Here is a 56,209-nt window from a genome sequence, read left to right on the forward strand (position 1 = left end):
CCGCTTCCTGGAGAGCGACACTTGGCCGCTGGACTCCAACCCGGTGGAGAACGCGATCCGTCCGTTCGTCGTTGGAAGGAAGGGATGGTTGTTCGCCGACACCGTGGGCGGTGCCAACGCGAGCGCCAACCTGTACTCACTCATCGAGACGGCAAAGGCAAATGGGATTGAGCCATACCGCTATCTCGTAGCCCTGTTCAAGAGGCTGCCACTGGCGCAGACAGCGGACGACTACGAGGCACTGCTGCCCTGGAACATCGCGCTTCCAGCCGCCTAGACACCCCAAACACCTTGTCATGCCGAACGCAAGGGCGCGGTTGAATGACGGCTTACGAAAGTTGTGCACGCGAGCCCAGAAAGCTCGGCTGTAGTCCTCAGTCATCAGTTCGTTGTCGGTGTCGGGCAACATCGCCCGCGCATGAGCACTGCAGTAGCGCATACGGGGGCGCGCGTTGACGCGCAAAAAAACTGCCCACATAGGGGCGGCCCGTGGTTTTGTCTGGGTGGATCAGACTAGGTTGCGTCGCCCGTACGCCAGGGCGTCAGGCAATGCGGGTCGCACTGACTACACTTCAACGAAGCGCCTGGGCGTGACGCAATCGAAGTACAGCAGCCTCAGCTCCCACGACGCAGTGGGCACATCCGGGTTCGGATTCCCACGAGCTCACGGATCGAGCCGTCTCACAGACAACCTAGCCGACCCGGGCATTGAGAAATGCACTGTTCGCCGAGCGGCAGTCTGCCTTGCATTGATATCGCAATCGAGAAGAGTGGTCGGTCAACGTTGCGATGTATGAATTGTCATACATTTTGCTTAAAGTGCAGCGGCACTTTGTCACGGTCCGGGTCATTAGCGACTCACGTTCAAACGCCCTGGGGCCTCAGTTCTCGGTAGCGCCCTTGCCCCAGGTTACGGCCGCGAGCGCCTTCATGCGTCGCTTTTAATGTGCGCCTGAGCTGGCGCACCGTCTTCGAGAGTCCCCATGCGCACCCGCTGCATGACTTCCCTCAACTCCGCGCGTCGTTTGCCGTGATGCGCTTCCCGGTGATGAACTGGGCACAGGCATATCGCGTTCTCGACGACGTCCTTGCCACCCTCAGCCAAGGGAACAACGTGATGGATCTCGCAGAAGTCCTGACCCTTCTCGTTTTTGAACGAAGAGGTTGAACACCCAGGAATCTCGCACTTGCGATCCGCTCGCAGTTTGGCAATCTCGACGACCAGGGGATTGCGAATGAATGATTGGGTGGGCGCTTCTGTCACTGCAGGCAGTTCGTTGAATATGCCTGTCGCAAGCGCCACTTCGTACTTCTTGAGCAACCCTGCAAGGGAGCCAGGGGGCTCCCTCAGTTCGACTTCGATCTTGACGCGCGGCTCTGAAGGCGCATCTTCTTCAAGATGAAGATCGAGTCGTTCTAGCTCCATCATCAACTTCGGTCGGTCGATCTCAGCTTTGAGTGGATCGAAGAATCTTTCCCAAACATCTTCGTCGATCCCGGATCCGGCCTCGAGTCCTATTCGCTCGTCGGTTGGATCTATGGCGCGTATGTTCATCAGCTTGTTGTAGACCCCGCCTACCGCCCGTCCGATTGCCAGTGCCACATTGGCCACTGGCGAGCCCGGCTTCATTGAAACCACGCCGCCCTTGGTTTTGTCGTATGCCCAAAGGGCTGCAGCTACCTCCCGCCACGTCCAGTCTTCACCGGTGCGATCCCACAGCATGCGAAGACGTGCGGCATGCTCAGGCGTGAGTTCAAAGTTCGTCCCTTGCGGTTGCTTAATCACCGCGCAGTCGCGCAGAACCGGATCCTCCTTGATCCAGTCCCTTTTCAACATTTGCTTTGAGGTCGCGACACGCAGAACGAGGAGAGAGACGCGATCCTCGATTGTTGGGACCTTCTCATTCCAAAAGCTAAGTGCCGGAGTGTCTTCAGGCATAGGGGCAACGCTCGACGCAACCCTGCATTCAGCGATGACGCCTGCAGGCTCCTTGGTCTTGCCAGCTGATCGCCAAATGTAGACGGTGTCGCCCAGCGCGATCTTGTCTTTGTACCGGCGCACAACCCAGGTAATCGTTTCAAAGTCTGCCGCTAAATACCCGTCGAGGTCGAACGCCTCGGGGTTTCCTTGAAAAATCCAACTTGCCATGCTTGCCTCCGGTGCGGCGGCGAGCATAGCAAGCAGGTACACCTTCGGTTGAAGCCCGCGCGGCCGCTCCGCTGCCCCATTTGCGTGACCCGACACCTCTCCATTCTGTGCTTGATAAGATTCTTCCATGGAGCCTCAAGCTGTTGTCGACGACGCGCCAACAGGGAAAGATTGGTGCGGTCTTTCCTGGTCTCAGTGGGTCGCGTTTGATGGAGGAGATTTCGCTTCGCTGACGACCGGGCCTGGCGTGTATCGAATACGCGTCGTTGGTCAATCAAGTCTCGTCTATGTTGGTCAAACTGGACGAAGCGTTAGAGATCGGTTGCGCGCGTTACGGAGCAATAGCCTCGCCGAGGAAATGCCGTACAACGATCCACACACGGCGGCACCTTCGCTTTGGGCCTGGCGACACGCAGAGGGCTACTCTTACGAATGCTCCGGTGCATCCGCCACACCAGATCCATTCCAGCGCAAGGCCCTTGAGTGCTTTCTGTTGTGGAAGTACCGTCTATCGACTGGCACATCCACGTTGTGCAACCACGGTCACTTCCATCCTTCATACAAGAAATCCGGCAACCGCAGTTCCGGCGTGCGCGGAGGACTACTGCGACCGGAAGTAACACCTCGTTCGCGCAATGAATCGCAGCAGCTGCTGCTTCGCTCCGCCGAGCCGACGGCGTCAGACTGGATGGGCGTAAATTGGTCGCGTTGGCTGCCCGTAGGCACACATCTCAACGAAGCAGGTCCGGCGCTGTATCGGTTGCGGCATGCAAACGGTTCCGAACTCTTGTACATCGGCGAAACGTTACGGCTGTCGCAACGAGCAAAGTCGCATGCACGAACCTATCTAGATCACGGGCAGATCGAGATCTCGTATGCGACCCAAGCTGGAGGAATTGGAAAACCTGCGCTGTTGGAACTTGAAAACGACTTGATCGGCTGCTACTACGATGCAATGGGAAGGCCGCCAACTTTTCAGTTTGCGAATGGAATTCCGCAGGCCCTTCACGCACCTGCTTGAAAGTCCCTTTGACGAGAGCGGCGGTCCATACTGATCGACCGAATTTGCTGCTCGTGGCTTATCGCTCCGCTGATTCGATCCGAAGTGTGTCGCGCACGGCCTCGCCCAACTGTTCGAGCAACGGGAATAGATCGACCGCAAGCTGGTGCTCGCCGCGCGCGTCGCGCACGGTCAATACCAGGCGGGAGCCGCTAACCTTAAGGCCAAGCACTTGCGCGCCAACGCCAGGCGTTCCGGGCTCGCCCCTTGGCCCACGGGCTGCGAGCAGCGCCATGCCCGAAGCGGTAGTGATGAATGTCGAAAAGTCCTTCACGACCAGATCGCCGATTGCATAGCTGCGTCCTTCGGACCAGGGCTGGGCCACACGAAAGCCGCCAGTGCCCAGACGCCGCCAGTCCATGCCCGTCCCCGGTTCCTCGGCCGTATCAACCTGAGCCTCAAAGCACTGCCCCAGATAGTGCTGCACACGGCTGCCGACGCGATGCACGCCCAATGTCCAGGTCGGCAGGTCTACGCCACCACCGCTGGAGCGCATGAGCTCATCGAGCCGGGCCTCCAGGGCTTGCAGCCGCCGGTCTCGCCGCTGCAACTCCTTCCCCAACACTCCGCCGATCGCCTCCAGCATCGGAAGTCCTGACAGGCGCGGAGGATTCTCAGACATGGTCAGGTGTAGCGTGCCGCGCCTCATCGCGCGGCATCGGAGCGTCGGAGAACGCGTCGATGCAACCGAGGAGCGACTTCACCATCTGAGCTTCGCGCGTGTCCGGCGGTGGACGCAGGTTGCCGAGCGTGTATCGAAACCAGGTCAGGACGTCCCGAGTTTGCGCCACTGCAGCGATATAGGCGCTCTGCTTCGCCCGCGCACTCGCGCACTCAGCCGCGACGCGCCGCGCTTCGACCTCTGCCCGTTCCTGGTGCGCTTGATGTGCGCGCATCGAGTCCAGGGCGCTGAAAAACTGCTCTGCCGATTCGATTGGCTTTAGCGCGGGTGGGGCCGCCAGAGCGGCATCGTCCCTGGCCTCGAACCCTGCGATTCGCACCTCCGCCTGCGGCAGAGCGCCAAGATCAACAACAGAAACAATGCTCATGGCCTTGTGTCCTTCAATGCACGGTGCTCGGGGTCCCGAGGCTGCTGTGACGAATACTGGGCGTGCTAGCTCGCGTGGTGGCCCAGGCACGCTCAAGCGCCATGGAGATGATGAAAGGGCCAACCCGGGCGACCAGTTGCTCAGCGCCGAATATCGCGATGGCGTCGCGGATGTCGTCCGGAAGCGAACTCGCCGGCTGCGACAGGTAGGCGCGCAGTTCGTCTGTGATGAGGCTGCCGAACTCGCGCAACGCTTCCAGGCCGGGAGGCGTTGCATTCAGAGGTTCTTCGATGAGGTCGTCCTGGTGCGTCATGATTCAGGCTCTCCGGTGGCCAGCAGTCCGCTCCAACCAGTGTCCTTGTCGGCCACACGCGCGAGCAAGGCAGCTGCTTCTTTCTTGCCCATCCCATCATCGTCCTCACGCCAGCCAGCGCGGGCCTTCAGCCAAAAAGGACAGGCGACGACATTGGCCTTCTTTCCGGCTGTGCCCGTGGCCATCTGAAACAGCGACTCGGCAACTTTGGCGTTGGCCTCGATGCCACCCAACTCCAACTCGTGCGCGTAGAGCTTTGTCAGCGTGTGCCGCGCAATGCCAATAACGGCCGCGACGCCTTCCAGAGGGACGCCCATCGCGGCCATTGCCTTGACGTGACGTGCCGCCGTCTCTTCGCGTTCGACGCGCGGGCGCCCCCGCTGATTTCCTGTCATGTGTCCCTCCTTCGCTAGGGTGGGTGGCTGTCTTTCGTCGATCTCAAGCATCGATCGACGTTGACATCCTTTGGAGCCTCGAGCAGACGCAATCGACAGGAGTGCCCGAACACCATTATTTGCTTTTTATAGGCGGCATCAAATCACTATTGCTTTTTGCAATAAAAACTCTGCGATCGGGATGCGTGCTCGGTGGCCGGTAGGTCTCGATTGCCAGCGACGGCCCCCCCCTCTTGAGGGCGAGACCCCGGCAGCGAGGCCTCTTGCCAGACGCATTCCCGGACTAGGATGGCCGCTGTCATGTCCGACAGCGCATCACCGCCGAGCGATCCTTACTGGCCGTTTCCGCCGTGGCCGAACCCGCTGGATCGTCATGTGAACCGCGCGAGGCAGGCTGCGACGCAGGACACGGAAGCTGAACTCGAAGCGCAGACAGAACGCTTGTGGGCGAAGTACCTCGAACTGCAACCGCGATCCAACAAGCGCCCATGAAGACGAATCCGCTTCATGGCTCGCCGCTCGCCAGCCCGAAGCGTCCGTGCGGTCATGGCTCGATAGCGCGGTAGCGAAGCGCGTGCGCTGCGGGCGCTATTCAGGGTGTCCAGGTGACACCACCGACACTCTTCGTCGGCGCGCGACGCGGTGGTTTCCTCGCCGATGGGACGAGCGGCTCTAACAGTCTTGACAAGGGTGTGGCGCCATCTTGAAGGGGGTATGCGCAGTGACCTTGCCGCAAGGTCACATCGGTCACCGCACACAATAAAGCTACGCAACAGCTTTACATAGCTCAATCATTGCTATAGTATTTCTATTCGTTCAATACAGGAGGCCTTTTGGATGATCTCTGTCTCTATTTCGCTTGAAGATGACTTGGCAATGATGGCGCTCGCGCAGGCGCGCAGCGAAGGACTGGATATTGGGGAGTTTGTGATCTCTGCTGTGCGCAAGGCGCTCGACGGGGCGAGCGCATCACAGGGGCACGCAAGTGCATCCCCTGAGCACTGGCTGGACGAAGCCGTACAGCGTGCGAAGCGCGTCGCGCATGCCGCAGAGTTCAAGCTGCAGGATCTGTTCTCGAAAGACGAGTGGAAAAACATACCTTCGCCAACCGTGTTCGGGAGGGAATTTCGAAAGACTGCAGAGCAGCAAGGCCTTGCGACTCACGTCGGTAAGACACCTGCAAACCAAGCCATCTACAAGCGGAAGTGAGACATGAAAATTAAGAAGCCTGACGAGAGGATGTACGTCTGCGAGGTGGACACCGCATATCAGACCAACTCAGGAATCGAGTACCGCTGGAAGAAGGTGGACGTCGAACTGACCGCCAACACAGATCGCGCCAGGTGTGCCTACTGCGCAGGCAGCGTGAAGTTCCACCGAAAGCAAAAAGCCAATGGCACTGCGGACCATGTCGAGCACAGATCGCGCCAAGATTCCGAGAATTGCATGGGCGGGCACTACTTCAAAGGCGAACATCGTCGATCTCAGAATCCGGTGGAGTGACCTCAATGTCAGCCCGTGGCTGCTGGCCGCAAAGAGTGCCGCGGCCCGCCACCCATCTTTTCGCCGATCACTGTGCCACCACACGCCACAGAGATCGTCGGGCCGGATCGGTGGAATCAGTGCAGTCAGTGATTTCGCATTTGCATAGTTCCACCGCGCGGGCGGGCTTTCTCCTTGAACCCTTGTGCCGGGATCACTGATTTCAGTGACCTCGTCTCGGCGACAACGCACGCGCACGAGAAAGGGGCGACTCATGCGAATAGGGAATCACTGACTGCACTGATTGCACTGATGGGGAGGACGCCCCGTTCGAGGTCATACGATCAACCCTCTGGCGGCGCGGATCTGGTCGGAAACGGGAAGCTTCGCGAGGGCGTAAACCCTGACACGGCGCCCGCTAAGGACGAACAACCCATCAGTAGCGTCGGGGTTGTGCGCCACCGCATAGCCCGACTCGTGGAACTTGTGCGAGATCGAGCGGCGGGCCTTGCGGTCGCCCAGTTCTTCGGCAAGCTCGTGAAGGTTTAGCGAGCGGGCCCCTGTGATCACCTGTTGGAGCGTGACGGCCACCGGACCGCCGATGTGCGCGATGACTTCGGACAGCTCCCCCTTGTCGGGCGCCTCGCCCGCTTGCACCATCGCCCAGAAAGCTGGTGTCTGAGGTGGCGGCGCCTTGGCGTCGAAGCCGGACAGGTCAAGCTCGCGCAGGAACGCCACAACGTGGTCGGTGCCGCCCGCCGCATACCACGGGTGCAGGCGCTGTGCCCGTTCGATTACCTCGGGCGTCTTCTCGACGTTGCTCCATGCGACGTAGTGCCGACGATCCTCGGCCGGGAGGTACAGCCCTGAGAGCTTGTTATTGGTCGTGAACACCACGCCGATCACGTTCACGACGTAGTACTCCTTCAGGTTCTTCTCGTTGACGCGCAGCGTCTCGGGTGGGGCCGCAATGATCGTCTTGCTGTGCTCGTAGAACGAGTAGCGGTCCACCTCGGTGCCCATGTCACGCGCCTCGCTCACGCGCACCACCACGCCCTTCATCCAGCCGGTGAACGGACGGACCATCTGAGCCGGTGAGATGTCGTGCCAGTTCCATGCGCCGACCCCCTCTCGCGCCGGGAAGAGAAGCGTGTCCTTGCCGATGCCGGGGACGCCGCCCATCACGATCGCGTGATTGCATTTCTCTCCGGGGCGCTGGATGCGGTGGGCGAGCCAGAACTCGATGTGCTCGGCCTCGTCGGGGTAGAGAAGCCGCAGATGCTCGCGCCATGGACCTGCACGGGCGGCATGACCGGAGTTCGATGGAGGTGCGCGATAGAGGTTAAATGCCTTCAATCCCGGTCGCGGAATCACACCGGCTTGATCGATCGCAACATCGACAAGTAGCTCGGGCTGCGCAGGGTGCCATGTAAGCTGGTGGATCGGCCGGTGTTGACTGAGCCACGCGCTGGCGGCCATCTCCTTCGACCCGATCATCTTGGGCGGCAACGCGGCATTGACCTTGGCGGCGGGCCACAACGCCCTCGTCGGCCGGAACAGGAACAGCGGCGACTCCATGTAGCTGTAGAAGTCGTCGTAGCCGAAGAACGTGCTCTGTTCGGACGACGGCCCATTTGGATTCGGGCTCGGTCTTCCCCTGACTGCATCCCGCTCGGCCAGGCTCAATGAGTCCCAATAGGCGCGGCGCCAGCCCGGCGCCTCGTGATCGGCCGCGGCGAACAGCGTCCCCGCCGTCGTCGCGCCGCCCGGATCCATTGAGCGCCACCGCTTGAGGATCTCGTCACCGCCCGGATAGTCGGCGCCCTTGGCGCACCATTCGTCGAACTGGTCGACGCTGATCCCGGCGTCGGAGGAAGCGAACATCAGCACGGCGAGCGCGCCGTAGCGGTGGTTCGCGTTGAGATACCCGATCGGAAGGTGATCCGGATGCAGGGTTGCCAGTGCCGCGAGCGCCTCGCGCACCTTCGCGTCTCCCACGGGCGCGCGTGGCGGGCGCTCGGTCGGCGCGGGCCTCGGTGGCACTTCGCGCAGCAACAGATCCACCGGCAGCACGCGTTCCCGCCCGCGCACGATCGGCTCCAGTGGGGGCGCGGCGCAGATGGTCTGCTCGGGCTGGAACACCGACTTGTCGATCACGAGTGAGGGGCATTTGGCACGCAGCCGGGCGGCGAGTGCTTCGCCGACACGCCTCAACTCGTCGCGCGAGCAGGCCCGGTCGAGTTCCATTACGGCGCGTAGCCGGTGATCGCGGTCGTGCGGGCTGCCGGACTTGTGGCTGTGCGTGTGCCAGCGTGCCGAAGAGATCGCATCAAGCTGCTTGCCTATCTCTTGCAGATCGGCCGTGCTGGCCCCATCAATGTCGAGTGCGAGCCACCGCTGCGGTAGTGCGGACAGCTTGCCACGACGACCCTCCAGCGCGCCGCAGAAATACGTCCCACCCTTGGCCGTGGCTCGGGTGTCATTGAGCAAGGCCACCAGATCCTCGAAGGTCTGCGCCTCACGGCGCCGTGGTCGGACGTCGTAGAGGTTGGCGCCGATCGACAGCGCGAAGGGCGATGCGGTCGAGATCGCGGCGGTCATGGTCTCCTCCCGGATATCGCTGGCCTCGGCCGTGCTGACTTCTCGTGCGTTCATCACGCAGCCTCCTCAACGTTCCGCAGGAGATGCCGGGCGCGGTACGCCGCAAAGAGGCGCCGCCCGGCGCGCAGCGCATCGGCAATGAGCGCAAGTTCGCACTGCATGTAGCTGCGACGGCTCTGCCGGACCGGGCGCCAGGCGGTACGCTGGCGCCCGGTGTCGGCGCGGGCTTGGTCGGCAAGCTCGCAGGCTGACTCGAAGTCCTGCTTGAGTGCCTCGATCGTGCCGGGCGTGACGTAGACGTCGCAGGCGCCGCAGGAGGTCACTGGAGGTCCCTTGGCGCCGCGCGCGCAGGCACGGTGGACCGACACCACCGGCCACGCTTCGCAGACCCATGGAGCCCGCCAGCAGCCCTCGTCGAGATACTCCTTGGCGAGCCACGCGTTGCCGGTAATGCGGCGGCGCAGGTGGTCTCGATCGCGCGGCTGCCGTACGATGGCGTCATCGGTTGAGGTCGGGCTGCTCATGTTGGGCTCCTTTCCTTCGCTGGTGCGGCGCCCGGCAAGGCGCTTGCGGGATTGGCTCTCGAAGACTGGAAGGCGCCGCCGCCTGCAAGGGTTGTGGCGTTTTTTTCAGGCGGGAGCGATGAAGGGAAGCAGGTGGGCGGATCCGGCGGTCATGTGGCCTCCCCTGCGGTTTCAGGCGATTCGCAAATTCGGCGCGATCTTGCGAAGCACCCATGCGGCGCTTCGGCAATCTTGGAATGGTTCACCGGCCCGCATCACTGCATCAGGGCACCGGGCCATTTCCAGCATTGCGGCCCGGTCGCTACGCGGAATATCGATGTTGTTGGCCGTCAGCAATGCTGGTAACCGACGTGAGTGGCCCTCGCAGCCTGCGCCGATCAACGCCAGCAGCGTGTCGCCCGTCTCGATCATCGCCTCGATGCGGCGCACGTCGCCCGGCGCCTTGAGCTTTCGCAGAACTGCCTTCAGCCGCTCGATCAACGCGGGCACCGTTTTGATTGACGCCGGGGGCACAACCTCAGCGACTGGGAAACTGACCCGCCTTCCGCCGTCGGCAAAGACCGCCTCGGCTCCCTTCCGCCCTGCTAAGGCCGCGCTATCGCGGTTCTCCATGCTGCGGCGCGCCCGCGCCGCACCGAGTGCGAAGATGGCTTCATCGAAGCTCGGCACCAGTGCGTACAGCCTGCCGCCTAGTTCCGCAACCACGTTCATGGCGAGCAGTTCCTGATAGACCTGACCCATGAACCACCGCAACGATGCGTCGCTTTGCCATACGTGGCTGTTGGTTTGGCGCCAACCGTTCGGCCCGAAGATGCGTTGGACCATCGGCACGCCGACGGCGGTGACGCCACCGGCGAGCCGAACGCCGCCTGCCACGGTTCCATGTCGCTTCAGGCGTGAAAGCGCGCCCTGCGCGGCGTCCTCCCCAGTCGTTTCGATCATGCGTTACCTCTTTTCAATGCCAGCGCGGATTCCCGTCCGCGACGGATCGGAATCGACCCGTGGCAATGAATGTCGAGGTAGAAAAAAAACGAGTCGAGGGGCCCGTTTATTTCTCTTTGTTAACGCCCCTTCGGTCTGCCGCGCGGTCGTGCGGGGATAACTTTCCCGATCGCCTCGTATGTGAACTGGAGCGGGGGGGCGCCGGACGCGCGAACCGGCTGCGGCGGCAAGCAAATCTCACGCAGGCGTTGGACCACTTCGCGCACGGTGAGCGTCGGCTCGACCGCCATCAGATCGGCATGCGACCGCAGGATCGCGGCGCAGTCGGCCTCGGTCGGACGGGGCACCGGGTTTTTCGGAAGGCGCGCCTCCAATTCGGCAAGCTGCCGTTCGTGCAGGACGAGCGACTCTTGCAGTGCGTCGAGGGTCGTTTGCTTGTCTGCCTCAAGACGCTCGCGGTACTCGCCCATGCGGCGGCGAAAGATCGACAGCATTTCGGCCTGCGTCCCGATCAAGCTGGCCTGCTTCACGCTCATTGCGATTGAGATGGCGGCGATGCCGAGGAGTCGAACCGACAACTCGGCGCCCGAAGCCGCGGCGACTTCTGGCGCGACACCCGCCTTCACCATCTCGCGCAGATGCGGCGTCAACTGGAAATTTATGCCTTCGCGATGCAGCGAGATCTTGTCCACGAAGCGGGCGTGCTGGTCGTCGTCAAACCCGGCGACAAGGTCGCCGATCGCCTCCCATGGGTCGGTTGGATCAGTTGTCACGAAACCCCCGAAAACAGCCCGAACCACCGCACTCGGACGCAGCAGTTCGTAGGCTATTATCGAGGCGCACCGCAGCAGTTTCCTGGCTGTTTTTGTGTCACGCGCGTTCGCAATGCGGAGGTCGGGAGTTCGATCCTCCTCCTCTCCACCAACCCGTCTCGGCCCACTACGGGCCTCTCAGCACCAAGCGCCAGCCTCCGGAGGCGTCAGCGACGCAGTCGCAGGTAGCGGAGCATAACGTTGGCCATCGTTCCGGCGCGTTGAAATACCGGCTCGAACAACGCGTTGTAGACGCCCGTGCCGATCACCGAACCGAGGCCGATCGCGACGATCGAGAACAGCGTCGCCACGAAGTTCTCCACCCCCGCAAGACGATCATTGCCGACGAGTTCGGCCATCCCGATGAGACCCAGCGATCCGGGCACCAGCAGCCACAGTGCCGGCGTGAAAGTCACCATCGAGGGCGGCCCGCCCAGCCGGTACTGCACCATGTAGGACACCGGCGTGATCAGCATGGCGGCGAAGAAGCCGCTCATGTAGCCACCGAACGCCGCATTGCCGACCAGTTGGCCCGCCTGGGCGACGCACAGGAGCGCGAGCATCCACGGCAAGGTCCGAAGGCGCGCGGAGTAGTGCAACACGTGCCCCACACCGAAGAGCAGCACGCCAAGCCAGGGCGCCCACGCCCGCACCGCACCTTCCGGTCCTGGCGTAAGCAACTTGTCCGGCGGCAGGCCGACCAGCGATGCCGCAGCCAGCATGCCCAGAACGAGAAACACGAGTTGCAGCAAGCCGTACACGAAGCGCGTGCCGCCTGAAACGATGTCGCCATAAGCCAGCTCGACCGTCGCGATCGCGAGCGTCCCGCCGGGCAGGAAGGTCACCAGCGACGCGACGAGCACATAGATCGGACTGGCCGCAAAACCGTGCTGCGCCGCGAGCAGTGACACCAGCGCCACGACGAAGGCCGCGACGGTCGGCAGCAGCGTCGTGATGATCCCGCGGTTGCGCGCCAGCACCTTCAGCACGCCAACCACCAGCCCGAAGAACGCGGCCGCACCCACCACGTCGGCGGCAGGCCGCAGCACCAGCGCGATCCCGACGGTGACCATCACATGCCCGAGCACGCCCCACGGCAATCCGAGCCGGGGCTGCATCGACAAGATGGCATAGATGCGCTTCAGGCCCTCGGCCGGGTCGATCGGTTCGCGCTCCGCGTCGCGCGCCAGTTCATAGGCCGCCTCGATCTGGTCGAATCGCAGCACGAGACCCTGCTCGGCCGTGAACTCGATCTGCAGCGAATCCTCTTCCGCAAAATTGACGAACACCACCGTCGGCAATGCGAGCGCATTGAAGTGCTCGATTTGGTAGACGCGAGCCATGCGCCGCAGCGATGTCTCGACCAGCCCCGCAGGCGCGCCGGTGGCCAGCAGCAGGTGGCCGAGGCGCAGCAGGAAGCGCAGCAGATGCCGACGCTCGGCCACCGAACGCCCGCCGCCAGCGTCCGTCGGTGCCGCGGGCGGTGGATTCGCTGGCTCGGATTCGGAGTTCATGCCGAAACTGACTGCCTTCCATTACCCCGCCGGGGCTCGCGTTTCACGTGCCTTTCGTCGGCTCCGGCGCCGCCTTGATCTCCATCTCAGCGCGACCAGCGAGTGCCAGCCAGGCCGGCAGGACCGCCAGGCACAACAAGGGCAGCAACTCGACGCCCGGGATCATGACCGCGCCCATGAAAAGACTCAACCATCCATCGCGCGTGGCGACCAGCGTGAAGCCGAGCACGGCACAGGCCACGGTCAGCGCCATCGGCACCGCCGGAAAGAGTTGGTGCACCAGCAAGCCGAAGGCAACCCCCACGAAGACCAGCGGAAAGATACGCCCGCCGCGGAACCCGCAGGTCGCGGAGATCAGCACTGCGACGAGCTTGATGACGACGATGAGTGCCAGTCCCGCCGCGTCGTACTGCCCTGCCGTGGATGCCAGCGTCTTCATCTCGCCCAGCCCCTTGAACATGGTGATCGGCCCGCCGACCAGGCCCAGGATGCCGAGCAGAAACCCGCCCAGCGTCAATGCCAGCACAGGATGCCTGAGCGACAGGAAGAAGCGATGCAACAGCGGGAACACCCAGACCGCCACCATCCCGATCACGACAGCAGCCAGCGCGACGAGCATGCCAGTTCCGATGTCCACGATCGTGGGATTGAGGTAGGGCGTCACCGCGAGCGAGAAATCCATGACCTCGAAATGCGACATGGTCAGCGCACCCGATCCTGCCGCCACCAGCGGTGCAAAGAGCTGATCCCAGACGGGCTCGCTTTTTTCCTTGTCGGACGCAACCATCTCCGAGAACAGCAATGCGGCCGCGACGGGCGTGCCGAACATCGCGCCGATCGTGCCGGCCGCCGCCAGCATGACCCAGCCTTTCGCCGGCACGCGAGGCATCAGCTTGGCACCGATCGCCACGGTGAGCCCCACGATGATCGCGATGATCGGGTTCTCCGGGCCGAGGCTCACGCCACCGGCCAGCGCCAGGATGAGCGCCACCGCCAGGCCCGGCAACACGATGATGGGCGTCGGAGGGCCGAACAGCGAGACCGTCGCGGGGTCTGGCCCGGCATGTCCCGGCGCGAAGCGCACGACGAGGCCGACGGCAAGTCCGGTCAGCGTCAGCATACCCAGCGTCCACCACCATGTCGTGGCCGTCGCACCGAACTTCGGCGGCAGCACCTGCCAGAGAAAGTGCTGCAGCAGATTGGCGGCGAGCACCACGACCAGCAGGATCAGGGCGGCAGCCACGCCGACCACGATCGCCGGCACCGCCAGCGCGACCATTCTGCGCACACGAGGGTCCATCATTTCATCTCCGCCGTTCTCTCGAGGTTGCCCGACATCCCGAATCAGCCGAAGGGCCCGCTGTCGAACACCATGCTCGCAATAGCAAGCAAGCCGATGATCAGAAGCAGCAGTGCGACGAGCAGCGTCAGGGAAACAGGGAAATGGCTCTCGGCATGAACGAGCCCCTGCGCCTTCAGCGCCTGGCGCTCCTTTCGCAGCCCGACCATGAAGAAGCAGTGGTAGCCGATGCCCGAGACCAGCATGGCAATGCCCAGCAGGACCAGCGCAATGCCGAAATGGCGCGCCGCCTCGCTGCTCTTGAGGACTTGCGAGTCGTGGAGCTTCTGGAACACCTGATAAATGGTGAAACCGAAGCCGATCAGCGACAACGACGTGCGAATCACCGACATCAGCGTCCGGTCCGCGCTCATGCGCGTGCGCTGGAACGACATGCCGGTCCTGCGCGAAGACAGTTCAACCGACATGCGCTCCGACTCCGAACCCGTTCCCATCAGTGGCTTTTCGTCAGGCATTCAGGACTCCCAGATCGCGCAACGCATGCAGGATGATGGTCACCGCGAGAGCGACCTGGAGCACGCCGAGCACGGCCCCCAGGATCTCGAACACGATGGCCGTCGTGCCTCCCAGCATGCGACGCGCGTAAAGCATGGCCAGAAGATTCAACAGCATCACGCCGACCAGGATGGCAAAGATCGTCAACGTGCGTTCGACGTCGTGCGTGTGCGTGAGCAGCACGATGACCGAGGCGGTCCCATAGGGCGTGACCACGGTCGGAAAGGCGATCCGCATCGCCGCCGCCATCGGTGAATCCGGCAGGCGCGCAGGCGGCGTGGCGGCCGGCGCGTACTGCTCCAGCACCACGCGCATGCCCACGACGAAGAAGATGGCACCCCCTGCAAGCAGGAGCGCGGGCGGCGATATGTTCCAGCTTTGAAGAAGTGCGCGGCCCACCAGCGCGCCGGCGACCACTGCGACCAGGGCGACGAAGAATGCGCGAATCGCGACCTTCCTCACCGCCGATTCGTCCAGCTCGTGCGTGAGCCTGGCGAAAGGGCCGATGACCTTCAGCGGCCCGAGCATGACAAACATCAACGTGAAGATGCTTCCCGCTCCGAGGTAGAAGTTGGTGTCGTGCATTGTCGATGCGTTGCTCATCGCCCTCGGACCACCGCTGGCGGTGTCCAACTGCCGTCGAGCGCGGCCTGTTCCGGCCAGTAGGACCGGATGTAGAGCGAGAACTCGCTCGCTCCATCGGCAGGCGCGGGGAGCCAGTTGCTCTCCATGTCAGCGCCCGGTGACTGGCTCTGCACGTAGATCGTCAGCGAACCATCCGTGCCGTACTGCAGCGTCTTGTTCTTGGTGCCGACTGAGTAACGCGCCAAGGGATTCGGCTCGAAGAAGTGATGGCGGTTGTAGAGCGTGAGCGACCAGAACCCCTTGACCGGCGGCGTCGCGCCCTTCGGGAAGGTCACCGTGTAGCGGTTCGCGCTGTTCAGCCGCTCGCCGCCATCGTCGAGGTCCTGGTAGAAGTACTTGGTCTCGTTCTGCTTGTTGACGAAGATGTTCGACTTCGCCACCGCCGTGCGAGTGAAATAGTCACTGCCGAAGTTCGCGCCGTTCGCGATGGTCGACCAGTGGTGAGGCAACTGCCGCCCGTAGTTGCGGAACTGGAACAGGGGCTCGATCAGTTCCTTGTCCGCCGCTGCCAACGCCTGGTTGAAGACGTCCCTGACGCGCGCGTCCTTGCTCGCCGCATCCACCACCGCCAGCACCTGCGCGTAGCGCGCCGATTCACCGGCCATCGGCTTCGCATCGGCCAGCGCGCCCGGCAGCATGTCCAGGAACTTCTCCGGCGGCACCCATCTGGTCTCGGCACCGTCGCCTCCGCTGTCCGACGGGTTCTTCACCGTCGGTACCTTGCGCCAATCAGTGACCTTCATCTTTCCGTCGAAGCTCGCCACCGGATACAGGGCGATCCTGTTGATGACCGACTGGACCGCCTGCAGATCCTGCACCGTGTCTTCGCGAAACACGCGCGGCACCACCACGCCGGTGCCGCTCTGCGACACGAACACCTTGCTGATGCCCTGCGGCACGGTGCCCACCCAGTTCGGCCCGGCCAGCAGGTAGAAGCCGGGGCGCGTGCCGTACATCCGCCCCAGCTCTGCAAAACTGTCGGTGCGCGAGTCCACCACCTGATAAACCCAGAAGCGATCGCCGAAATCCGGTACCTGCACCACCACCGGCGACACGTCCAGCGCGAGGATGCTGTTGCCGTAGACCACGTCCTGGTTGGGGCACGCCACCGCGCGCTCGGCAGGGTCGATATAGTCGGTGAGCATGGTCACCGAATTGAGGGGCCCGACCGGCAGCACGCCGCCCAGCAGCATCGGATGCGGCAAGGGCGCGAAGGTGAGGCGCCGGTTGTAGACGTTGACGATCGGCCATGCCCAGAAAAAGGCGTCCCGAGCGACGAGTCGCACGTAGTCGTCGGTGAGTTTCATCTGGGTGTCGGGCCCGGGGATCACGTGCGCCATCGTCATCTCCTGGTGAAGTCGCGTTCGGCTCAGGCTGCAAACACCTTGTTCCAGTCGCGCTGCATGCTCACGACTTCGATGCCGTACTCGCCTGCTTTGTCGAGCGCCTCGACCAACGGGCTGAGACGGAACTCACGGTCATAGGCGAACTCGCGCTGCGCGTCGTCGTGATGCAAGAGCAACGCCAGTCGCGCGCCGCTTCCCGACTTGACGTAACGCAGCATCGACAGGTCGCCATCGGAATTTCCGAAGGCCAGGATCGGCCGACGACCGATGTGCAACCCGATGTTCTGCGGCTTGACGTCTCGGTCGTCGAAGGTGCCCAGTTCCGACAGCTTGAAGAGTTCGGCGCGCCCACCGCGCATCTCGAAACGTGTCTTGACACTGCTGCCGATCACCTGCTCCGGCGGAATGCCGTAGACCTCTTCCGCAAAGGCGCGCATCAAGTCGATGCCGCCGCCGGAGACGATGAAGTTCTTGAAGCCATTGGCGCGCAGGTGGTCGAGCAGTTCGATCTGGGGTTGGTAGACGCACTGCGTGAAGGGTCGCCCCAGCTTGGGGTGCCTGGCCGATGCCAGCCAGGCGCGCGCCGCGTCCATGAACTCGTCCTCCGTGAGCCCGGCATGGGTTGCGAACGCGATCTCGAACGCGCCCTGCTTGCCCAGACTCATGATGGTCTTGAGATCGTGTTCGAGGAAGGCCTTGTAGGGCTGGCGGTCCTTGAGGGTCGGATCCTTCGCCGCCAGAGCCTTGAGGCGATCGTCGGCGAAGAAGAGCTGAACCTGGATGGGCTGCTCGCACCACAAGGTACCGTCGTTGTCGAAAGTGGCGATGCGCTCCGCAGGGCGCACGAAATCGGGCCCGCCCTCCTTCGTCACGCGGGCGACGAAGTCGAGCAGAGTCCGCTTGGCCGGGCCGTCGGTCCAGGAGGCGAGAGGCGCTGCGTCCATGGCAGTCAGCAACTGGGGGCGTCGCGGCCCTCAGTTGCTGCCTCCGGCTGCGGCCTGCGACATCTTCGCGAGCGCGTCGTCGATCGTGAAGGTGTTGGGCTTCTGGATGGGTGGAAAGTCCTTGAACGTAGCCGCGAACTGGTCCGCGATGGCGTATGCGCCGTAGAGGATGTACGCGTGGTAGAGGAACCACTCGTAGTAGCTGTTGGAGGTCACGTCGGCGCGCTCGAACGGATCCGTTCGAAGGTTGAACAACTTGGGTAGACGCAGCGCGACGAAAGGCTCACCCCAGATTCGCATGGTCCCCTGGACGCGCTGCTCCATGAACACGACCTTCCAGTTGTCGTAGCGGATGCCCAGCACGTCGCCGTCGTCGCTGATGTACACGAAGAGCTTGCGCGGACTCTCCTTCTCCTTCCCCGTCAGGAAGGGAAGCAGGTTCACGCCGTCGATATGGTTCTTGTACTTGCGCCCGATCGCGTCGACGCCCTTCTTCACCTTTTCGACAACATCCGGCTCGCCGGCCATCGCGAGGAAGGTGGGTAGCCAGTCATGGTGCTGCACGATGCCGTTGGTGACGGTGCCAGCGGCAATCTTGCCGGGCCAGCGGACGACCATCGGCACGCGGAACGCGCCTTCCCAGTTGCTGTTCTTTTCGCTGCGGAACGGTGTCATGGCGCCGTCCGGCCAGCTGTTCATGTGAGGGCCGTTGTCCGTCGAGTACATCACGAAGGTGTCCTCGGTGATGCCCAGTTCGTCGAGATAGTCGAGCAGTTGGCCCACGTTCTTGTCGTGGTCGATCATCGTGTCGTGGTACGGCGACTGCCAGCGGCCGGCCTGCCCCAGGCTTTCCTTCTTCGTGTGCGTGAAAAGGTGCATGTGGGTGAAATTGAGCCACACGAAGAAGGGCTTGCCGTCCTTGTGCTGCCGCCCGATGAAGTCCTTGGCAGCCGCCGCGAACTCGTCGTCGCAGGTCTCCATTCGCTTCACGCTGAGTGGCCCGGTGTCCTCGATCTTCTGCTTGCCTACGCGGCCCCAGCGCGGCTCTTCGGTCGCGTCGTCCTTGTCCGTCGCCCAGGAATGGACTACGCCGCGCGGGCCGACCTTCTTCCTGAAATCCGGGAAGTCTTTCTCCGGGTAGTAGTCGTACATCTCCGGCTCTTCCTCGGCGTTCAGGTGATACAGGTTGCCGAAGAATTCGTCGAAGCCGTGGTTGGTCGGCAGCATGCTGTTCATGTCGCCCAGATGGTTCTTGCCGAACTGGCCGGTCGCGTAGCCCTGGTTCTTGAGCAACGCCGCGATCGTCACGATGTTGCTGTTCATGCCGATGGGCGCACCCGGAATGCCGACTTTCGACAGGCCGGTTCGATACACGCTCTGCCCGGTGATGAATGAGGAACGGCCCGCGGTGCACGATTGCTCGCCGTACGAATCAGTGAACTTCATGCCCTCATTCGCCAGCCGATCGATGTTGGGCGTCCGATAGCCCATCAATCCATCCGAATAGCAGCTGAGGTTGGTGATGCCGATGTCATCACCCCAGATCACGAGAATGTTGGGCTGCTTCGTTGCCGCTGCCGGCTTCTTCGATGCCATTACGAGCTCCTTGGTTGGTCCACAGGCATTCGCCCGGTGCTCCAGGCGGGCCTGGGCGGTCAGGGCGATCGATGGCCGCGGGCGCAACGGAATTCCGCCGCGCCGAGGCGTACCGCTAGCATGCGCACGCCGTCCGCAAAGCGCACTTGTCCCAAGGTGAAGCGGCTCTTGCACCTTGGTGCAAGGAATGGCGGGGCACTTGGCCCGCAAGTCAGGAGGGTCTTGAGAGCGTCAGGTGTCGAGCGTCAGATGCTGCCCGTGCAATGCCGCGGCGGCAGGGGATGCCAGGAAGGCGATGGTCTGCGCCGCCACGCCGGTCGACACCCACTCGGCCGGATTGGCATCCGGCATGGCCTGCCGGTTGGCAGGCGTATCGAGCACGCTGGGCGCGACGCTGTTGACGTTGATGCCGTGCGGCGCCAGTTCCGTCGCCGACGCCTCGACCAGGCGCTGCAAGGCGCTCTTCGACGCGATGTACGCCGACATGGCCGCGGCGCCGCGCGATGCGGTCTTGGCGGTGACGGCGATCACGCTGCCGGCCTTTCGCTCGATCATCGAAGGCACCAGCGCCTGCGAGACCGCCACGAAGGACCAGGCGTTCAGGGTCATCATCCGGTCCCAGGCCTCGCGGCTCAGCGCATGGACGGGCTCGCCCATCTCGAAGCCTCCGGCGATGTGGACCAGTGCGTCGACCTGCCTGAAGGCGTTCAGGATGCGCTGCGCCGCCCCGACCATCGCCGGCACCGAGGTGACGTCGGCTTCGAGCAGCAGGTGCTGGGAGTTCTCGAGCCCCGGGAACGCACTCGACAGGTGATCCATCCGATGGTCGATCAGGGCCACGCGAGCCCCCTGGTCGAGAAAATGCTGGACGACGGCTCGGCCGAGCGCGCCGGCCGCGCCTGTCACGACCACGTGACGGTGATTGGCTTCGATCATTAGGGGCTCCTTGTTGGGGCACGGATGGTAACGCCGGCGTCAAACCGGTTCGTCGCGAACGGCCTCTGGACTGGCATCATCGACATTTTCGTTTTTACATCGGAGACTTTTCATGAAAGAAGTGGTTGTTGTCAGCGGCGTACGCACCGCCATCGGAACCTTCGGCGGAGGACTCAAGGACGTCCCTCCCACCAAGCTGGCGGCGTTGGTCACCAAGGAGGCGCTGGCACGCGCCAAGGTCGACGGCAAGGACGTCGAAAACGTCGTCTTCGGCCACGTCATCAACACCGAGCCGCGCGACATGTACATGGCGCGCGTGGCAGCCATCGAAGGCGGCTGCGCCCAGGAAACGCCGGCACTGACGGTCAACCGCCTGTGCGGATCGGGCCTTCAGGCCATCGTGAGCGCGGCGCAGAGCATCCAGCTCGGCGACGCCAAGGTCGCCGTGGGCGGCGGCGCCGAGAGCATGAGCCGCGCGCCCTTCGCCTCGCTCAGCGCGCGCTGGGGCGCCCGCATGGGCGACACCAAGATGGTCGACATGATGCTCGGCGCCCTGCACGACCCCTTCCAGACCGTCCACATGGGCATCACGGCAGAGAACGTCGCCAAGAAATGGGGCATCAGCCGCGAGACGCAGGACCAGACGGCGCTCACCAGCCACCAGCGTGCCCAGAAGGCGATCGAGAGCGGCTATTTCAAGTCGCAGATCGTTCCGGTGACGCTGGAAAGCCGCAAGGGCCCGACGCAGTTCGACACCGACGAGCATGTGCGCTTCAACGCGAAGATCGAGGACATGAGCAAGCTCAAGCCCGCCTTCCTGAAGGAAAACGGCACCGTGACCGCGGGCAACGCCTCCGGTGTCAACGACGGGGCTGCCGCCGTGGTGCTGATGGAGAAGGAAGAAGCCGCACGCCGCGGCCTCAAGCCGATGGCGCGCATCGTGTCCTACGCCTTCGCCGGCGTCGATCCGGCCTACATGGGCATCGGGCCGGTCCCGGCATCGCGCAAAGCGCTGGAGAAGGCGGGCCTGAAGGCCTCCGACATGGACGTGATCGAGGCCAACGAGGCCTTCGCCGCACAGGCCTGCGCGGTGAGCAAGGATCTGGAACTCGATCCCGCCAAGGTGAACCCCAACGGTTCGGGCATTTCACTCGGCCACCCTGTGGGCGCGACCGGAGCGCTGATCACCGTCAAGGCGCTGTACGAGCTGGAGCGCATCCAGGGGCGCTACGCCTTGGTGACCATGTGCATCGGCGGCGGACAGGGCATCGCGTGCATTTTTGAACGAGTGTGAACGACCGGCCCAAAGTTGTGGCTATAATCGTGGGATTGCCTGAAACGACATTCAAGTCGTCGCTCAGGGGCTCTTAGCTCAGTTGGTAGAGCAGCGGACTCTTAATCCGTAGGTCGAGTGTTCGAGTCACTCAGGGCCCACCACCAACACTGAAAAAGCCTGCTACCGGAAACGGCAGCAGGCTTTTTTCTTGCGCTTCGCGGGCCCGCTCACCCGTGCGCCAGCAGCATCTTCAGGAAGGTGATGCCGTTACGCTGCCCTTTGTCCTCGTCGCAGTTGTTGAAGATGATGTGCGTGTTGCGCACCTTGTAGGCAATGCGCAGGGCCTCGACGACCAGTTCGCGGATCTCCTCGTCGGGGTAGTCGTAGTCGAATCGCTCGGCGGCCGACGACGCGCCCTTGGCGTTGTAAGTCTCGGTGTTCCGGCCATGCAGCCGCACCAGCCCATAGTCCGGGTGCGTGGTTTCGACCAGCATCGGAACGCTGTTGGCAAAGCCCTGCGGTCCGTCCACGATGGTGTGCACGACCTTCATCTCGCGGAGGAAATCGAGGGTTCGCGCGCGGTGGGCTTCGTCGAGCCACGACTGGTGACGGAACTCGACGCTGACGGTGTGGCCCTCCATCATCTCGATGCAATGCTCGACGTGCGCATGGCCCTCCGGGTTGCACATCAGCCAGGGCGGAAACTGGAAGTGGACCAGCCCCAGCTTGCCGGCGATCCTGAGCGGCGCCAGCGCATCGACGAAACGCCGCCACAGCTCTGCCCGGATCTCTGGCGCGGTGCTGCGGTAGTAGAGCGTCTTCATCGTGCCCAAGGCTTCCTTGATGTCCTTGTGCATCACTTTCGGGTCCGTCTGGTGGCCCGTGAAGAGCCGGAAGGCCTTGACGTTGAAGGTGAAGGTCTCGGGCGTGCGCTCGACCCAGTTCTGCGCGGTGACCGGGTCCGGGATCGCGTAGTAGCTCGAATCGACCTCGACCAGCGGAAAGATCGACGCGTAGTAGCGCAGCCGCGCCTCGGGCGTCTTCGCCTCCTTCGGGTAGAAGCGCCCGCAGTCGATCAGCGTCTTGTCAGTCCAGGAGGCGGTGCCGACGAGGATGGCCATCGGCGCATGCTAATGGCGCCATCGGGCCAATGCGATTTGTTACGTGCCCAGGTACGCCCGCATCGCGGTCCGCGCCTGCCGCGACAACGCAGTTCGGTGGCTGGACAAGCCACCGGGGATTGCTGCACGCTGCGCCTTTCATTCCTGAAAAGCAGAAAGGCGGTCATTCCATGGACTTGAATCTCAAAGGCAAGCTCGCGCTGGTCTCCGGCAGCACCGCGGGCATCGGCCATGCCATCGCGGCCGCGCTCGCAGCCGAAGGCGCACGGGTGATCGTGAACGGACGCTCCCAGTCTTCCGTCGATGACGCAGTGGCTCGCATTCGCGCGGGAGAAGGCGGTGAAGTGCTGGGCTTCGCCGGCGATCTGGCCACGCCCGCCGCAGCCGACGCGCTGGCGGCCCGGTTCCCGAACATCGAGATCCTCGTCAACAACCTCGGCATCTTCGAACCCAAGCCCTTCGAGGACATCCCCGACGAGGACTGGACGCGTTTCTTCGACGTCAACGTCCTGAGCGGCGTCCGGCTGTCGCGCCTGTGCCTGCCGGCGATGAAGCGCGCGAACTGGGGCCGCATCATCTTCATATCGAGCGAAAGCGCGCTGCAGATTCCAGCCGAGATGGTCCACTACGGCATGACGAAGACCGCGCAGATCGCCGTGGCGCGGGGGCTGGCCGAATCGCTCGCAGGCACCGGGATCACCGTCAACAGCGTGCTGCCCGGACCGACGAAATCCCGCGGAGTCGGTGAATTCGTCGAGACCCTCGCCAAGGCCGACGGCAAGTCCTTCGAGGCCTTCGAGAAAGAGTTCTTCGAGAAGGTGCGGCCGACCTCGCTCATCAAGCGCTTCGAATCGCCCGAGGAAATTGCCAGCCTGGTCGCCTACGTGGCAAGCCCGCTGTCTTCGGGAACGACCGGTGCGGCGCTGCGTGTCGATGGGGGCTGCACGAAGAGCGCTTTCTGAGCCTCAGGCACAAGCACGCGGCGCGCAGGCGCGAGGTCACATTGGCGTTTCTGGGCGCTTTCGCTTGAACGGCACATCAGGGACTAACTGTCGATTGCCCCAAAGGACTATTGCGGCGCGAGGCATCCGGAGCGGAGACTCCGCCTTTCGCCGCCGAAACGGCCCGGCGCATCGCGCGCACAACCCGAGGAGCAACCGTGTTCAAGTCCCTCTTTGGATGGCTCGCAGCCGCCCTGATTGCCAGCGCGGCCCAGGCCCAGGTGCCGGCGTTCCCTCCGAGCTTCAAGACCCAGGAGATGGCCGTCAACGGTACCAAGGTGCATGTCCGCGTCGGCGGCAAGGGGCCGGCGGTGACCCTCATTCACGGCTACGGCGAGACGGGGGACATGTGGGCGCCGATGGCGGCCGACCTCATGAAGGAGCACACCGTCGTCGTGCCCGACCTTCGGGGCATGGGCCTCTCGGCGCATCCTCCTGGCGGCTTTGACAAGAAGAACCAGGCCGTCGACATCGCGCAGGTGCTCGACACCCTCAAGATCGACAAGACCGACCTCGTCACGCACGACATCGGCAACATGGTCGGATTCGCGTTCGCCGCGCAGTACCGCGACCGGGTCGGGCGTTTCGTGCTGATCGATGCGCCGGTGCCCGGCGTCGGCCCGTGGGAGGAGATCCTCAAGAACCCGCTGCTCTGGCACTTCCGCTTCGGCGGCCCCGACATGGAGCGCCTGGTCGCCGGCCGCGAACGCATTTACCTGGATCGATTCTGGAACGAGTTCTCGGCCGATCCGAAGAACTTCGACGAGGCCTCGCGCCGGCACTACGCCAAGCTCTACGCCAGGCCCGGCGCCATGCATTCGGGCTTCGCTCAGTTCGCGGCCTTCGATCAGGACGCGGTCGACAACAAGGCCTTCCTGGCGGACAAGGGAAAGCTCACCGTGCCGGTAATGGCAATCGGCGGCGAAAAGTCCTTCGGGCCGACCATGGCGGTCGTCATGCGTTCCGCCGCCGACAACGTCACGGAGGGCGTGATCCCCGGCTCGGGCCACTGGATCATGGAAGAGAACCCGCAGGCGACCGTGAAGATGGTGCGCGGGTTCCTCAGCGGAGCGAACTGACCGCGCGGTGCGGCGTCCGGTGTCGTCAACGACGCCGAAGGCCGCACCCCGGCAGGCGCTTATTGCGAGAGCTGCTTGACCATGCGGTACATGAACTCGCGGCCGTCGTAGAGCCGCGGGATCGCGACGCGCTCGTCCAGACCGTGAGCGCGTGCGTCGCTGGGCTCCGAGAAGATGCCGGAGACGCCGTACATCGGAATGCCGATGTTGCGCATGAAGCGACTGTCGGTGGCGCCCGTGCTCATCGTCGGGACGACGGGGATGCCCGGCCACATCTGCTGCGTGAGGGAATCGACAACGCCCAGCACGTCGGCGCGCAGCGGCGACGGCGGGCTCTTCAGCGGCGGATTGCTCGCTTCGATCTTGATGCGGCTGCTGCCCAGCACCTTGCGCAGTGCGGCATCGACTTCGGCAGGATCGTCGTGCGGCAGGATGCGGCAGTTGACTGTAGCCTTGGCCGACTGAGGCAGTGCGTTCTCCGCATGGCCGGCCGTGATCTGCGTTGCGACGCAAGTGGTGCGCAGCGTGGCGTTGTAGAGCGCCGAGCGCGACAGGCGATCGATCGCGGCGTCATCCGGCTTTCCCGACGCGACGGCGCGCATGTCCTCTGACATCTGGCCGGTTTCGAACTGGGCGCTTTTCTCGAAATAACTGCGCGTGACGTCGGCCAGCTTCACGGGGAAGCGGAAAGCGCCCAGCCGGTCCAATGCCGCGCTGAGTTCGTAGATGGGGTTGGCGGGCGTCGGCAACGAGCTGTGGCCGCCGACATCGCGCACTTCGAGCTTGTAAGTCGTGTACATCTTCTCGGCCACCTGCACCCTGTGCAACACCGGCTTGCCGTTGTTGAGCTGGCCGCCACCGCCTTCGTTGATGCCGAACTCCGCATCGAGCAGCGCACGCTGGTTGTTCACCAGCCAGAATGCGCCGTTGGTAGGCACGTCGCCGAGTTCCTCGTCCGCCGTGAGTGCGAGCACGATATCGCGGGTGGGCTTGAAGCCCTCGCGCTTGAGCTGGCTGAAGATCGACACGAACGAAGCCGCCATGGCCTTGTCGTCCGACGCGCCGCGCGCGGTGAAGTAGCCGTCGTCCTCCTTGAGCTTGAACGGATCGGTCTTCCAGTCCGCGCGGCGCGCCTCGACCACGTCGATGTGGGCCAGCAGCAGCAGCGGCTTCTTTCCGCCCGTACCCTTGAAGCGAACGACCAGATTGCCCTTGTTGGGGTAGGGCTCGAAAAGTTGAATTTCGTCCGCCTTGAAGCCGGCATCGAGCAGGTGCTTGCGCATGGCCTGTGCCGCTTCGGTGTTGTTGCCCGTCAGATGCGTCGTGTTGATCTCGACGAGTTCCTTGTAGATGTCGTGGAAGCGTTGTTGCTCGGGCGTCAGCGGCGGCATCTGCGTGGGCGTTTGGGCACCAGCCCAGGAAGTGACACACAGCAGGGCTGCCGCGGCGCAATGTCGTAGCTTGATATTCATTAAGTATTAGTCTTCAGATTGAACGCGATGCAGGCCTCGCCATCGATGCGGCGCAGGCCCGATTCAGTATATGAGGCAGCTTGCGACGAACGCTGTCCCAGAAACGACGCTCCCCGGTGTTCGGCGCAAACACAATCGCGACCTCCTTCGCGGCCTCGCCGATCTCCGCCTTCTGCGCGAATGGCTGAAGCCCCAAGCATTGCCCACGTTGTGTGGCCGTCCCGCCGGTTCAGCGGTGTTTCAGGAGCCGCGGCCCGCTGTGCCGGCTGCCCGTGTGACGCGAGGGGCTTTGGCGGGACAATCCGGGTCTCGTCCCCGCTGCTCGGCGCGTGCGCGCCCTCTTGCGTGAATCTGCATTTCGACCTTTTCGACCTGAAGCTCTTTGCCTACGTGGCTGACGCCAGGAGCCTGACGCGCGGCGCGGACAAGGCTTGCATCTCGCTGGCCGCCGCATCGACACGCATCAAGCAGATGGAGGAAGCCATCGGCGGCAAGCTGCTGCACCGCAATGCCCAGGGCGTGACGCTCACCGCGGCGGGCGAGGCCCTGCTCTACCACGCCAAGCGCGTGATGCAGCAGATGGAGCACCTGCGCATCGACATGCAGGACTTCGGCAAGGGCATCAAGGGGCACGTGCGCGTGTTTGCCAACACGACGTCCATCACCGAATACCTGCCAGAGAAGTTGGCCGGCTTCCTCACGCGGCATCCGGCGGTGCAGGTGGACCTGCGCGAATACCTCAGCGAGGAGATCGTGCGGTCGGTGGCCGATGGCGGCGCGGACATCGGCATCCTCGCCGGCGACGTGCACACCGGCGACTTCGATGCCCGCCCCTTCGGCCGCAATCAGCTGGTGCTGGTCGTCCCCGCGACGCATCGCTTCGCGGGCGCGGAGTCGATCGCCTTCGTCGACACACTCGAAGAGCAGCATGTGGGCCTGCACCATGGCAGCGCCATTCATCGCTTCCTGCAGCGCAAGGCGGAACTGGCAGGCCGGGGCTACAGCCCGCGCATCCAGGTCGGCAGCTTCGAGGCGATCTGTCTCATGATCGAAGCGGGGGTCGGCGTTGGCGTGCTGCCCGCCTCTTCCGCGCGACGCCTGTCGCGCGCCCTGCGCATCACCACCGTGGCGCTGGCCGATGCATGGGCCGAGCGCGAACTCAAGATCGTCGCGCGCGATCGCGAGCAGTTGCCGGCTTCGGCACGCGAGCTGTTCGACTATCTGGCCAGTTGAATCAGCCCCAGGCCTTCAGGGAGTCTGGGGACGCCCAGTCATCGCGGCACGCAGCACTGCTTGCGCCTTGAGCACCACGGGCCGATCGACCATCTTGCCGTCGACCGTGACCGGCGCACCGCCGCTGGCCGCATCGGCGTCGATCACGCGCCTCGCCCAGTCGACCTGTGCCAGTGTCGGCGAGAAGCCCCGGTTGACGACCGCGACCTGCTTCGGATGAATGCACAGCTTGCCGCCGAAGCCCATGCGCCTCGCGTGCAGGGCATCCGCTTCAATGCGCGCCGGATCGTCGATGGCGGTGCTCACGCCGTCGACGGGTGACTGCAAGCCCGCGAGACGCGAGGCCAGCACGATCCGCGAACGGAAGAACAGCAACTCCTGGCCATCGCCTTCGATGTCGAGGTCGGCCTGGAAGTCGATGGTGCCGAACACCAGGCGCTGCACGCCGGGCGCCGACGCGATTTCGTCCAGCCGCGCGATCCCGCGCGCGGTTTCGACGAGGGGCCACAACGCCACCGCGGGCAGCACCGTCGCGATGGCGCGCAGCACGGCGGCGTCCTCGGCCTTCGGCAGCATCAGTGCCTCGACGCCCGCGCCGGCGCACAGCGACAGGTCGGCTGCATGCCACGGCGTGTCCGCGGCGTTGATGCGAACCGCGACCAGGGGATGAGGTTCCGTGTTGCCCCGCCGTGCGGCAAGCCAGTGCGCCACCTGCGCGCGTGCGTCCTCCTTTCGGTCGGGCGGCACGGCATCTTCGAGATCGAGCACGACGGCGTCAGCACCGCTCTGGCAGGCCTTGTCGAACCGCGCGGCCTGGTGACCGGGCACGAACAGCAGGCTGCGCGCAACAGCCTTGCCGGAAGAAGGAGCGAGTGACATCGGCCCTGCCCTTCAGCCCAGCAACCGCCCGACGCGGGCCTCGCCAGCGAGGGCCCAGACGCGTTCGCACAGGGCCTGCGCCTCCTGCGGCGTGGCGGCCTCGCCGTACTGGGTCAGCCGCTTCATCTTGTCCTCGATCTCCGCGCGGCTCAGCGTGTTGCCGGGGTCGCCCTTGGGCTCGTCCACTCGACCCGATAGCGTGCGGCCGTCGGACGTGGTCACGCTGACCTTGCCGATCCAGCGCGCGGGATACGCGGTGTCGACTTCGCGGTCGAGTTCCATCATGACCTTGTCGCGGAAGGCGGCGACTTCGGGCGCGAGAAAGTCGCGGTCGAACTCGGTAAGGCCCGCGCGACCGTGTACCGCAATCAGGCCCAGCACCGTGCCCATCGAGAACTTGCCCTGATGCACCGTCGCCGGCACCACCACGCGGCCCAGCACGTCGATGGCGCCCTGGTGCACGTGGGTGACGACGCGCTCGATGTCGCCGGCCTTCAGGCCGTTCTTCGTCATGACCTCGAGCAGCGCATCGGCCGCAGGATGCGTATGGCGGCACGACGCGTGGTACTTGAACGAAGTCTCCGCCAATGCCCAGCGCGTGCCCAGCCCACCCGTGAGGCGCGCCGGATCCGCATCGGTTGACATGCCCACGCCCAGGCCCTGTGCGCCTTCGAGCACCCGCGCGGCACCGGTGAAGCCGTCCTGCGCGAGGTAGGCCGACATCAGGCCGCTGGCCGCCGCATGGGCGCAGTGCAGTTGCTTCGAATCGGCCGCGTCGCGCAGGAACTCCCACACGCCCGCGGACTGCGTACCGGCCGAGCCGAAGGCATGCAGCATCTGCGCCGGAGACGGGTCGAGCAGACGACCGACCGCCGCAGCAGCGGCCAAGGTGCCGGCCGTCGCCGTGGTGTGGAAGGTCCGGTAGTGCGAGCGCCCCAGGAACTCGCCGACGCGGATGCCGACCTCGTAGCCGGCGACGACCGCCGTCAACAATTGCGCTCCGCTTGCGCCCACGGCCTGCGCCGTCGCCAGGGCCGGCGCGAAGACCACCGCCGCGGGATGGAACACCGAGCCGTTGTGCACGTCGTCCTGCTCCACGTAGTGCGACGCGGCCGCATTCACGAGCGCTGCGAAGACGGGCGATGTCGTGCGGCGCGAGATCAGCACTTCGCTCGGCCCGTCGGCAGGACCCATCATTTCCGCGAATCGCTGGATGCTTCGCACCGGCCGCGCCGAGCGCGCGGCGAGCACGGAGCCCAGCCAGTCGAGCATCAGGTCTTCGGTGCGGCGGATCACCGCATCGGGAACTTGCTCGAACGAGAGTTCAGCTGCAAAGGTGGCCAGGGCCTGACTGGGATGCTTGTTCATGGCAACGGTCGATCAAGAAGTGAAAAAAGGATCGGGAGTGCAGGACCCACACGAGGAAGGCGAGGGTGGGGGCAGGCCGGCTGCGATCTCACACCGCACCTTCGGCACGGAGAGATGCAATCGCTGCCGCGTCGTAGCCGACTTCGGCCAGGATCGAATCCGTGTGCTGCCCCAGCGTGGGAACCGCGTCCATTCGAGGATCCCACTCGCGCGGCATGCCCGGCGGCCACAGCGCGGGAATCGCGCCAGCACCCGTGCCTACCTCGGTCCAGCGCTCGCGAGCGCGCAGTTGCGGGTGCGCCCACACGTCCTGCATCGTGTTGGCTTGCGCATTGGCGATCTGGGCCGCGTCGAGCCGCTCGATGATCTGTGCCGCGTTGAAGGGCACAAAGGCCTGGATGATGATCTCGCGCAGTGCCTCGCGCGACGCCGTGCGCAGCGTGTTCGAGGCAAAGCGCGCATCGGTCGCGAGCGCCGGCTGCTCCAGCACCTTGGCGCAGAAGACCTGCCACTCCCTTTCGTTCTGCAGGCCCAGCATCACCATCTTGCCGTCGCCGGCCGGGAACGGGCCGTAGGGGTAGATGGTGGCGTGCGCGGCCCCTGCGCGCGGCGGCGGGGCCGCGCCGTCGAAGGCGTAATACAGGGGAAAGCTCATCCACTCGACCATGCTCTCCAGCATCGAGACGTCGATGCGACAGCCCTTGCCCGTCGTGCCGCGCTGCAGCAGCGCCGCGAGGATGTTGCTGTACGCGTACATGCCCGCCGCGATGTCGGCGATCGAGCAGCCGGCCTTGGCCATTTCGTCCGGCGTTCCAGTGACTGAGAGGAAACCCGATTCGCTCTGGATCAACAGGTCGTAGGCCTTCTTGTCGCGGTAGGGACCGGGCTGTGCCGCGTCATCGCCATAGCCGGAGATGTCGCAGACGATCAACCCCTTGTGCTCGGCCGACAGGGCCTCGTAGGACAGGCCCAGCCGCGCCGCGGCACCGGGCGCAAGGTTCTGCACCAGCACGTCGGCCTCGCCGACCAGGCGCTTGAGCACGTCCCGCCCCTGCGGATGCTTCACGTCCAGCGTCAGGCTTTCCTTGGAGCGATTGGTCCAGACGAAATGCGACGCCAGGCCGTTCACGCGCTGGTCGTAGGCACGCGCGAAGTCGCCGGTACCCGGCCGCTCGACCTTGATGACGCGCGCGCCCAGGTCGGCCAACTGACGCGTGCAGAACGGCGCCGCGATCGCATGTTCGAGCGTGAGGACGGTGATGCCTTCGAGCGGACGGGTCATATCAGTTTCATTTCAAGTAGAGAGCAGATTGCCTCATTCAGGAATACCGCGGAACCGGCTTTGCCGGGCCACAGGTGTTGCCCCCTGCAAAAGGGTGGGCGGCCACACGAAGTGGGCAAGCCTGGGGGTGTTCAAAAGGATCTCGGCAATCCAAGCATGTGCTCGGCGACGTAGCTCAGGATGAGATTGGTCGAGATCGGTGCCACCTGGTAGAGCCGCGTCTCGCGGAACTTGCGCTCCACGTCATACTCGGCGGCGAAACCGAAGCCGCCGTGGAACTGCAGGCAGGCATTGGCCGCTTCCCAAGACGCCTTGGCCGCGAGGTACTTCGCCATGTTGGCCTGCGCACCGCAGGGCTCGTGCGCGTCGAATCGGCGGCAGGCCTCGTAGCGCATCAGGTCCGCTGCCTCGATCTCGATGAAGGCCTCGGCGATCGGAAACTGCACACCCTGGTTCTGCCCGATCGGGCGACCGAAGACGACGCGCTCCTTGGTGTAGGCCGTCACCTTGTCGATGAACCAATAGCCGTCGCCGATGCACTCCGCCGCGATCAGCGTGCGCTCGGCGTTCAGGCCGTCGAGGATGTACTTGAAGCCCTGCCCTTCCTCGCCGATGAGGTTCTCGGCCGGGATCTCCAGGTTCTCGAAGAACAGCTCGTTGGTCTCGTGGTTGACCATGTTGAGGATGGGCCGCACGATGAGTCCGTTGCCGATCGCCTCTCGCAGGTCGACGATGAAGATCGACATGCCCTCGGATTTCTTCTTGACCTCGGCCAGCGGCGTGGTGCGCGCCAGCAGGATCATCAGGTCGGAGTGCTGGATGCGCGAGATCCAGACTTTTTGGCCGTTGATGACATAGCGGTCGCCCTTCTTCACCGCGGTGGTCTTGATCTTGGTGGTGTCGGTGCCGGTGGAAGGCTCGGTCACGCCCATCGACTGCAGCCGCAGGTCGCCGCTCGCGATCTTCGGCAGGTACTGCCGCTTCTGCGCTTCGGAGCCGTGGCGCAGCAAGGTACCCATGTTGTACATCTGGCCGTGGCAGGCGCCGGAGTTGCCGCCAGCGCGGTTGATCTCTTCCATGATCACCGAGGCTTCGGTGAGCCCGAGACCCGAGCCACCGTACTCCTGCGGGATGAGCGCGGCCATCCAGCCGGCCTTGGTCAGCGCGTCGACGAACTCGGCCGGATAGGCGCGCGCCTCGTCGACCTTGCGGAAGTATTCATTGGGGAACTGCGCGCACAGGTCGCGCACGGCGTCGCGGATGTCCTGGTGACGGTGAGTGGAGTCGCTCATGTTTGTGGCTTTGATTGAGTGGAAACGCGCTTCATTCCATTTGCGCAGTCGCTTGCATGAGCAGGGCGCCCTGTGCGTCCTCGGCCCATAGCGTGACGGAGCCGTCGGGTTGCGGCGCATGGCCGCACACGCGCAGCAATTTGCCGCAGGTCAGCGGCCGTACGGCCTTGAAGCTGTACGAACGCACCGACCGACCTGCGTTGTGCTGCTGCGCCGCTTCGAGCAGCAGCGTGGCGATCAGCGGACCATGCACGACGAGGTCGTCGTAGCCCTCGACCTGCGTGACGTAGGGATAGTCGTAATGGATGCGGTGACTGTTGAAGGTCAGCGCCGAATAGCGAAACAGCAGCGGCGCATCGGGCCGGTGCTCCATGGACCAGGCCGCATCGGCCGGCGGGGTCTGCGGTGGGGCGGACTCGCCGGGCTTGGGCGCTTCGCGATAGACGATGTCATGTCCCTCGCGCAGCAACAGCGTGCCGCCGGCATGCACTTCGTGCTGCACCTTCACGAACACGAGCGCCCCGCCCTTGCCCTGCTTCAGGCTGACATCGGCCACACGCGAGGTCTTGGTCGCCGGAGCCGCGAGTTGCAGCGGCGCCAAGAATTCAAACTGGCTGCCCGCCCACATGCGCCGCGGCAGCGGCACCGGCGGCAGGAATCCGCCGCGCGCGGGATGGCCATCCGGCCCGAGCCCGTTCTGCGGCGCGGTCGGCAGGAAATAGCACCAGTGCCACAGCGGCGGCAGCGCCTGCCCCGCTTGCCAGTCGTGCCCGTCGTTGCGCACCGTCGCGGCCATCGCGCTCGCGGTCCAGGGCGACATGAGTTCGTCGCGCGTCTCGAGGCGGCCGATCCAGCCGCGCAGGTGGTCGAGGTCCAGGGTGTCGGTCATGCGGGAATCCTTCGCTCAATCCTGGCGCGGACCACCGGCTTCGCGCTCCACGCGCTGCCAGATCTCCACACCCATCGGGTCGTTGATTTCTTCGAGGATGTGGCCCACGAGCCCGATCGCGCGCGCCATCACGCCGAAGCCGCGAATGATGCGCCACGGAAAGCCGAACTCGGCAGCGATCGCCCCGATGGCGCCCGTTGCATTGATGGGCAGCGACTTGCCCGACACACGCTCGGCCTCGGCCTGCACCGCCTGCATCAACGCGACGTAGTGGCTCGACAGGCCGTTCTCGGCCGCAATCTGGAACAGGCGCGGCGTGCGCGGGTCGATCGGCTTGTGCAGCGGATGGCCGAGGCCAGGCACGATCTCCTTGCGGGCGCGGTAGTCGGCCACGATGTCGCGCGCCATGTCGGCGAGCGGGCGCTCCGGCTTCGAGCCGAACGGAATGGCCTCGTACAGCATGCGCGCCGCGCCCTCGGTGCTGCCGACGAACACCGTGCCCAGGCCACAGAGACCGGCTGCGACGGCGGCCTGCAATGCCTCGGGCGCGCCGGCGTAGGTCAGGCGGGCAGCCAGCGCGCTGGGCGTAATGCCGTGCTCGACGAGCGTGACCACGATGGCGTTGAAGGTCACGGACTCCTGCGGCGTCGGGATGCGGCCCGTGAGCTCGAGGAAGGCCATGTCACCCAGGTTGAGGTGGCCGAGGATTTCGGACGGCAAGTCGCGCCCGCGCACGGTGACCTTGTCCGGCGTGCTGTGCCCGAGGTCGGTGTGCAGGTGCTTATTGATCTTCGTCATTGGAGGGGCTTGTAGGGAGAACGGCGACGAAGCGAATCTATTCCTCTGGCGGCGATGCGGGTCAGTGTTTGCCGAACCCTCCCTTCCGCAATGGCGAATGCCAATCACTGGCAGCGATGCTGTCCCAGCGCCAACTGGGCGGCTCGCTGGCTTTCGGCGTTTGTTGCGGACTGGATCGCCGCGTGGTCATCGGCGGGCGCTGGCAAAGAATCGTCAGCACTCGCCAATCACCGGCGTGCTAACTCTTCTTGGAGGTTTTCGCGAAGAACTGAGTCGGCTGGTGCTGGACGGCGTCACTGCCGCACTTCGGGCAATGCAAGCGAGCAATCTCATGCTCGGCCACGTGTTCGACGTGCTCGAAAACCTCGCCGCACTTTACGCAACGATATTGGTAAGTAGGCATGGCGCTTCTCCAACACATTAGCGGGCGGCGCAGATGCAACTTGGATGCCGGGCGCCCCTCGTGCCGCATCCTACGACGATGGCGCCGCCTTGGAAACTCTTGCGCGAAGAGCGTTCGGCACGACATCATCTGCAAACACTGCCCGGACGGAACGCGGCCTGCACGTGAAGGAGACGACGACATGAACGACCTTGCCCACCGCCAAACGATCGCCGACCTGCTTTACCGCAGCGCGAGGCGCACTCCGGCGAAGACAGCCATCGTGTGCGGCGACGTCCGCTGGACCTATGCCGAGTTCGACCGGATCTGCGATCGCGTCGCCGCAGGCCTCGGCGAGCTCGGGATCGACAAGGGCCACCGCGTGGCGGTGCTCGCGCGCAACTCGCACGGCTTCGCGGCGTTGCGCTTCGCATTGGCGCGCCTCGGTGCGGTGCTGGTGCCGATCAACTTCATGCTGAAAGCCGAAGAGGCGGCCTACATCCTGCGTCATGCGGGGGCCCGCCTGCTGGCGACCGACAGCGGCCTGGCCGAGTTGGCACGCGCGGCCGCGGCCATGGACACTGCCGTGCGCGACTTCGTCTGGCTGCCCTCGGAGGAGCCCGGTGCGCCCGCACCCGGGATGACGTCATTCGACGCACTGGCCGCGTCGTCCGCACCATCGCCGGAGGTGGAGCTTGCCGGAAGCGACTTGGCCCAGATCGTGTACACGAGCGGAACCGAGTCCCTGCCGAAGGGCGCGATGCTGACGCACGAAGCGGTGATCTGGCAGTACGTGAGCTGCGTCGTCGACGCGAGCATCTCGGGCGACGACCTCACGCTGCATGCCCTGCCCCTGTACCACTGCGCGCAGCTCGACGTGTTCCTCGGGCCGTCGATCTACGTCGGCGCCAGCAATGTGATCACCGCCAAGCCGACTCCCGACAACCTGTTGCCGCTGATCGAACGCCATCGCATCGGCTCCTTCTTCGCGCCGCCGACGGTCTGGATCTCGCTTCTTCGTTCGCCGCTCTTCGACACGACCGACCTGTCGAGCCTGCGCAAGGGCTACTACGGCGCCTCGATCATGCCGGTCGAAGTCCTGCGCGAGCTCGCGGCCCGGCTGCCGGACGTGAGGCTGTGGAATCTCTACGGCCAGACCGAGATCGCGCCGCTGGCGACGATGCTCGGCCCCGACGATCAGTTGCGCAAGCCCGGCTCCTGCGGCCGCGCGGTGCTCAATGTCGAGACCCGCGTCGTCGACGACCGGATGCAGGATGTCGCGCCGGGAGAAGTCGGCGAGATCGTCCACCGTTCTCCGCACCTGATGCTGGGCTACTTCCACGACGACGAGCGCACCCGGGACGCCTTCGAGGGCGGCTGGTTCCATTCCGGCGACCTCGGCACCATCGACGACGAGGGCTACATCGCCGTCGTGGACCGCAAGAAGGACATGATCAAGACGGGCGGCGAGAACGTCGCCAGCCGCGAGGTCGAGGAGGCGGTCTATCGCCTGCCCCAGGTTTCGGAGGTCGCGGTGGTCGGCGTGCCGCATCCGCTCTGGGTCGAGGCGGTCGTCGCGGTCGTGGTGGCCAAGAGCGGCCACGCGCTGACGGAGAAAGACGTCCTCGCGCATTGCGCAACGCACCTGGCCGGGTTCAAGGCGCCCAAGCGGGTGGTACTCGTCGAGAGCCTGCCGAAGAATCCGAGCGGAAAGCTGCTGAAGCGCCAGCTGCGGGAAACCTTGTCCGGGCTTTTTGCCGCGGACTGATCAGGGTGTGCAGGAACTTCTTGATCTTGGTGCAGGCGCCCCCGCGAGCTTCAGCGTCTCTCCATCTCAAATCGTCGAAGTCTTGTTGCGTCAGCCTGAGGACGGCTGCGCGCCGAGCGAGCTGGCGTAGTCGACGAAGAACGCCAGGCTGCACGGGTTCTGCATGGCGTCCGGGCTGGCGACCTTGCCCGCCTCCGCGCCCAACAGCAGCTTGCGACAGCAGTTGCTCCGGTCCGGGAGTTCAGAGGATTTCGGGTGCGGGGGAAGGCGAATCGTTTTGCATGGCAGGTCCTGAGGTTCTCCATCAGTTTTGAAGCTTGCTATCGTTGACGCGGTGTAGCCTGAAGACTCATCGCATGATATGTCCATATGTTGTCATACTATGTGGCAATGATCTCACTGACGCAAGACCTTTCCAAAAGAGACAGATCCATGGCTAACTCTAAGACGAACGAAGAATCTGCAAGGATTGAACTGGCCAATCGGGTATTCTTCCGCTTGTATCAATGTGCCAATATGTTGCATAAAACAGGCACAAAGGCGGTCGAAGCCGAGGGCCTGACGACGCAGCAATGGGCTGTGCTCGGTGCGCTGTCCAGGCCCGCCGCGACCGGAGGCATGAGCGTGGGCGATCTGGCGCGCTACCTCAAAGTGAGCAGGCAGAACCTCTCCGGTCTGCTCAGTCGCATGGAACGGGACGGACGAATCCAGACCGCGGCTGACGAACGCGACCGCCGGTCGCGTCTCGTGTCAATGACGACAGCGGGGCTGCGCGTATGGCAACACGAGGCTCTGCCGAAAATTCACGGCTACTACGCGCAGGTGCTCGAGGGGTTTTCGGTGAACGACATCACTCACACCTTGCACTACTTGCTCAAGATTCTGGAAAACATGCAAGAGGTCGACGAACGACAAGGAGGTGGCGACGAGGCTGTTTCAGAACTTTGATCGGCCTCGCAGGTGCCGAAGCGCTGGCATTCAGGCTGTGTTCATCTCCGCGGCTCAGGATGAGTTTTCCTCCGGACCCTACTCAAAGGTCCTTGCCCGCTTCGGCGGGCTTTTTCATGGGCGCCCAGGTCGGCCACTTCGCACGATCCCGGCTACAGAGGCAGGTCGCGAACGCCATTCGCCAACTCGGTCGGCCGCCGCTCACCAGAAATGTGGATTGCCGACATCTCGAAACTGCCCAATACTGCTCGGTCCGATCAACCATCGGTCAACAACGCCATGAACTCGTCCACAGCGGCAACCCGGCTGCGCCAGTTCGACGAACTGCCCGGTCCACGTGCCGTGCCGGTGTTCGGCAACCTGCTTCAGGTCGACTCCACTCGGCTGCATTTGCAACTGGAACAGTGGTGTGAAGAGCACGGCCCGATCTTCAGGCTGCGCCTCGGCCCTCGCCGCGCGGTGGTAGTGGGTGACCATGAATTGATCGCGACAGCCTTGCGTGACCGCCCCGACGGCTTTCGTCGCACCACCAAGCTGGAACAGGTGTGGACGGAACTCGGCCTGATGGGTGGCGTGTTCGGTGCCAACGGCGAGACCTGGCGACGCCAGCGACGCATGGTGATGGCCGGCTTCGACCCCGGCAGCGTCAGGCGCTATCACCCTGCGCTGCAGCGCGTCGGACTGCGACTGGCCCAACGCTGGCAGCAGGCCGCGCGTCAGGGCACCACCATTGATCTGCAGGCCGACCTGATGCGCTATACGGTGGATGCGATTGCGGGTCTGGCGTTCGGCGCCGAAGTCAACACGCTGCAAAGCGACGAGGATGTGATCCAGAAGCACCTGAATCGCCTCTTTCCGGCGGTGTTCAAACGCATCTTTGCGCCACTTCCACTGTGGCGCTGGTTCCCGTCGGCCGAAGATCGCGCTCTGGTGCGCAGCGTGACCGAGGTGAATGCGGCCGTCAATGGCTTCATCGTCGAAGGGCGCAGGCGACTTCAGGCGAATCCGGCCCTGCGCGAGCACCCATCCAACCTGCTGGAGGCCATGCTGATTGCCGCTGACGAACCCGACAGTGGGATGGACGACAAGCAAGTGGCAGGCAACGTGCTCACCATGCTCCTGGCCGGTGAAGACACCACCGCCAACACGGTGGCCTGGATGATCCACTTGCTCTGGCAAAACCCGCAGGCGCTCGCCAAGGCCACAGCGGAAGTACGCCGCGTGTGCGCCGATGGCGAGCCGCCCGACATCGACCAGATCGGTCAGCTGGACTACGTTGAAGCCTGCGCCCACGAGACCATGCGCCTGAAGCCGGTGGCGCCGCAGAACGCGATGCAAGCCCTGCACGACACCACGCTCGGCGACGTGCACATCCCGGCCGGCATGGTGGTGATCGCAGTGATGCGGCGCGACGCAGTGAGTGAACGCCACATTCGCAATGCCGCCAGCTTCGACCCCGAACGCTGGCTGGCGGACGGCCACCCCGGGCAGACTGCCAGTGCCGCCAAGCGCATCTCCATGCCCTTTGGAGCTGGCCCGCGCATCTGCCCTGGACGCTTCCTGGCCCTGGTTGAAATGAAGATGGCGATGGCGGTTCTGTTGAGCCGCTTCGACATCCAGTACGTTGGCACGGCCGACGGCAAGGAGCCGCGCGAGCTGCTGCAGCTTTCGATGGCGCCGGTGGGATTGACGATGAAGGTGCGCGAGCGGCCACTCATCTGAGCGCCGGCGAAGCTAAGGCGTGCTCGCCACCTCGACCGCACCGCTGCGCGCTGCCTGCGCAAACGTTTCGTGGTCACGCCGGGTCTGGTCCGCATAGGCGGCCGCAAAGCGCACCAGCGCGTCGTCGAAGGCTTCCGACTTGCCGAGGTAGCCGGCAATCATCGCCGCGTCGCCTGACTTGGCATGCGCCAGCGCGAGGGCCCAGCCGCAGAGCCTGCAGTATTCGGCGAATGCGGACGGGGTGGTTTCGCCCATGTCGAGTTCGATGCCACCCTTCATGTCGCGCAACTGGCGCACGTAGAAGTCGGTTCTGTCGAGTTGCCCCCAGCCCAGAAAGATGTCCGGCGAGCCCTGGATCAGCCGCTGGCCCACCACCACCCGCTGTCCTTCGTTCAGGGGCCCCTTGCCGGACCCGGGCCAGGGGACGTAGGGCGACAGCACCGAGGGCTCCGCTTCCTTGATCTGGAGGAAGAATGGATCGTCCTCGTCCCGCCCCTGCATCAGCACCACCCAGCAGCGCGTACCGACGCTGCCCACGCCCACCACCTTCTGCGCCACATCGAGCACCCGGTAGCGCGACAGCAGGAAGCGGCGCTCGGGCGCGAGCGAATCGAGGTAGGTCGCCAGGAAGTGGCCCAGCGCGTCCTCCACCGGCCTGCCGGCCGAGGTGTGGCTCACGCGCACGATGAACGGATGCTGCTCGATGATCCGGTGTTGGTCGTCCACCAGATCGGTCATCTTGTCGAGCACCTGCAGGTGGTTTCGCTTCCGCGCCTTGTCCAGCAACGCCGAGGCGGCGCTGCGGAACCAGGGCGACAGCGTCTCCAGCAGCCGCGCGCTGTCGATGGTGTCGTACCAGACCTCGAGCAGTCCCATGCCGGCATAGCGCCGCATCCGCTGGCGGTAGGAGGCCGCGGCGAAGCGAACCGCGGCCTCGCGCGCCTCGCGGTCGCCGCCCAGGTGCTGGCATGCGACATGTGCGCTGGCGGCGAGCCGCTTGATGTCCCACTCCCAGGGGCCGGGCTGGGTCTCGTCGAAATCGTTGATCGCGAACACGAGTTGGCGTTCGGCCGACGCGAACACGCCGAAGTTCGCGACATGCATGTCGCCGCAGGCCTGCACGCGCAGCGCGGTCGTGGGGCTCGCCGCAAGGTCGGCGGCCATCACCGCGGCCGAGCCGCGCAGGAAGGCGAATGGCGACTGCAGCATGCGGGCATGGCGAACCGGCACCAATTTCGGCAGCCGCGTGCGGGCCTGCGCAAGCAGGATGCCCACCGGGTCGACGCCCGGAGGCCGCTCGAACGTGCCGAGGCTCGCACGGGGAACCCGTTCGCGAATCGTCTTGCCGATCGCCATGCGTTCGTCGACCGTCGGCTTGCGCGCGGTGAATGCGTTCGACAACTCCTGGGCCCGCGTCGCGTCTTCCGCTCCCGCGTCGGCCTTCTTCTTACGTGCCATGAATGCTCCGGTCCGCCATGCACAGGTCAATGCGCGATCTGCTGGCGCCACTCCCTGGGCGAGCAACCGAAGCGCTCGCGGAAAGCGCGGCTGAAATGCGCCGCGTCGCTGAATCCCCGACCATACGCGATCTCGCCCATCGGCCGTCCGGCCAAGCGCGGATCGAGCAGGTCGCGGCTGCAGGCCTCGAGCCGCCGCTCCCAGATGTATTGCGAAGGCGTCAGCGGCTCGCTCTTGAATACGCGATGGATCTGGCTCACCGACATCCCGACCTCGGCGGCCAGCGTGCCCACTGACAGCGCGGGATCGTCCAGCCGCGCATCCACTTGCCGCTTGATGCGCGCCAAGTGAAAGGCCGTGAGGTTGCTCAGCGCCGGCGAGCGCGCAGCCGGCAGCGTCTGCAGGCCGGCCACGAGGATGCTCAGCACGCCATTCGCAACCGCCAGCGCGGATGCGGGCTGCAGGGCGTCGATGTCCTCGCGCAGAGTGCGGATCATGCCGAGCAGCAGGTGACCCGCGCCTTCGCGACCCGATACCGTGGTCGCGGTCAGCGCCTGCGTCTCGCGCAGTTCGCTGCGCAGGCGCTCGCCGGGCAGCTTGAGCACGATCTGCTCGAAGGCATCGTCGAACAGCAATTGGTAGGGCCGGGTGCTGTCGTACAGAGCGAAGTCTCCGACCGACAACACGGCATCGCGCCCGTCCTGCCGGACCACGCCCCGGCCCTGGGCCTGGATGCTGACCAGGAAGTAGTCGTCGGACGAACGCGCGATGTGGCTGGGCGTGCGCATCACCTTTTGCGGCCCGGAAGTGACCACCGACACGTCGAGACTCGGCAGCGCGTGCTGCCGGATGCTGCCCTCGAAGTCGCCGGCGGTTCGGCTGGTCTGCACCGGATCGCACCCGAGTTGCACGTAGACGTTGCAGATCATGTCTGTCCAGTACGCGAGCCGCTGTTCGCGCGGAACGACGTCGGTGCTCAGCAACTGGGCCATGGAGATCCTTCCGAGGTGCGGTGTGCAACGCTGGATCAAGAACGCTGCGAAATCCGGACAAGCCGATTCCAGGCGGCGAACTTACGCTTCAAGCAACCCCCATGCCACAGCGCTAACCCGAAGGAGTCCACCATGTCCAGCAAGACCCATCCCCGTGTTCGTGTCGCGGCCGTGCAGGCCGCGCCCGTGTTTCTCGACCTCGACGGCACCATTGACAAGACCATCGAGCTGATGGCGCAGGCCGCTGGCCAGGGCGTACAGCTGATCGCCTTCCCGGAAACCTGGGTGCCGGGCTACCCGTGGTGGATCTGGCTCGATTCGCCGGCCTGGGGCATGCAGTACGTGCAGCGCTACCACGACAACTCGCTGATCGTCGGCTCGGCGGAATTCGACCGAATCCGCGACGCTGCCCGCAAGCACCGGATCTGGGTATCGCTCGGCTACAGCGAAAAGGCCGCGGGCAGCCTTTACATCGCGCAGGCACTGATCGACGACCAGGGAAACACCCTGCAGACGCGGCGCAAGCTCAAGCCGACGCACGTGGAGCGCACGGTGTTCGGCGAAGGCGATGGATCGGACCTGAGCGTGATCGAGACTCCGATCGGCAATATCGGGTCGCTCTCGTGTTGGGAACATCTGCAGCCGCTCAGCAAGTACGCGATGTATTCGCAGAACGAGCAGATCCATTGCGGCGCATGGCCGAGCTTCTCGCTCTACCGCGGCGCGGCGTATGCACTGGGCGCCGAGGTCAACAACGCCGCGAGCCAGGTGTATGCCGCCGAGGGCCAGTGCTTCGTGATCGCGCCCTGCGCGACGGTCTCGAAGGCGATGCACGAGATGCTGTGCACCGATCCGGGCAAGCAGCAGATGCTGCTGGCGGGCGGCGGCTTTGCGCGCATCTACGGGCCGGACGGATCGCCGCTCGGCACCAACCTGCCGGAAGACCAGGAAGGACTGGTGGTCGCGGACATCGACCTGGGCCAGATTTCGCTCGCCAAGGCGGCCGGCGATCCGGCGGGGCACTACTCTCGGCCGGACGTCACCCGGCTACTGTTCAACAAGACACGGCGCGAGCCGGTGGTGCTGCAGAGGCAGCCCGAGCGGGAAGCGCCCGCCGCCGAATCAACCGCGGTCCAGAGCCAGGGCGAGCCCGTCTCCACCTGACGCGCGTCAGGCCGCGAGGCCCGGCGCGCCGCGCATGATCGCCTCGCGCAGCGCCGCTGGAATCTCCACCGCCCGATGGCTGTCGAGCGACGTCGTGACCAGCACCTGGTGCATGCGCATGCGTGTTTCGCCCTCGCGGTCGAAGCAATGCAATCCGAGCGTCAGCGAGCGCGAGCCCAGTCGCTCGACCGTGAGTCCGAGGATCACACGGTCGCCCAGCCGGCTCACCGCGCGGAAGTCGGCCTCCAGGCGCACGGTCGGCAGGCCGATGCGCTGCTCTGCGATGAGCTTGTGGTAGCCGATGCCCAGCTCTTCGTTCACCCAGTCTTCCACCAGTCCGTTGAACATGACGAAGTACTGCGGATAGAAGACGATGCCCGCCGGGTCGCAGTCCGAGAAACGGATCAACCGCTCGCGGCGGAACTCCGCTGCCGTCTTCGTTTCGCTCACGCGCTCTCCTCGGCCGGCGGCTCGCCTCGCATCACGTGCACCCGGAGCTGGCCGAGTTGGCTGTGCAACTGGCGCACGGTCTTCATGTCGAGCCCGGCGAACATTTCCAGGATCCATTGCTCGTGTTCCTTGGCCATCGCCTCGAAGCTTCGGCGGCCCTTGGGCGTGAGGCTGACGATCCATGCCCGGCGGTCGTCCGGGCTGGCGGTGCGCGACACCACACCTTCGCGCTCCAGTTCGTCGGTGAGGCCGGTGACGTTGCCCCCGGTCACCATCAGGTAGCGCGAGAGCACGCGCATCTTGAGCCCGTCTCGGTAGCGGTAGAGCTGCGCCATGTAGTCGAAGCGTGCCAGCGTGATGTCGAAGCGCTCGCGCAGGCGCTTACGGATCTCGGCCTCGATCTGCGTCGTGCTCGCCAGCATGCGCAACCACAGCTTGAGCACCGCATGGTCCTCCTGGCCGGCGCGCGCCTCATGGCCGAGTTCTTCCGCGTCGCTCAGCGCGGCATGCGAAGGGTCGTTGCCGATGTCCGTCATGTCACTTCTCCCCCCGAGACCGAGATCGCCTGCCCGGTCATCGACGCGGCGCCTTCTCCGCACAACCAGCGCACGGCGTCCGCCACCTCGGCAGGCTGCACGATGCGGCGCTGCGGATTGACGCCGGCAAACTCCGCCAGCGCATCGGCTTCGCTGCGGCCTGTCTTGCCGACCACGTTGGCAACGCTGGCGCGCAGGATGTCGGTGTCGGTGTAGCCGGGGCATACCGCGTTGACGGTGACGCCCTTGCGGGCCACTTCGAGCGCGAGCGAGCGCGTGAGCCCGATCACCCCGTGCTTCGCCGCCGTGTAGGCCGCCACGTAGGCATAGCCCTTCTGACCCGCAGTGCTCGCGATGTTGACGATGCGGCCCCAGCCCAGTTCCAGCATGTCGGGCAACGCTGCCTGCGCACACAGAAAGCTGCCGGTGAGGTTGACCGCCAGCATGCGCTGCCACAGCTCCACCGAAGTCTTCAGGAACGGCGCGCTCTCGGCCTGACCCGCGTTGTTGACAAGGATCGCCACTGGGCCCGACGCCACACGCAGGGCTTCGAACGCAGCGCGCACGGACTCGGCGTCGCCCACATCGGCGACGACCACGCCGTGACCGGTGCCCTGCAGCTCGTCCTGCACGCGCTGCAGCGCCGCGCGGTCCCGGCCGAGCAGGGTGACGCGCGCGCCTTCGGCTGCCAGGGTCCTGGCGATCTCGGCGCCGATGCCGCGTGCGGCGCCCGTGACGACGGCATGCCGCCCATTCAGTGCTTGGCTCATGGTTCGATAATTGGTTGACAACTAAATAATTTTAACGGCGCGGATTTCGACGGCCCCCATGGGGGCTTCATCGCATCAGCCGTCCCCCGTTGAGGTCGAGCGTCGCGCCCGTGATGAACGCACCCGCAGGCGACGCGAGGTAGACGACTGCTGCGGCCACCTCCTGCACCTCGCCGAAACGGCCGAGCGGAATGCCGGCCCGCACCGCGCGCTGACGCGCCTCGTCCATCGCGTCGAGCATCGGGCTTCGGATCGCGGCAGGTGCAATCGCATTCACCGTGACTCCATGCGGCGCGAGTTCCTGCGCGAAAGAGCGCGTGAGCGCGAGGATGCCCGCCTTCGACGCGGCATAGTGGGCGCCAGTCGCCGCACTGGCCTGCTGCCCGGCAACCGACGACAGATTGACGATCCGTCCAGCACCTCGATCACGCATGTGCCGTCCGGCGATGCGGCAGCCAAAGAAACTGCCGCGCAGGTTCACCGCCATGACCCCGTCCCACTCGTCGGCTGCGATGTCCCATAGCGAAGTCGACGGCGTCAAAGCCGCGTTGTTCACCATCGCGTCGATGGCTCCGAGGCGCTGCACAGCTGATTCGAAGCACTGGGCAAAGGCGGTCTCATCGCGCACATCGAGCGGCATCGCGATGCATTCGTAGCCCTTGGCGCAGAGGTCGGCTGCGACGGCGTCGACCGCCGCCGCGTCGATATCCGTCAGCGCCACGCGCGCACCCGCTTCGGCCAGGCCGCGTGCGATCGCGGCCCCGAGACCTTGCCCCGCGCCGGTCACGAAAGCCGTTCGTCCGGACAGCGAGAACATGGTGTCAGCCTTTTGCCGCCTTGCGGCCAGCAGGGCGCCGGTCCCACGTCTGCGGTGTCACGCCGCGTTCGCGCAGCTTGTACTTCTGCACTTTGCCGTTCTCGGTGCGCGGAAGGTCGGCCAGCACGTCGATGTAGCGGGGCACGGCGAAATAAGGCAGGCGCGCTTCACAGAACAGCGTGAGTTCGTCCGGGTCGACGCTGCGATCGGGCCGGACCACCAGCGCGGCCATCACCTCGTCTTCCGCCAGCTCGGAGCGCACCGGATAGACCGCGCAAGCCGCCACGCAGGGATGGCTCAGCAACACCTGTTCGACCTCGAAGGAGGAGATGTTCTCGCCCCGACGCCGGATCGCATCCTTGATGCGGTCGACGAAGCGAAAGGCGCCGTCGGCATCGCGCACCACGCGGTCGCCGGTGTGGAACCAGAGATTGCGCCAGGCTTCGACGGTCTTCTCCGGCATGTTGAAGTAGCCGCTCGCAAAGGCATAGGGCTCGTCCGCGCGCAGCAGCAGTTCGCCGGCTTCGCCGGGCGGCAGTTCGACGTCGTCCTCGTCGGCGACGCGCGCATCGAAACCGGGTCGCAGCCACCCCATCACGCCGCCGCGTGGCGAGTCGGGCGCAGTGACGATGGCGAAGTTCGTTTCGGTCGAGCCGTAGCCTTCGAGCAACCGGACCCCCGTGCGCTCCATGAAGGCCTGCCCCGCCGCCGCCGGCACACCGGGGCCGAGGCCGGTGCGGACGCGGTGATCCCGCTCGCCAGGGCCTTCAGGCTGCGCCAGCAAGATCGGCACCATCGCGCCGAGCAGGTAAACGACGGTCGCGCCGCTCGCGCGCATCGCCTGCCAGAAGCCCGAGGCCGAGAATCGCGACTCGAACACGACCTCGCAGCCAGTCACCGCAGCCTGCGCGAAGGTGTTGAGCGCGTTGATGTGAAAAAGCGGCAGCGTGGTGCACAGCACGTCATCGGCGCCGACGCCGAGCACCTCCGCACTGTTCACGCCCCACCAGAAATACTGCGCGTGCGGGCAGATCACGCCCTTGGCCGGTCCGGTGGTGCCGGAGGTGTAGAGGATGGCGAGCGGATCGCCCGGCTGCACCGCGGCCGGCGGGATCGCCTCGGCGCCGGCGGGATAAGGTGTCGATCGCACGCCCTCGGGCGCCTGCCAGGCGACAGATGGCTCCTGCGATTCGCCGACCACCCAGACTTCGCGCAGCTTCGTGCGGCCGAGATCGGCCGTCTTCAATCGCTCCAGGAACTCGGCCTCGATCACGAGCAACCTGGCCTCGCTGTTGGCGAGGAAGTATTCGATCTGCGGCCCCATCGATGCGGTATTGACCGGCACCACCGACGCTCCGAGCCAGCCCGCGCCGAAGAACACTTCGAGAAACTCGATGCGGTTTCCGCACATCACGGCGACCCGGTCGCCGCGTGCCACGCCAGCCTGCGCCAGCACCGCGGCGCGCTCGCCCGCCGCCCGGGACGCATCGCCATGAGTCCACGCGCGCCCCGCGATCCGAAGCAGCGGCCGCCCCGCGAACTGCGCTGCCTGGCGCTGCAGCAGCGCGGGCAGCGTGCGCTGCGACGGCGGCAGCGCGCGGGCTTCAGTCGTCATCGTGGGTGCCTCCGCCCAGATAAGTGGCCTGCACGCGAGGATCGCTGGCGAGGTCCTGCGAGGCACCCGACAGCGCGATCTCGCCGGTCTCCAGCACGTAGCCGTGATCCGAGGTTTCGAGCGCGGCGCGTGCGTTCTGCTCGACGAGCAGGATCGACACGCCGTCCTCGCGCAGCTTGCGCACGATGGTGAGGATGTCGCGCACGATCAGTGGGGCGAGGCCCAGGCTGGGCTCGTCGAGCATCAGCAGTCGGGGCGCGGACATCAACGCACGGCCCACGGCGAGCATCTGGCGCTCGCCACCCGAGAGCGTGTCGGCACGCTGCGCACGGCGTTCGGCCAGGCGCGGGAAGCGGTCGTACACGGACTGCAGGCGGCTCTTCAATGCATCGCTGCGAAGGCGCCGGGAGTAGGCGCCGAGTTGGAGGTTGTCGAGCACGCTCAGTTCGCCGAAGAGCTCGCGCTTCTCCGGCACGAGGCACAGGCCACGCTCGACGCGCGCTTCCACGTCCAGGCCGTGCAGATCCTCGCCCTCGAAGCGCAGGATGCCCTTGCACGGCAGCAGCCCCATCGCGGCGGCCAGCAGCGTGGTCTTGCCCGCGCCGTTGGGGCCGATCACCGAGATGATCTGGCCATGTTCCAGGTTGAGCGTGACGCCGCGCACCGCATCGACCTGCCCATACGAGACGTGCAGGTCACCAATCTCCAGCATCGCGGTCATACCACGCTCCCAAGGTACGCAGCCTGCACGCGTTCGTCCGCACGCACGGCCGAGGGCGCGCCTTCGACGAGCTTGGAGCCGAAGTTCATCACCACCAACCGGTCCACGAGTTTCATCACGAAGTCCATGTCATGTTCGACGATGAGGATGGTCACGCCCTCCTCCCGCAATTTGCGCAGCAGGTCGCCCAGCGCCATCTTTTCCTTGCGACGCAGCCCGGCGGCCGGTTCGTCCAGCACAAGCAGCACCGGGTCGGCGGCCAGGGCGCGCGCGATTTCCAGGATGCGCTGCGTGCCGAGCGGCAGGCTGCCTGCCAGCTCGTGGGCGCGGTCGCCGAGGCCGATGCGGTCCAGCTGGCGTTGCGCCTCCTGCAGGATCTGGCGCTCCTCGGTACGGTCCAGCCGCAAGCCGGCCTTGAGCACGCCGGTCGTCGTCCGCGAATGCGCGCCAAGCGCAACGTTATCGAGCAGGCTCATGTGCGGCCGCAGCTTCACGTGCTGGAAGGTGCGTGCCAGCCCGAGCCGCGCGACCTTGCGCTGCGGCAGGCCTGCGATGTCCTGGCCCAGGAAGCGCACTTGCCCCGCCGTCATCGGCAGCGTGCAGGTCAGCAGGTTGAACATGGTCGACTTGCCTGCGCCGTTCGGCCCGATCAGCCCGACGATCTCACCCGCCTTCACGTCGAAGCTCACGTCGTTGACGGCCACCAGTCCACCGAAGCGCTTGACGGCGCCCGTCACCGACAGGATCGGCGATCCGCGGTCCGGCAGCGTGCGGTGGGGCAGCGGTTCTACCGGCGTCGTTGGCTCGCGCGACGGCGGCGCGGCGAAACGGCCGCGCGTCCAGCGCCGCACGAAGCCCATCAGGCCGCCGCGTGCAAAGTGCAGCAGCAGGATGAAGAGCGTCGCGAAGGCCACCGCCTCCAGCTGGCCGGCGCGCTGCGTGAGCATCGGCAGCACGTCCTGCAAGCCATTCTTCAGGATCAGCACCAGCGCAGAGCCGACCAGGGCGCCTGCGAGTTGCCCGAGCCCGCCGGCCACGGCCATCAGCAGGTACTCGATGCTGGCCCGCACGTCGAAGGGCGACGGGCTCACGAAGCGGTTCATGTGCGCATAGAGCCAGCCCGCGAGACCGGCGAACAGCGCGGCGGTGACGAAGAGCGACAGCCGCACGCGGTACGCGTCCTCGCCGACGCTCGCGAGCAGTGTCGCGCCGCCCCGCAGGCTGCGGATGGCGCGGCCCGGCCGCGATTCGAGCAGGTTGCGGCTGAACAGGAAGGCCAGCCCGACCAACGCCCAGATCAGGTAGTAGATCGCTCGCGGATCGGCCAGCGACCAGGCACCGATCTTGAGCGCCGGAATGTTCGACAGTCCCGTGTGCCGGCCGAGCGCATCGACGTTGCCGAACAGCATCGCGATCGACAGCCCCCATGCGATGGTGCTGAGCGGCAGGAAGTGCCCGCCCAGGCGCAGCGTGAGCATGCCGATGGCGAGGGCCGACAGGCCGGTCAGCAACAAGGCGAACAGCAGCCCGAGCCACGGCGACAATCCTTGCGCAGTAGTGAGCCAGGCCGTCGCATAGGCCGCGATGCCGACGAAGGCCGCCTGCCCGAAGGAGGTAGCGCCGCCGATACCGGTCAGCATCACCAGCCCGAGCGCGACCAATGCGCCGATGCCGATGTCATTCAGGAGCGAGACCGTGAAGTTGCCGGCCACCGCGGGCGCAATGGCGATCGCGGCAACGACGAGGCCGATCCAGAGCTTGCGTTGGACGAGCGGGCTCATTGGTCCACCTCGTCTTCTTCCTCTTCGGAGTGCACGCTGAGGAAGGACCTCAGCATGAGCACCGGTATGAGCAGACTGAACACGATCACATCTTTCAGCGCGCCGCTCCAGAACGACGCGAAACTTTCGACCACGCCCACCGCGAGGGCCCCGACGGCCGTCATCGGGTAGCTCACGAGACCGCCGATGATCGCGGCGACGAAGGCCTTCAGCCCGATGATGAAGCCGGAGTCGTAGTACATGGTGGTCACCGGCGCGATGAGCACGCCGATCAGCCCGGCCAGGAGGGACGCGCTGCCGTAGGCCAGCAAGGCGGTCCGCGCAGGCCGGATGCCGACCAGCCGTGCACCGACGCGGTTGACGGCCGTGGCACGCAGCGCCTTGCCCGCCACCGTGCGTTCGAACACCAGGAAGAAGAGCCCGCTCAGCACGATCGCCGAGCCGACCATCAGCACCACCTGCCCACTGACCGAGAAGCCGTCGCCCAGCGGAATGGTTCCGCTCGCGAGCGGCGCGGTGCGCGAGCCTTCAGGCCCGAAGAACAGCAGGCCCAGGCCCGACAGCAGGAAGTGCAGCGCCAGCGACACGATCAGCAGCACCAGCACCGACGCATCCGCGATCGGCTGGAACACGACGCGTGCCAGCAGCGGCGCGATCGGCACCACCAGCAACACCGTCACCGCGATCTGCACCGCGGCCGGAATGCCGGGCCGGGCGGTCGCCCAGGCCAGCAAGCACGGCAGCAGCGGCAGCACGCCCCAGGCCAGGATGGCCTTGGGCACCTTCTTCGCCTCGCCGCGCCGCAGCAGGCTGCCAACCTCGGTCGCCGTCGCCAGCGCCGCCAGCACCATGACCAGCCCGATGGTGGGCGGAAGGCGGCCGGTCTCGAAAGCCGCCAGCGTCAGCGCGGCAAAGGCCGCGATGTCGCCGAACGGCACGAACACCACCCGCGTGACGGAAAAAATCAGCACCAGTCCCAGCCCGGCGAGCAGATAGACCGCGCCATTGGCGAGCCCGTCGATGCCCAGGATGAGCGCCACGTCCCATGTCATTGAAAAGTCCTTTGCGTAATCTTCTGGTCGGTCAGGCCTGGAGGCTCAGCGTTCAGGTCAGGGCGCCAATTTCCACTGGCCGTTTTCGAGCTTGACGATCACGCGCGCGCGCTCATCCACGCCGTAGAGATTGCCCGGCTTGAAGTTGTAGACGCCGTGCGTGCCGACGACTTCCTTGGTGCTCGCGATGGCATCGCGCAGCGAGAGCCTGAACTCGGGCGTGCCGGGCTCGCCCTTGGCGCGCGCGGCGGCATCGGTGAACACCAGCCAGCCGTCGAAGGAATAGGCAGAGAAGGCATCGCTGGTCGGTGCATTGTTGACCTTCTGGAACACCGAGCGGAAGTCCATCGCGATATTCTTGGTGGGGTACTCGGCCGGCAGTTGCTCGGCCACGATCACCGGGCCGGTGGGCATCAGCGCGCCCTGGCCGGAGGCACCGACCACGCGCACGAAGTCGGGGTTGATGAGGCCGTGCTGACCGTACACCGGGCCCTTGAAGCCGCGCTCGGTCAGGGCGAGGAAAGGCAGCGCGCCCGGCGTGCCGGCGCCGCCAGTCATCACCGCGTCGGGCTTCATCGCGACCAGCTTCAGCACCTGGCCGGTGACGGAGGCATCGGCGCGTGCATAGCGCTCGTTGCCCAGCACCTTGATGCCAGCCTCGGGCGCGGACTTCATCAGCGCGTTGTAGACCAGGTCGCCCCAGGCGTCGGAAAAGCCGATGTAGCCGACGGTCTTGATGCCGTCCTTCTTCATGCGCTGGACCACCGCGTCGATCATGAGCTGGGTCGGCTGCGCGACGGTGAACACCCACGCGTTCTCGGCCGGGTCGAGCTGGATCGGTGTGAGGCCGATCATCGGCACCTTGGCATCGCGGCCGACTTGCGCCATCGCGATCGCGGCGGGCACGCCGGAGGTGCCCATCAGGATGTCGACCTTGTCCTCTTCGACCAGCTTGCGCGCATTGCGGCCGGCCGTGGTCGGGTCGGAGCCATCGTCCAGCACGATCAGCTGGATCTTGCGGCCGTTGACCTCGGGCTTGTACGCGAGTGCCGCCTGCATGCCCTTGGCGTACGGCACGCCGAGCGAGGAGTTGGGGCCGGAGAGCGAAACGCTCAGGCCGACTTTGAGATCGGCCGCGAACGCGCTCATGGCGAAGCCGGCACCCAGTGCGGCGGCCAACGCGGTGCGCGTCAAGGTCTGCATCAAGCTCTTCATGTCGTGACTCCTGGTGGGGTGGAATGGTTGAGCGTTCGCTCAGATGAACAACTGAATGGCCGGCAGTGCGCGCCCGGCGTTGAGGAGGTCGACGCGCTTCTGGCGGATCGCCCAGCCGTCAGGCGTTCGCACGAGCCGATGGCGGCAGGTGCCGGCGAGCAGGACTTGGTCGTCCCCGCGGGCCTCGACGTAGATGAAAGGCGTGCGCAGCGTGATCTCGCCGGAGGCTTCGTCCTCGCGCTCGATGGCGGAGCGCTGGAGCACGTGCTGGCAATGGCTCGCGGGATGCTGCGAGTGCGCGCGCGGGTTCTTCAGCCGGTCTACGCGCAACTGCAGCAGCAGCCGGTCTTCGTAGGCCAGCGAGTTGTGGGAGTACGGATCCACTTGTGCCGCGCCGAGCAGCGGCACCCAGTAGTGGCCGTCGTCGGTGAACAACGCCAGCCAGTCGTCGAATCGGCCGGCGTCGAGCAACGCGGCCTCGGCGGCGATGAAGTCTTCCGGCTGCATCACGCTGCCGTCTCCATGCCGGCCGTCATGTAGCGGGCCCAGGCGCGGAACTGGTTGCGCATCAGCAGTTCATTGGTGCCGTTGGTCGTGATCGATGCCTGCTCGAGTTCGGCCGGATCGAAGTTGCGATGCAGGCTCACCCATTCGTTGCCTTCGCCGCGCAGGCCCTGCTGCATGCTCTCGAAGAGATGCAGGTCGTCATGGGCGACCACCGACATCGGCGAGAAGACGAGCCGGTTGTAGTTCATCGCGCGCTCGAAGAGCAGATCCGGCGCACCCGCCGCGCGGAAGCTCCAGGCCTCGATCAGCGTGCGGTTGGCGGCCAGCGGGCGGATCACGCGGATTACCTGCGGCGAGCCCTTGACCGACAGGCTGGGAAAGAAGACAGAGTTCTGCGGCGAGCGCTGCAGGATCTCCGCGGCGCGCTCGGCACCATGCGCGGCGCGCATCGCTTCCTCGTACTCGGGCAACTGCGCGTAGTTCGAATGGATGCTGAAGTTCACGCCGAGCACACTGTGCCCGTTGGCGAAGACGCGGCCGCCCATCTTGTCGAAGAACTCGTAGCCGGAACCGAAGGGCAGGATCTGTTCCATCGCCATCGGCTTGGGCGCGTCGGGCGCCCGCCCCTCCCACAGCGCATCGGCCGCCTGCGTGGCGGACTCGTGCGTCGACATCGGATGGACCGTGTCGTTGATGTTCTCGAGGTACATCTTCCAGTTGCAGTGGATGATGTTGCGCATCACGCCACCGCCGACCGTCAGGCGGCCCTCTGGCGAGCGGTCGACCATGTTGTCGATCGCATGCAGCACTTCGCCGAAATAGCTCGCGAAGTCCGGGCCTTCGCTGGAGAGGCGCGCGAAGACGAAGTCGCGGTAGACGTGGACGTTCCGGATCGCGGTGAGCCCCTGCCCCGATTCGCACTCCTTCAGCCGCGTGCCCTCGTAGCCGCTCTTGAGCGGGATGGCGAGCGGCGCACCGTCGAGCTTGTAGGTCCAGGCGTGGTACGGGCAACGAAAGAACTTGCCGGTGTTGCCGCACTCGTCGGTGACGAGCCGGCTGCCCTTGTGCGCGCAGCGGTTGTAGAACACGCGCACCGCACCATCGGGCTGGCGGACCATCATCACCGGCCGCCCAGCGAGGTCGAGCGACCAGAAGTCACCGGCATTGGGCACCTGGCTCGCGTGGCCCACGTAGAGCCACGTGTTGGCGAAGAACTGCTCCTGCTCCAGCGCGAAGAGCTCGTCGCTCAAGTAGACATCGCGATGCACGCGGTCGTCCTGCACCAGCGCTCGGATCGCGTCGGGACGGTTGCGGTAGGTGTTCATCGCGGCGCTGCTTGCTGCCAGGTCGACGTCAGGGCACCAGCTTCCACTGACCCTTTTCGCTGCGCACGATGACAACCGCGCGCTGATCGGAGCCGTAGCGGTTGTCGGGCTTGAAGTTGTAGATGCCGTGAGTGCCGGTCAACTCTTTCGTGCTCACGATCGCGTCGCGCAGCGCCGCGCGGTACTGCGGCGTGCCCGGCTCGCCCTTGGTGCGCGAGACCGCATCCGCGAGCAGCAGGTAGGCGTCGTAGGTGTAGGACGAGAAGGCATCCGTCGGCACCGAGCCGTTGGCCTTCTTGTACGCATCGCGGAACCCCATCGACACCTTCTTGATCGGGTTGCTGTCCGGCAACTGGTCGGCCACCAGCACGGGGCCGCTGGGCACTTGCAGGCCTTCGATGGAGGCACCGCCCACACGCACGAAGTCCGCGTTGATGAGGCCGTGCGTGCCGTAGATCTGACCCTTGTAGCCACGTTCGGCGAGCGCAAGATAAGGCAGCGCGCCCGGCGTGCCGGAGTTGCCGGCGAACACCGCATCGGGGCGGGCCGAGATGATCTTCAGCACCTGTCCGGCAACGGAGGAGTCGCTGCGCGCATAGCGCTCGTTCGCGACCACCTTGATGCCGGCGGCCTCGGCGCTCTTCACGAGCGAGTCGTACGCCAGATCGCCCAGCGCATCGGAGAAGCCGATGAAGGCGACCGTCTTGACGTTCGACTTCTTCATGCGCTCGACGACGGCAGCGACCATCAGCGGGAAGGGTTGCGACACGGTCACGGTCCATGCGCCCTCGGGGCCGGGGATGGTGACGGGCGTGGGCGAGATCAACGGCGTGTTGAGCTCGCGCGCCACTGCGGCGATGGCCATCGCACCGGGCACGCCCGAGGTGCCGATGAGCACGTCGACCTTGTCCTCGACCACGAGCTTGCGCGCGTTGCGTCCGGCCGTCGTCGGGTCGGAGGCATCATCGAGCACGATCAGCTCGACCTTGTGGCCGGCGAGCGCCGGATGCTCGGCGATGGCCGCGCGGATGCCCTTCTCATAGGGAATGCCGAGCGCCGAGACCGGGCCCGAAAGCGAGCTGATGAAGCCAACCTTGAGGTCCGCCGCAAGCGCCTGTGTAGCCGCGAGGGCAATGGCCGATACGCCGAGGAAAGCGGTGAGTCTTTTCATGATCCAGATCAGTACGTGGGTTATTCAGGAATACCGCGGAACCGGCTTTGCCGGGCCGCTGGTATCGCCCCCTGGAAGGGGGTGGAGAGCGACACGAAGTGCGCGAGCCTGGGGGTCAAGGAACAAGCTTCCATTGACCCTTTTCGAGCTTGACGATGACGCGGGAGCGTTCGTCCGAGCCGTAGCGGTTGTCGGGTTTGAAGTTGTAGACGCTGTGCGTACCGACCAGCTCCTTGGTGGAGACGATCGAATCGCGCAGTGCGACGCGGTAGGCGGGCGTACCGGGCTCACCCTTGGTACGAGCCGCAGCGTCGAGGAACAGCAACCATGCGTCGAAGGAATACGCAGAGAACGCATCGGTCGGCGGAGCACCGTTCGCCTTCTGATAGGCCGTGCGGAAGTCCATCGACACCTTGCGGATCGGATTCGAGTCGGGCAACTGTTCGGCGACGATGACCGGGCCGGTGGGTGCCAGCAGTCCTTCGACCGCCGTGCCGCCGACGCGCACGAAGTCCGGGTTGATGAGCGCATGCATGCCGTAGATCTGGCCCTTGTAGCCACGCTCTGCCAGTGCGAGGTAAGGCAGTGCGCCGGGCGTGCCCGAGGTGCCGGTGATGACCGCGTCGGGACGCAGCGCAACGATCTTCAGCACCTGGCCCGTGACCGACGAATCGCCGCGCGCATAGCGTTCGTTCGAGACGATCTTGATGCCGGCCGGCTCGGCGCTCTTCTGCAGCGCGTCGTAGACCAGATCACCCCATGCGTCGGAGAAGCCGATGTAGCCGACCGTCTTCACGCCCGACTGCTTCATGCGTTCGACCACCGCGCTCACCATCAACGGTGCGGGCTGCGGCAGCGTGACCATCCATGCGCCCTCTTCGCCCGGCAGGTTGGCGTTCGCGATGGAGATCAGCGGCGTCTTGGTTTCGCGTGCGACAGCGGCAATCGCCAGCGCGCCGGGCGAGCCGGCCGTGCCGATGATGACGTCGACCTTGTCCTCGTCGATCAGCTTGCGGGCGTTGCGTGCGGCCGTGGATGGGTCCGACGCATCGTCGAGCTGCACCATCTGGATCTTGCGGCCGTTCAGCTCCGACTTGTAGGCCACCGCGGCCTTGATGCCCTTCTCGTACGGGATGCCGAGCGACGACACCGGGCCCGACAGCGAGGTGATGAACCCCACCTTGAGATCAGCCGCCCATGCACTCGCGGCAGTCACGGCGCTGAGGCCAGCGGCAATGCCCGCCAGGGCACAGATTCGGGTCAGGACTTTCATGCAAACCTCCAGGGGGTGAACAAGCACATGATTTATGAACTATTTAGATGTCAAGAATGCTAGCGAGGCGATGACGTGGTGACAAGGGAGAGAACGATGAGTTGGGTGGAGATGCGTGCAACGCACCGCTAGAGGGCCAGACTGCCCACGCTGGTGCCGCCGCACACGTAAAGGACCTGACCCGTGACGAAGCTGCTCGCAGGGTCGGCAAAGAAACGCACGGCCCGTGCCACATCGGCCGATTCGCCAAGCCGCTTGACCGGCACCGATGCGGCGAGCGCGCGTTCCTTCTCGCTGCCGGCTTCGACGACGTCGTAGAACATGTCGGTGCGGATCGGCCCCGGCGCGACGACGTTGACCGTGATGCCGTCGCCCGCGAATTCGAGCGCCCAGGTGCGCGCCATTCCCAGCATGCCAGCCTTGGTCGCCGAGTAGCTGGTGCGCGTGGCGAGGCCCAGCGCGGCGCGCGAGGACAACAGCACGACGCGACCGAAGCGCTGCGCCCGCATCGTCGGCAATGCGGCCTGCACGAGCTGGATCGCGCAGCCCAGGTGCAGATCGACCAGCGCATCGAGATCATCGAGCTTCACGTCGGCCAGCAGCGCGGGACGGATCACGCCGGCGTTGTGGACCACGGTCGTCACCTCGAAGCGGCGGACCAGGTCCGCCACCGCCTGCGCCGTGGCCGC

The 56,209-nt window shown here is 65.3% G+C and carries 54 protein-coding genes and 1 tRNA gene (1 of these 55 cut by a window edge); 13 read left to right on the forward strand and 42 right to left on the reverse strand.

The features are described from left to right. A partial coding sequence (locus QTI04_RS23645; protein ID WP_286617760.1) for a transposase domain-containing protein occupies nucleotides 1–277 on the forward strand: 277 nt, incomplete at its 5' end. A 651-nt stretch (nucleotides 278–928) separates the two neighbouring features. On the opposite strand, the gene QTI04_RS23650 is transcribed toward QTI04_RS23645, so the two are convergent. Next, entirely contained in the window at nucleotides 929–2,278 is a 1,350-nt protein-coding gene (locus QTI04_RS23650) for an EVE domain-containing protein (RefSeq protein WP_286617761.1), read from the reverse strand. Here QTI04_RS23650 and QTI04_RS23655 point away from each other — a divergent pair. Then, entirely contained in the window at nucleotides 2,277–3,170 is an 894-nt protein-coding gene (locus QTI04_RS23655) for a hypothetical protein (protein ID WP_286617762.1), read from the forward strand. The two genes, QTI04_RS23650 and QTI04_RS23655, sit on opposite strands and share 2 nt — an antisense overlap. A gap of 58 nt (nucleotides 3,171–3,228) precedes the next feature. On the opposite strand, the gene QTI04_RS23660 is transcribed toward QTI04_RS23655, so the two are convergent. Genes QTI04_RS23660 through QTI04_RS23675 form a run of 4 tightly spaced genes read right to left on the reverse strand, consistent with a single transcriptional unit; the run spans nucleotide 3,229 to nucleotide 4,966 of the window. Continuing rightward, nucleotides 3,229–3,795, reverse strand: coding sequence for a hypothetical protein (locus QTI04_RS23660; protein WP_286617763.1), 567 nt, complete (start codon nucleotides 3,793–3,795; stop codon nucleotides 3,229–3,231). Between the two features lie 28 nt (nucleotides 3,796–3,823). Continuing rightward, the gene (locus tag QTI04_RS23665) at nucleotides 3,824–4,258 is read right to left on the reverse strand and encodes a hypothetical protein (RefSeq protein WP_286617764.1); all 435 of its coding nucleotides are present in this window, start codon (nucleotides 4,256–4,258) and stop codon (nucleotides 3,824–3,826) included. A 13-nt stretch (nucleotides 4,259–4,271) separates the two neighbouring features. Further along, on the reverse strand, nucleotides 4,272–4,571 hold the full coding sequence (locus QTI04_RS23670; protein ID WP_286617765.1) for a hypothetical protein: 300 nt from the start codon (nucleotides 4,569–4,571) through the stop codon (nucleotides 4,272–4,274). Then, nucleotides 4,568–4,966 (reverse strand): hypothetical protein, encoded by a 399-nt coding sequence (locus QTI04_RS23675; protein WP_286617766.1) that lies wholly within the window; start codon nucleotides 4,964–4,966, stop codon nucleotides 4,568–4,570. Before QTI04_RS23675 ends, QTI04_RS23670 begins: the two co-directional genes overlap by 4 nt. An 837-nt stretch (nucleotides 4,967–5,803) precedes the next feature. On the opposite strand from QTI04_RS23675, the gene QTI04_RS23680 reads away from it, so the two are divergent. Next, a complete protein-coding gene (locus tag QTI04_RS23680) occupies nucleotides 5,804–6,175 on the forward strand; it encodes a DUF1413 domain-containing protein (RefSeq protein ID WP_286617767.1) in 372 nt (123 codons plus the stop codon). 3 nt (nucleotides 6,176–6,178) lie between these two features. Next, on the forward strand, nucleotides 6,179–6,469 hold the full coding sequence (locus tag QTI04_RS23685) for a hypothetical protein (protein ID WP_286617768.1): 291 nt from the start codon (nucleotides 6,179–6,181) through the stop codon (nucleotides 6,467–6,469). A 315-nt stretch (nucleotides 6,470–6,784) separates the two neighbouring features. Here QTI04_RS23685 and QTI04_RS23690 read toward each other — a convergent pair whose 3' ends face one another. The 12 genes from QTI04_RS23690 to QTI04_RS23745 form a co-directional block, all read right to left on the reverse strand. Further along, on the reverse strand, nucleotides 6,785–9,049 hold the full coding sequence (locus QTI04_RS23690) for a PriCT-2 domain-containing protein (RefSeq protein WP_286617769.1): 2,265 nt from the start codon (nucleotides 9,047–9,049) through the stop codon (nucleotides 6,785–6,787). A gap of 53 nt (nucleotides 9,050–9,102) precedes the next feature. Beyond that, complete coding sequence (locus QTI04_RS23695; RefSeq protein WP_286617770.1) at nucleotides 9,103–9,573, reverse strand: hypothetical protein; 471 nt, start codon at nucleotides 9,571–9,573, stop codon at nucleotides 9,103–9,105. 171 nt (nucleotides 9,574–9,744) lie between these two features. Continuing rightward, a complete protein-coding gene (locus QTI04_RS23700; RefSeq protein ID WP_286617771.1) occupies nucleotides 9,745–10,515 on the reverse strand; it encodes a hypothetical protein in 771 nt (256 codons plus the stop codon). A gap of 119 nt (nucleotides 10,516–10,634) precedes the next feature. Next, the gene (locus tag QTI04_RS23705; RefSeq protein ID WP_286617772.1) at nucleotides 10,635–11,288 is read right to left on the reverse strand and encodes a hypothetical protein; all 654 of its coding nucleotides are present in this window, start codon (nucleotides 11,286–11,288) and stop codon (nucleotides 10,635–10,637) included. Nucleotides 11,289–11,494: 206 nt separating this feature from the next. Continuing rightward, nucleotides 11,495–12,841, reverse strand: a complete 1,347-nt coding sequence (locus tag QTI04_RS23710; RefSeq protein WP_286617773.1) for a threonine/serine exporter ThrE family protein — start codon at nucleotides 12,839–12,841, stop codon at nucleotides 11,495–11,497. Between the two features lie 43 nt (nucleotides 12,842–12,884). After that, nucleotides 12,885–14,144 carry an ion channel protein gene (locus tag QTI04_RS23715; RefSeq protein WP_286617774.1) on the reverse strand — a complete coding sequence of 420 codons (1,260 nt, stop codon included), beginning with the start codon at nucleotides 14,142–14,144 and terminating at the stop codon, nucleotides 12,885–12,887. A gap of 41 nt (nucleotides 14,145–14,185) precedes the next feature. Beyond that, on the reverse strand, nucleotides 14,186–14,656 hold the full coding sequence (locus QTI04_RS23720) for a YidH family protein (protein WP_286617775.1): 471 nt from the start codon (nucleotides 14,654–14,656) through the stop codon (nucleotides 14,186–14,188). After that, a complete protein-coding gene (locus tag QTI04_RS23725) occupies nucleotides 14,649–15,299 on the reverse strand; it encodes a MarC family protein (protein WP_286599627.1) in 651 nt (216 codons plus the stop codon). Before QTI04_RS23725 ends, QTI04_RS23720 begins: the two co-directional genes overlap by 8 nt. Next, entirely contained in the window at nucleotides 15,296–16,681 is a 1,386-nt protein-coding gene (locus QTI04_RS23730; RefSeq protein ID WP_286599626.1) for a DUF1214 domain-containing protein, read from the reverse strand. The genes QTI04_RS23725 and QTI04_RS23730 overlap by 4 nt, the downstream gene beginning before the upstream one ends. Nucleotides 16,682–16,710: 29 nt before the next feature. After that, the gene (locus QTI04_RS23735; RefSeq protein WP_286617776.1) at nucleotides 16,711–17,631 is read right to left on the reverse strand and encodes an HAD family phosphatase; all 921 of its coding nucleotides are present in this window, start codon (nucleotides 17,629–17,631) and stop codon (nucleotides 16,711–16,713) included. Nucleotides 17,632–17,661: 30 nt separating this feature from the next. Next, the gene (locus tag QTI04_RS23740) at nucleotides 17,662–19,227 is read right to left on the reverse strand and encodes an arylsulfatase (RefSeq protein ID WP_286617777.1); all 1,566 of its coding nucleotides are present in this window, start codon (nucleotides 19,225–19,227) and stop codon (nucleotides 17,662–17,664) included. A 231-nt stretch (nucleotides 19,228–19,458) separates the two neighbouring features. Further along, nucleotides 19,459–20,163 (reverse strand): SDR family NAD(P)-dependent oxidoreductase, encoded by a 705-nt coding sequence (locus QTI04_RS23745; protein WP_286617778.1) that lies wholly within the window; start codon nucleotides 20,161–20,163, stop codon nucleotides 19,459–19,461. Nucleotides 20,164–20,275: 112 nt separating this feature from the next. On the opposite strand from QTI04_RS23745, the gene bktB reads away from it, so the two are divergent. Beyond that, a complete protein-coding gene (gene bktB, locus QTI04_RS23750) occupies nucleotides 20,276–21,457 on the forward strand; it encodes a beta-ketothiolase BktB (protein ID WP_286599622.1) in 1,182 nt (393 codons plus the stop codon). A 67-nt stretch (nucleotides 21,458–21,524) separates the two neighbouring features. Next, a tRNA-Lys gene (locus tag QTI04_RS23755) sits at nucleotides 21,525–21,600 on the forward strand. Nucleotides 21,601–21,666: 66 nt separating this feature from the next. Here the strand turns inward: QTI04_RS23755 and QTI04_RS23760 are convergent. Beyond that, nucleotides 21,667–22,560, reverse strand: a complete 894-nt coding sequence (locus tag QTI04_RS23760) for a DUF72 domain-containing protein (protein ID WP_286617779.1) — start codon at nucleotides 22,558–22,560, stop codon at nucleotides 21,667–21,669. A 170-nt stretch (nucleotides 22,561–22,730) separates the two neighbouring features. On the opposite strand from QTI04_RS23760, the gene QTI04_RS23765 reads away from it, so the two are divergent. Next, a complete protein-coding gene (locus tag QTI04_RS23765; protein ID WP_286617780.1) occupies nucleotides 22,731–23,522 on the forward strand; it encodes an SDR family NAD(P)-dependent oxidoreductase in 792 nt (263 codons plus the stop codon). A gap of 197 nt (nucleotides 23,523–23,719) precedes the next feature. Beyond that, entirely contained in the window at nucleotides 23,720–24,640 is a 921-nt protein-coding gene (locus QTI04_RS23770; RefSeq protein WP_286617781.1) for an alpha/beta fold hydrolase, read from the forward strand. 59 nt (nucleotides 24,641–24,699) lie between these two features. Here the strand turns inward: QTI04_RS23770 and QTI04_RS23775 are convergent, their stop codons facing one another. Next, nucleotides 24,700–26,112, reverse strand: coding sequence for a M20/M25/M40 family metallo-hydrolase (locus QTI04_RS23775; RefSeq protein ID WP_286617782.1), 1,413 nt, complete (start codon nucleotides 26,110–26,112; stop codon nucleotides 24,700–24,702). 345 nt (nucleotides 26,113–26,457) lie between these two features. Here QTI04_RS23775 and QTI04_RS23780 point away from each other — a divergent pair, with 345 nt between their 5' ends. Continuing rightward, nucleotides 26,458–27,345: a LysR family transcriptional regulator gene (locus QTI04_RS23780; protein WP_286599616.1), complete on the forward strand. Its 888-nt coding sequence runs from the start codon at nucleotides 26,458–26,460 to the stop codon at nucleotides 27,343–27,345. Between the two features lie 15 nt (nucleotides 27,346–27,360). On the opposite strand, the gene QTI04_RS23785 is transcribed toward QTI04_RS23780, so the two are convergent. From QTI04_RS23785 to QTI04_RS23815, 7 genes are all read right to left on the reverse strand, one after another. After that, nucleotides 27,361–28,224 (reverse strand): CoA ester lyase, encoded by an 864-nt coding sequence (locus QTI04_RS23785; RefSeq protein WP_286617783.1) that lies wholly within the window; start codon nucleotides 28,222–28,224, stop codon nucleotides 27,361–27,363. A 12-nt stretch (nucleotides 28,225–28,236) separates the two neighbouring features. Next, nucleotides 28,237–29,592, reverse strand: coding sequence for an MmgE/PrpD family protein (locus QTI04_RS23790; RefSeq protein WP_286617784.1), 1,356 nt, complete (start codon nucleotides 29,590–29,592; stop codon nucleotides 28,237–28,239). Nucleotides 29,593–29,680: 88 nt separating this feature from the next. Further along, a complete protein-coding gene (locus QTI04_RS23795) occupies nucleotides 29,681–30,874 on the reverse strand; it encodes a CaiB/BaiF CoA-transferase family protein (protein WP_286617785.1) in 1,194 nt (397 codons plus the stop codon). Nucleotides 30,875–31,005: 131 nt separating this feature from the next. Next, nucleotides 31,006–32,166, reverse strand: a complete 1,161-nt coding sequence (locus tag QTI04_RS23800) for an acyl-CoA dehydrogenase family protein (RefSeq protein ID WP_286599610.1) — start codon at nucleotides 32,164–32,166, stop codon at nucleotides 31,006–31,008. Nucleotides 32,167–32,197: 31 nt separating this feature from the next. Then, entirely contained in the window at nucleotides 32,198–33,055 is an 858-nt protein-coding gene (locus tag QTI04_RS23805) for an acyl-CoA dehydrogenase (protein WP_286617786.1), read from the reverse strand. Nucleotides 33,056–33,070: 15 nt separating this feature from the next. Further along, on the reverse strand, nucleotides 33,071–33,853 hold the full coding sequence (locus QTI04_RS23810) for a citryl-CoA lyase (RefSeq protein ID WP_286599607.1): 783 nt from the start codon (nucleotides 33,851–33,853) through the stop codon (nucleotides 33,071–33,073). Between the two features lie 238 nt (nucleotides 33,854–34,091). Then, on the reverse strand, nucleotides 34,092–34,256 hold the full coding sequence (locus QTI04_RS23815) for a zinc ribbon domain-containing protein (protein WP_286599606.1): 165 nt from the start codon (nucleotides 34,254–34,256) through the stop codon (nucleotides 34,092–34,094). Nucleotides 34,257–34,437: 181 nt separating this feature from the next. Between QTI04_RS23815 and QTI04_RS23820 the strand changes: the two genes are divergently transcribed. The 3 genes from QTI04_RS23820 (at nucleotide 34,438) to QTI04_RS23830 (ending at nucleotide 38,673) form a co-directional block, all read left to right on the forward strand. Then, nucleotides 34,438–36,003, forward strand: coding sequence for an acyl-CoA synthetase (locus tag QTI04_RS23820; RefSeq protein ID WP_286617787.1), 1,566 nt, complete (start codon nucleotides 34,438–34,440; stop codon nucleotides 36,001–36,003). A 432-nt stretch (nucleotides 36,004–36,435) separates the two neighbouring features. Next, entirely contained in the window at nucleotides 36,436–36,951 is a 516-nt protein-coding gene (locus QTI04_RS23825; protein WP_286617788.1) for a MarR family winged helix-turn-helix transcriptional regulator, read from the forward strand. Between the two features lie 279 nt (nucleotides 36,952–37,230). Then, a complete protein-coding gene (locus QTI04_RS23830; protein ID WP_286617789.1) occupies nucleotides 37,231–38,673 on the forward strand; it encodes a cytochrome P450 in 1,443 nt (480 codons plus the stop codon). Between the two features lie 12 nt (nucleotides 38,674–38,685). Here QTI04_RS23830 and QTI04_RS23835 read toward each other — a convergent pair whose 3' ends face one another. Next, the gene (locus QTI04_RS23835; RefSeq protein WP_286617790.1) at nucleotides 38,686–40,131 is read right to left on the reverse strand and encodes a DUF2252 domain-containing protein; all 1,446 of its coding nucleotides are present in this window, start codon (nucleotides 40,129–40,131) and stop codon (nucleotides 38,686–38,688) included. A gap of 26 nt (nucleotides 40,132–40,157) precedes the next feature. After that, nucleotides 40,158–41,123, reverse strand: a complete 966-nt coding sequence (locus tag QTI04_RS23840; protein WP_286617791.1) for a helix-turn-helix domain-containing protein — start codon at nucleotides 41,121–41,123, stop codon at nucleotides 40,158–40,160. A gap of 132 nt (nucleotides 41,124–41,255) precedes the next feature. Here QTI04_RS23840 and QTI04_RS23845 point away from each other — a divergent pair, with 132 nt between their 5' ends. Further along, on the forward strand, nucleotides 41,256–42,287 hold the full coding sequence (locus tag QTI04_RS23845; protein WP_286617792.1) for a carbon-nitrogen hydrolase family protein: 1,032 nt from the start codon (nucleotides 41,256–41,258) through the stop codon (nucleotides 42,285–42,287). 6 nt (nucleotides 42,288–42,293) lie between these two features. Here QTI04_RS23845 and QTI04_RS23850 read toward each other — a convergent pair whose 3' ends face one another. The 14 genes from QTI04_RS23850 to QTI04_RS23915 form a co-directional block, all read right to left on the reverse strand. Beyond that, nucleotides 42,294–42,737 (reverse strand): thioesterase family protein, encoded by a 444-nt coding sequence (locus tag QTI04_RS23850; protein ID WP_286617793.1) that lies wholly within the window; start codon nucleotides 42,735–42,737, stop codon nucleotides 42,294–42,296. Further along, on the reverse strand, nucleotides 42,734–43,273 hold the full coding sequence (locus QTI04_RS23855; protein ID WP_286599596.1) for a MarR family winged helix-turn-helix transcriptional regulator: 540 nt from the start codon (nucleotides 43,271–43,273) through the stop codon (nucleotides 42,734–42,736). The genes QTI04_RS23850 and QTI04_RS23855 overlap by 4 nt, the downstream gene beginning before the upstream one ends. Then, nucleotides 43,270–44,043, reverse strand: coding sequence for an SDR family NAD(P)-dependent oxidoreductase (locus QTI04_RS23860; protein ID WP_286617794.1), 774 nt, complete (start codon nucleotides 44,041–44,043; stop codon nucleotides 43,270–43,272). The genes QTI04_RS23855 and QTI04_RS23860 overlap by 4 nt, the downstream gene beginning before the upstream one ends. Nucleotides 44,044–44,110: 67 nt before the next feature. Further along, nucleotides 44,111–44,860: an SDR family NAD(P)-dependent oxidoreductase gene (locus QTI04_RS23865; RefSeq protein ID WP_286617795.1), complete on the reverse strand. Its 750-nt coding sequence runs from the start codon at nucleotides 44,858–44,860 to the stop codon at nucleotides 44,111–44,113. A gap of 4 nt (nucleotides 44,861–44,864) precedes the next feature. Beyond that, nucleotides 44,865–46,475 carry an ATP-dependent acyl-CoA ligase gene (locus QTI04_RS23870; RefSeq protein WP_286617796.1) on the reverse strand — a complete coding sequence of 537 codons (1,611 nt, stop codon included), beginning with the start codon at nucleotides 46,473–46,475 and terminating at the stop codon, nucleotides 44,865–44,867. Beyond that, nucleotides 46,465–47,196, reverse strand: coding sequence for an ABC transporter ATP-binding protein (locus QTI04_RS23875; protein WP_286599590.1), 732 nt, complete (start codon nucleotides 47,194–47,196; stop codon nucleotides 46,465–46,467). Before QTI04_RS23875 ends, QTI04_RS23870 begins: the two co-directional genes overlap by 11 nt. Continuing rightward, nucleotides 47,193–48,977, reverse strand: coding sequence for a branched-chain amino acid ABC transporter ATP-binding protein/permease (locus tag QTI04_RS23880; protein WP_286599589.1), 1,785 nt, complete (start codon nucleotides 48,975–48,977; stop codon nucleotides 47,193–47,195). The genes QTI04_RS23875 and QTI04_RS23880 overlap by 4 nt, the downstream gene beginning before the upstream one ends. After that, nucleotides 48,974–50,029 carry a branched-chain amino acid ABC transporter permease gene (locus QTI04_RS23885; protein ID WP_286599588.1) on the reverse strand — a complete coding sequence of 352 codons (1,056 nt, stop codon included), beginning with the start codon at nucleotides 50,027–50,029 and terminating at the stop codon, nucleotides 48,974–48,976. The genes QTI04_RS23880 and QTI04_RS23885 overlap by 4 nt, the downstream gene beginning before the upstream one ends. 57 nt (nucleotides 50,030–50,086) lie before the next feature. Further along, nucleotides 50,087–51,244: an ABC transporter substrate-binding protein gene (locus tag QTI04_RS23890; protein ID WP_286617797.1), complete on the reverse strand. Its 1,158-nt coding sequence runs from the start codon at nucleotides 51,242–51,244 to the stop codon at nucleotides 50,087–50,089. A 39-nt stretch (nucleotides 51,245–51,283) separates the two neighbouring features. After that, nucleotides 51,284–51,754, reverse strand: coding sequence for an aromatic-ring-hydroxylating dioxygenase subunit beta (locus tag QTI04_RS23895; protein WP_286599586.1), 471 nt, complete (start codon nucleotides 51,752–51,754; stop codon nucleotides 51,284–51,286). Then, nucleotides 51,751–53,076, reverse strand: coding sequence for an aromatic ring-hydroxylating dioxygenase subunit alpha (locus QTI04_RS23900; protein ID WP_286617798.1), 1,326 nt, complete (start codon nucleotides 53,074–53,076; stop codon nucleotides 51,751–51,753). The genes QTI04_RS23895 and QTI04_RS23900 overlap by 4 nt, the downstream gene beginning before the upstream one ends. Nucleotides 53,077–53,104: 28 nt before the next feature. After that, nucleotides 53,105–54,247 (reverse strand): ABC transporter substrate-binding protein, encoded by a 1,143-nt coding sequence (locus QTI04_RS23905; protein WP_286599584.1) that lies wholly within the window; start codon nucleotides 54,245–54,247, stop codon nucleotides 53,105–53,107. 115 nt (nucleotides 54,248–54,362) lie between these two features. After that, on the reverse strand, nucleotides 54,363–55,520 hold the full coding sequence (locus QTI04_RS23910) for an ABC transporter substrate-binding protein (RefSeq protein WP_286617799.1): 1,158 nt from the start codon (nucleotides 55,518–55,520) through the stop codon (nucleotides 54,363–54,365). Between the two features lie 128 nt (nucleotides 55,521–55,648). After that, nucleotides 55,649–56,209, reverse strand: the 3' portion of a protein-coding gene (locus QTI04_RS23915) for an SDR family NAD(P)-dependent oxidoreductase (RefSeq protein ID WP_286617800.1). The gene runs 171 nt beyond the window's last position; 561 of the gene's 732 nt are visible here — the last part of the coding sequence; the start codon falls outside the window, past its right edge — the gene reads right to left on this strand; its stop codon occupies nucleotides 55,649–55,651.

It is taken from the genome of Variovorax sp. J22R115, from assembly GCF_030317005.1.
Taxonomy (GTDB): domain Bacteria; phylum Pseudomonadota; class Gammaproteobacteria; order Burkholderiales; family Burkholderiaceae_C; genus Variovorax.

Coding starts and splice junctions, on each gene's coding strand:
- QTI04_RS23655 (WP_286617762.1), top strand. CDS start 2,277: ATGGAGCCTCAAGCTGTTGTCGACGACGCGCCAACAGGGAAAGATTGG.
- QTI04_RS23650 (WP_286617761.1), bottom strand. CDS start 2,278: ATGGAAGAATCTTATCAAGCACAGAATGGAGAGGTGTCGGGTCACGCA.
- QTI04_RS23660 (WP_286617763.1), bottom strand. CDS start 3,795: ATGCTGGAGGCGATCGGCGGAGTGTTGGGGAAGGAGTTGCAGCGGCGA.
- QTI04_RS23665 (WP_286617764.1), bottom strand. CDS start 4,258: ATGAGCATTGTTTCTGTTGTTGATCTTGGCGCTCTGCCGCAGGCGGAG.
- QTI04_RS23670 (WP_286617765.1), bottom strand. CDS start 4,571: ATGACGCACCAGGACGACCTCATCGAAGAACCTCTGAATGCAACGCCT.
- QTI04_RS23675 (WP_286617766.1), bottom strand. CDS start 4,966: ATGACAGGAAATCAGCGGGGGCGCCCGCGCGTCGAACGCGAAGAGACG.
- QTI04_RS23680 (WP_286617767.1), top strand. CDS start 5,804: ATGATCTCTGTCTCTATTTCGCTTGAAGATGACTTGGCAATGATGGCG.
- QTI04_RS23685 (WP_286617768.1), top strand. CDS start 6,179: ATGAAAATTAAGAAGCCTGACGAGAGGATGTACGTCTGCGAGGTGGAC.
- QTI04_RS23690 (WP_286617769.1), bottom strand. CDS start 9,049: ATGACCGCCGCGATCTCGACCGCATCGCCCTTCGCGCTGTCGATCGGC.
- QTI04_RS23695 (WP_286617770.1), bottom strand. CDS start 9,573: ATGAGCAGCCCGACCTCAACCGATGACGCCATCGTACGGCAGCCGCGC.
- QTI04_RS23700 (WP_286617771.1), bottom strand. CDS start 10,515: ATGATCGAAACGACTGGGGAGGACGCCGCGCAGGGCGCGCTTTCACGC.
- QTI04_RS23710 (WP_286617773.1), bottom strand. CDS start 12,841: ATGAACTCCGAATCCGAGCCAGCGAATCCACCGCCCGCGGCACCGACG.
- QTI04_RS23715 (WP_286617774.1), bottom strand. CDS start 14,144: ATGATGGACCCTCGTGTGCGCAGAATGGTCGCGCTGGCGGTGCCGGCG.
- QTI04_RS23720 (WP_286617775.1), bottom strand. CDS start 14,656: ATGCCTGACGAAAAGCCACTGATGGGAACGGGTTCGGAGTCGGAGCGC.
- QTI04_RS23725 (WP_286599627.1), bottom strand. CDS start 15,299: ATGAGCAACGCATCGACAATGCACGACACCAACTTCTACCTCGGAGCG.
- QTI04_RS23730 (WP_286599626.1), bottom strand. CDS start 16,681: ATGGCGCACGTGATCCCCGGGCCCGACACCCAGATGAAACTCACCGAC.
- QTI04_RS23735 (WP_286617776.1), bottom strand. CDS start 17,631: ATGGACGCAGCGCCTCTCGCCTCCTGGACCGACGGCCCGGCCAAGCGG.
- QTI04_RS23740 (WP_286617777.1), bottom strand. CDS start 19,227: ATGGCATCGAAGAAGCCGGCAGCGGCAACGAAGCAGCCCAACATTCTC.
- QTI04_RS23745 (WP_286617778.1), bottom strand. CDS start 20,163: ATGATCGAAGCCAATCACCGTCACGTGGTCGTGACAGGCGCGGCCGGC.
- bktB (WP_286599622.1), top strand. CDS start 20,276: ATGAAAGAAGTGGTTGTTGTCAGCGGCGTACGCACCGCCATCGGAACC.
- QTI04_RS23760 (WP_286617779.1), bottom strand. CDS start 22,560: ATGGCCATCCTCGTCGGCACCGCCTCCTGGACTGACAAGACGCTGATC.
- QTI04_RS23765 (WP_286617780.1), top strand. CDS start 22,731: ATGGACTTGAATCTCAAAGGCAAGCTCGCGCTGGTCTCCGGCAGCACC.
- QTI04_RS23775 (WP_286617782.1), bottom strand. CDS start 26,112: ATGAATATCAAGCTACGACATTGCGCCGCGGCAGCCCTGCTGTGTGTC.
- QTI04_RS23785 (WP_286617783.1), bottom strand. CDS start 28,224: ATGTCACTCGCTCCTTCTTCCGGCAAGGCTGTTGCGCGCAGCCTGCTG.
- QTI04_RS23790 (WP_286617784.1), bottom strand. CDS start 29,592: ATGAACAAGCATCCCAGTCAGGCCCTGGCCACCTTTGCAGCTGAACTC.
- QTI04_RS23795 (WP_286617785.1), bottom strand. CDS start 30,874: ATGACCCGTCCGCTCGAAGGCATCACCGTCCTCACGCTCGAACATGCG.
- QTI04_RS23800 (WP_286599610.1), bottom strand. CDS start 32,166: ATGAGCGACTCCACTCACCGTCACCAGGACATCCGCGACGCCGTGCGC.
- QTI04_RS23805 (WP_286617786.1), bottom strand. CDS start 33,055: ATGACCGACACCCTGGACCTCGACCACCTGCGCGGCTGGATCGGCCGC.
- QTI04_RS23810 (WP_286599607.1), bottom strand. CDS start 33,853: ATGACGAAGATCAATAAGCACCTGCACACCGACCTCGGGCACAGCACG.
- QTI04_RS23815 (WP_286599606.1), bottom strand. CDS start 34,256: ATGCCTACTTACCAATATCGTTGCGTAAAGTGCGGCGAGGTTTTCGAG.
- QTI04_RS23820 (WP_286617787.1), top strand. CDS start 34,438: ATGAACGACCTTGCCCACCGCCAAACGATCGCCGACCTGCTTTACCGC.
- QTI04_RS23825 (WP_286617788.1), top strand. CDS start 36,436: ATGGCTAACTCTAAGACGAACGAAGAATCTGCAAGGATTGAACTGGCC.
- QTI04_RS23830 (WP_286617789.1), top strand. CDS start 37,231: ATGAACTCGTCCACAGCGGCAACCCGGCTGCGCCAGTTCGACGAACTG.
- QTI04_RS23835 (WP_286617790.1), bottom strand. CDS start 40,131: ATGGCACGTAAGAAGAAGGCCGACGCGGGAGCGGAAGACGCGACGCGG.
- QTI04_RS23840 (WP_286617791.1), bottom strand. CDS start 41,123: ATGGCCCAGTTGCTGAGCACCGACGTCGTTCCGCGCGAACAGCGGCTC.
- QTI04_RS23845 (WP_286617792.1), top strand. CDS start 41,256: ATGTCCAGCAAGACCCATCCCCGTGTTCGTGTCGCGGCCGTGCAGGCC.
- QTI04_RS23855 (WP_286599596.1), bottom strand. CDS start 43,273: ATGACGGACATCGGCAACGACCCTTCGCATGCCGCGCTGAGCGACGCG.
- QTI04_RS23860 (WP_286617794.1), bottom strand. CDS start 44,043: ATGAGCCAAGCACTGAATGGGCGGCATGCCGTCGTCACGGGCGCCGCA.
- QTI04_RS23865 (WP_286617795.1), bottom strand. CDS start 44,860: ATGTTCTCGCTGTCCGGACGAACGGCTTTCGTGACCGGCGCGGGGCAA.
- QTI04_RS23870 (WP_286617796.1), bottom strand. CDS start 46,475: ATGACGACTGAAGCCCGCGCGCTGCCGCCGTCGCAGCGCACGCTGCCC.
- QTI04_RS23875 (WP_286599590.1), bottom strand. CDS start 47,196: ATGACCGCGATGCTGGAGATTGGTGACCTGCACGTCTCGTATGGGCAG.
- QTI04_RS23880 (WP_286599589.1), bottom strand. CDS start 48,977: ATGAGCCCGCTCGTCCAACGCAAGCTCTGGATCGGCCTCGTCGTTGCC.
- QTI04_RS23885 (WP_286599588.1), bottom strand. CDS start 50,029: ATGACATGGGACGTGGCGCTCATCCTGGGCATCGACGGGCTCGCCAAT.
- QTI04_RS23890 (WP_286617797.1), bottom strand. CDS start 51,244: ATGAAGAGCTTGATGCAGACCTTGACGCGCACCGCGTTGGCCGCCGCA.
- QTI04_RS23900 (WP_286617798.1), bottom strand. CDS start 53,076: ATGAACACCTACCGCAACCGTCCCGACGCGATCCGAGCGCTGGTGCAG.
- QTI04_RS23905 (WP_286599584.1), bottom strand. CDS start 54,247: ATGAAAAGACTCACCGCTTTCCTCGGCGTATCGGCCATTGCCCTCGCG.
- QTI04_RS23910 (WP_286617799.1), bottom strand. CDS start 55,520: ATGAAAGTCCTGACCCGAATCTGTGCCCTGGCGGGCATTGCCGCTGGC.